Consider the following 57,671-nt stretch of genomic DNA (forward strand, 5'->3'; position numbering starts at 1 on the left):
TTTATTGTGGATGGCTTTTTTGCTTTATATTTATCTCATGTTTTACGTTTATATCATTTTTTCAGAATCCTTGAATATATATTACAAAGGATTTTCTACAAACATTGAAACACGATTAATTTACCATAATTCTGGTAAAAGCCCATATACTTCTAAAGCTAATGATTGGGAATTATTATATTATCTCAGCCATGAGACTAAGAGAGAAGCATTGATAGAAGAGAAAAGATTGAAGAAATTAAATAGAACTTCAATTGAAAATCTGATTTCAAAATTCAACAAATAATGTAGCGCGGCTTAGTAGTCTCGTCAATAAGACGAGATGAAAAGCTTTCTCTCGTCTTATTGACGAGATGGATGGCTTTTTTGCTTTTAGGAACTTTCATTTTTTTTATTACTTTTGAGCATATGAAGAAAATAACACAAATAACCCTTTTTACTTTTTTGTTTTTTGTTGCAACAAACAACGTAGTTGCTCAAGAGAAAGCAACTAGCGATCCGGATGCTCAACTGAAAGAAGATCTTTATAAGAAATATAAAAAAGAAGTGTTATCCTATGATAAAAACGATTTTGACGCTTTGTTTTTTGAATTCTTTAAAAAGCAGAAAGACACTTCGTTGACACTTACTAGGGAAGAGTTTTACACCTATACCATCAAAATTGCCATATATTCTGAAAAGCTTGGGCTTTTGTATAAAGATCAAAAAGAAGACGCACAGCGCACCAAACAAGAATGGTTTGATAAAAGTTATTCCGATTATTTAAATTCCAAAAAGTAAAAACTTGAAAAAACTTTTACCAATAGTAGCGTTGTTACTTCTTCAATCGTGTCAATACTTTGAAAAGAAAGTACCGAATGAAAAAGAATTGCTCGACAAGCAATTGAAGGAAATCAATTGGAATGAAGTGGATGAATATCCATCGGTGGCCGATTGTGAAAAACTCAAAGATGCAACCCTACGCAAACAATGTTTTTTCGAATTTTTAACAGCAACCATTCAACAAAAATTGGCGATTGATACTCTTTCAACGATGTTCCCAAAACTCGATACGATTGAAGTGAAAGTGACCGTTTTGCCTAATTCGGATATGGAATTCGAACCACAATTCCCAAAAGATTCGGTTGCCTACGACACCATAAAAATCGACAGCATTCTTCGTGTCCGATTAGTCGATTTCCCAAAAGTGAATCCGGCGATTAAAAGAGGAATTCCGGTAAAAACACAGTTTGTGCTTCCGGTGATTATTAAATCGGAGTAAATGTCATCCTAAGCGCAGTCTAAGGGAGGAGCTATTTCCAGCTTTCCGCGCTACATGGTAGCTTACTCCAATCGTGGCTAGTTGGAAAACTTTCTTCCTTTCCATCTAAAGCTTCCAAATAATGAATAAATTCCGACCAAACTAGAGAAAAAAGGATAAATAATACTGCTGGCAACCGGCACAAAAAACTTGCCTTTACGTAAATAAGAATTCGATTTATAAAGCAAAATATAATCCACAATATATTTCATCAAAAACACACTTAGAATTATTTTCCAATCCAAACATCCAACAATTAACATCCAGCATCCAACAACCAAACTTAGGTTCATCAGCAAAACGACAACTGCCAAGAATTTAGCATAACTACTTTTATAACCAGTCGATTTTCCTGCCCAGCGAACACGCTGCATAAAGAGTTTGAACAAGTCTTTTTCGGGTTTGGTTTTTACAATCGAATCCGTGTTTTTTAAATAATGAACTTTATCAGGATTTGCATTGACCGCTTTTTGCAACAAGAATACATCATCGCCACTGGCTGTGTCGCTAATTCCACCAAAGCCTCCAATTTCATAAAAAAATTTCTTTGTATAAGCAAAGTTTGCTCCGTTGCACATAAAGGGTTTTCCAATACCAAAACTTCCGATGGTTACGCCTTGTAAACTCATCAAATCCAATTGCTGAAAATGATGGAACCAGTTGTTTTTAGCTTTATACATTACGGTTCCAACAATCATTTCAGGATTATTGTTTTGGATATAATTATCTAATGTCAACAGCCAGTTTTTATTTACGATACAATCAGCATCAGTCGTAACAACCCAATCGTGTTTTGCAATGGGCATTGCCCGACCGATAGCATCTTTTTTTGGAGAATAGGAAAGATGGAGGTTTTCCAAAAGTGTTGTATCCAAATGCTCGTATTTCATTCGCCATTGTATGCAAATGCGCTCCGAATTATCTGTTGAGAAATCATCAACCAGGATAATTTCAATCATTTTATGCGGATAATTCAAATTGGAAATCGATTCTAAAAGCGTTGGTAAATTTTTAGCTTCATTCCGAAAAGGGACAACAATCGTAAAAGCAGTTTTCGGAGTCAAATCGGTTACTTCAAAAGATTTGACTTTGTTGAAACCTAAAATTAATTGAAGAATTAAAAATACATACAACAATAAAATAACAAGCAATACAATTGAAACTATTCCCATTTTGGTTTGAATTTAAGTACATAATAACTTCCGATAACGACAGGCAACACCACATTTAAAAACCACATCAAAGTGGAAATAAAAATAACGATCCATTCGTTTACGCCCAATTTTCCGAAGAAAAAAACGGCCATACTTCCTTTTACAGCAAAGTCCAGAAACTGAAAACTTGGTAAGGATGAAGCCAGAAAATAAACGGCAGCTATGGTTGCCATCATCGTTAGATAAGGTAAATCTACATCAAATGCGAGAAATAAAAAATAGTATTGATGCGAAAAAACCAAATAACGGCAAAGTGCCAGCAGGTTATTTTTAGTGTGAATTCGTTTCGGAATTTCATTGATTTTGTGAAGGAGTTTTTCAATGGAATAGCCTTTAATCTTTATTTGTTTTGAGAGAAAAGAAGCAAGAAGCAAGAAGCAGGACAAAGCAATTATTACTAAAGCCCATTTCCAATACCCGATAATAAATAATCCAATAGTTCCAAAAATCACAGTCAAAATCATTTGAGCTCCGTTGCAGATAAGGTTTAGAAAAATGATTTTTTTAGTTTTCTTTTTGTCAAAATACAATGCTTTACCGGCGTATTCTCCAAGCCCATTAGGTGTAAAAATTCCAGCGGTTAATGCTCCGAGAACTTGTTTAGTCGATTCGCCAAGTGAAATCGGTTTTATAAACGAAACTAAATTCTGCCATTTTAGAATTTCAAGAAAACGATTGGCAATACTGAATGCAAGTAAAAACAGAATTCCCCAAACGTTTGCTTTTTCTTTGACTAAACTTGTGAATTTCTCCCAGTCGAGTTTGTCATTATTTGCTAATTGGTCGTAAATAAAATAAAAAGCAGCAGTTACAATCAAAACTTTGATTAGAAAAACGATGAATTGCTTAGCTTTGTGTGGAATTGTAATCATTGTTACAAATTAACAAAAATAAAACTTGGCAAACGAACGCATCATATTAGGAATTGACCCGGGAACTACCATTATGGGTTTTGGGTTGATTAAAGTCGTCAACAAAAAAATGGAATTCATTCAGTTGAACGAATTGACTCTGAGCAAGTATGATGATCATTACACCAAACTAAAAGTTATTTTTGAACGTACCATCGAATTAATAGAAACTCATCATCCCGATGAAATTGCGATTGAAGCACCTTTCTTTGGGAAGAATGTACAATCAATGCTTAAACTCGGAAGAGCACAAGGCGTAGCGATGGCAGCGGGTTTGTCGCGCCAAATTCCAATTACCGAATACGAACCAAAGAAAATAAAAATGGCAATCACCGGAAATGGAAATGCCAGCAAAGAGCAAGTTGCCAAAATGCTCCAACAACTTTTAGGCTTAAAAGAGCTTCCAAAAAATCTCGATTCAACAGACGGTTTGGCTGCTGCGGTTTGTCACTTTTTCAATTCAGGGAAAGTTACCGGAACGAAAAGTTACACGGGTTGGGATGCGTTTGTAAAACAGAATGAGGAAAGAGTAAAGAAATAATTGTAAGATATGCCTATTAATATTTACGAGGATAAAACATTCAAAAGCATAGCTAAATTATCTGATGATAATTGGGAATTGCCGGATCAAATAGATGCTCTTGAAAAATGGTTATTTTCTATTGGTAAAAACTTGCCAAAGGGGAAATATGTTGCTGATGTAGGTTTTGATATAAGAAAGGATGCAAGTGGAGGCGGTGCTGTTATTAACTCGAAAATGATTAAAATGCTTGCTGAAATTGGGATGGAAATTTATTTGTCAGAATATCCAGAAGCAGACTAAAAATGAGCGGAATTTACATCCATATTCCTTTTTGCAAGCAAGCTTGTCATTACTGCGATTTTCACTTTTCGACTTCACTAAAAAAGAAAGATGAAATGGTTTTGGCTCTAGCCAAAGAAATTGCTTTGCGTAAAAATGAATTCAAAGATGAGGTCGTCGAAACGATTTACTTTGGCGGCGGAACTCCTTCGATATTAGAAATTGCAGACATCCGATTGTTGATAGATGCTGTTTATCAAAATTATAATTTGATTGAAAATCCTGAAATCACTGTTGAAGCCAATCCCGATGATTTAACGGAAACCCGAATAACCGAATTATCAAATAACCATATTAACAGATTAAGCATCGGAATCCAGTCTTTTTTTGAAGATGACTTAAAGTTGATGAACCGTGCGCACAATTCGGAAGAAGCAAAGAAATGTCTTGAAATTGCCACGAAATATTTTGAAAATATTTCCATAGATTTGATTTATGGAGTTCCAAACATGAGCAATATAAAATGGCTGCAAAATATAGAAACGGCTTTGTCCTTCAATGTACCTCATATTTCGAGTTACGCTTTGACGGTCGAGCCAAAAACGGCTTTACATAAGTTTATAAAGCAAGGAATTATTCCGCAGCCTGATGATGAAGTGGCACAAGAGCATTTTCATTTGCTGGTTGACAAACTAGAAGAAAACGGATTCATTCATTATGAGTTGTCGAATTTTGGAAAGGAGAATTATTTTTCCAAAAACAATTCTAGCTATTGGTTAGGAAAAAAATACATCGGAATTGGTCCTTCGGCGCACAGTTATGACGGTATTTCAAGAAGCTGGAATATTTCGAATAATACGCAATACCTTAAATCAATTGCAGAAAATCAATTGCCATCAGAAACAGAAGCCTTGACCAAAACTGACCGTTATAATGAATATGTAATGACAGGTTTACGAACCATTTGGGGCATTTCTTTAGACAGAATTGAACGTGAATTTGGCAAAAGTTATTTGGATTATCTGAACCAACAAGCTGCTAAATATATTGAAGATCATTTGCTTTTTGTGGATGAAAATATTTTGCGAACTACTAAAAATGGTAAGTTTTTGAGTGACGGAATTGCAAGTGATTTGTTTTTACTAAATTTGGAATAATGAAAGCACTAATCAACAACACCTTCGAAATCGACCTGTCAAAACCTATTGATATTTCTCTTCCGTTGACCAATACTGATGCCAATCCGATTGCTTGGTATATCGAAAAACCAACAATTGAACCGGTTCGTTTTGGTGATTGGATTGGACAAGTTTCTGAAGGAAGTTCGACTAATTTCAACAATATTTTCTTTAATCCGCACGGACATGGAACGCACACTGAATGTCTCGGGCACATTACACGCGAGTTTTATAGTATCAATCAATCTTTGAAACAGTTTTTCTTTACAGCCGAATTGATTTCGATTGCACCTGAAAGTATTGGAAACGATTTGGTAATTACCAAGAAACAAATCGAAAGAGCATTAAATGGTAAAATTCCTGAAGCTATTGTCATTAGTACCTTGCCAAATTTAGAATCCAAAAAACATAAAAATTACTCGAATACGAATCCACCATATTTACTAGAAGAAGCAGCTATTTTTATTCGCGAAAGCGGGATTAAGCATCTGCTGATTGATTTGCCAAGTGTTGACAGGGAAGAAGACGAAGGAAGATTATTGGCACATAAAGCCTTTTGGAATGTGAAAGATGTCAACAATCTCAATGCTGATGCGCGATTGGATTGTACGATTACCGAAATGATTTTTGTGGATGATAGTGTCAAAGACGGAAGTTATATTTTGAATTTGCAAATTGCTTCTTTTGAAAATGATGCTTCACCAAGTAAGCCAGTTTTATATAAGATATGATAATCGTTTCAACAGATAAAAGCAAACTAAATGTTCCGTTTATTCAAAACTTTTTGAAGGATATTTATTGGGCAGCCGGAAGAACGATTGATGAAGTACAAACGACAATTGATGCTTCGTTTTGCTTCGGAATTTATTTGGATGACGAACAAGTTGGTTTTGCACGAGTGGTTACCGATTATGTGGTTTTTGCCTATCTGATGGATGTTTTTATTGATGAAGAATACCGCGGAAAAGGTTATTCTTCCATTTTGATTGATGCCATGATGAAAGAGCCACAATTACAACAAGTCAAAATCTGGCGATTAGCGACTTCTGACGCCCATTTTTTATATGAGAAATTTGGATTTACAGCCTTGGCACATCCTGAAAAGATGATGGAGAAAGTAATAAAATAAGCTTATGAACATTCAGCAACTTTACGAATTTTGCCTTTCCAAAAAAGCTGTAACCGAACATTTTCCGTTTGATGAAGACACTTTGGTTTTTAAAGTTGGAGGCAAAATGTTTTGCCTGACTTCACTTAAGGAATGGGAAAAAGGAACTCCGGCTTTAAACTTAAAAGGCGATCCCGAGAAAAATGAAGAACTTCGCGCCGAATATGAGGCCATCAATCCTGGATTTCACATGAACAAAACCTATTGGAATACAGTTGATTTTAATGGTGATGTTTCCGATAAAATGATGCTCGAATTAATCAATCATTCCTATGAATTGATATATAAAGGATTGACGAAGAAGTTACGTGATGAAATAGAAAAGGAAGCTAATTAGCTTCCTTTGTTTTTACATTGATTTTTTCTGTTTTTCTACAAAACCATCAGCCTGAAGTTTGAGTAATTCTGTTGCGCCTTTTCTTTTGTAGTTGTATAATTCCTTGTCGTCCCGAATATCGGCATAGACTTTATCATAAATATCCGCATCGGTTTTCTTTTGTAATTCGCTTTGATAACGATTTTGCGAAATCACATTTTTAATTCCCATTTCTAAATCTTCCTGTTTGAAATCGTATTCCCCTTTTGGCGATAATAATTTGGCAATAATTGGTGACGTTTCTATCGCTAAAAACAACAGCATAATGAATAATGATGGAAGTAAAGGCAATTTCCCTAAGGCATTAATTCGAGCCATCAAACCATCAAAACCATCAATGATAGGTTGGGTTTCGGTAACTTTTTTGTCTAAATCTGTTTGCAACGTTTTGGCTCTGGCTTCTTTATCGGCAATGATTTTAGCGTTATTGATTTTCAAGGAATCCAATTGTTTGGCAGCCAAATCATGAGCGATTCTTTTCTCTTTGTAAATTGGCCCTTTTCCCATTTTCTTTGTTCCTGCCGAGCCTTCCGCTTCAGTGATATAGGATTGATACAAGCTGGCGACTTCTTTTTCTTTTTTGGCAATGCCCGATTTTAAACTATCCATTTCGGCTTTGTTTTTATCGACATCAGTTTTGAAATAATTGGCAACCTGATTTTTGTTGGCAATAGCCATTTCATTCTTTTCTTTTAATATAACAGTGCTGATTTCTTTTTCAAAGATTTTGATTTCCAATGGTTTTGAAATCACGATAGCAATAATAATCGCCAGCACAATTCGCGGTGACGCCTGAATTAATTCATCCAGAAAACTGTCTCTTTTCTTTATCGTTGAAACAATAAACCGGTCGAGATTGAAAATTAAAAATCCCCAAACTATTCCGAATGCAATAGCAATATAGGGATTGTCAAAAACAGTGTAAAGGGCATAACTACTAGCGATAAATGCCATAACTGCTGTAAAGAAAACGGTGGCGCCAATACCGGCATACTTGTTTTGTTCGCCGTTAGAACAAGAGTTCACGATGTCGCTATCGGCACCTGAACATAGGAGGAAAAAACGTTTTAACATGATGATGATTTTTTTGATTGATGATTATACAAATATAACGCCAAAACTTGTAGTTTATTGTAAGCGGCTGAAATATTTGTTTTTTATTTAGTTCTGTAAATAAATTAGTATTAATAAGTTAGCTATTGTAAAATTTCGTAAATTAGCAATCCTCAATAAAAATACTCCCCAAATTTTTTTCAGCTCCAAATTTCAAAGTTGTATCAATTAACCAATTATAAACAACAAAATTTGAAATTATGAAAAAAATGAAAACGATTTTTTTAGCGGTGATTTTAGGACTGCTGCTAATGAGCAATACCAGTTTTGCTCAGGATGGGAAAAGCTATTTAGTTACTGTAACTAAATTGCATTGGAATATGGATAATAAAAGTTTTTCAAATGATGAATGGATAGCAACTGAAAAAGAGTATCTGGACAAAGTGGTAAAAAAGAATCCTTTTATTGTTGGTCAGGAAGTTTTAATGCACAGTTTTACCGAAGACAACACAGAACTCCTGCTAGTTACAACTTATGAAAATTGGGAAGCCATTGAAAAAGCCGGTGCTAAAGATGATGAGTTAGTTAAAGCAGCCTGGCCGGATGAAAAAGCAAGAAAAGCTTTTTTCGAAAAAAGAGGGCAATACTATGCGCATGGGCATTCAGACGAAATCTATGCAACAATGCCCGGAGCCAAATTACCTAAAGGGAATTTTGACAAAGACATGATTTACTATGTGAGAGTTGGTCATTTTGCTTATCCAAAAGACGGAACAGAGAAAGAGTTTTCAGAATTAGAAAAGCAATATTTTGATGCTGTTACCAATAAAAATGATTTGATAAAAGCCTATTATCCTAACCGTCATGCATGGGGCGCAGATAATACAGAATTCACAGAAGTCTATGTGGTTGAATCTTTAGCAGATTTAGACAGTGCGCTAAATAAAAACCGGGAGTTGTTTCAGGCAGCCTGGAAGGATGAGGCTAAACGAAAAGACTACAACGATAAATCTGCAAAATACTTTACAGGAAAGCATAGCGATTATATTTATAAATCAGTGCATCAATTGGTGAAGTAATATTTTAAACAAAAAGGGCGGCTAATTTAGCCGCCCTTTTTGTTTGCTTAACTCTACGAAATATTTGCTTTTAGAAATAACAAATCCGCCTGATAAGATCGGATTGTGAAAATATTAAGAGTAGAAATCTAATATTGATAAACAATTTGCTCGCCCCAACCTTCGAGATTTAATGTGATTTGATCTTGTCCTGCGATGTGAAGTGGCGTTAAATCAAAAGAAACTGTTTTTGAAAACACTGCAGCACAGGCTTCATTATTTATCAGCTGAAGTTTTAAATTTCTCTGCAAAGGAAAACTGTCAGGTAGATTATTGGTGCTAAACAAATTCATTTCCCAAGTACTACCGCTGCAGCCACTCGAACTTATCGTTATATCAAGACAGTTTTCATTCAAGGAGACGCTTGTTATCATATAATTCGTTGTATTCAGATTGTTATAAGCCTCTGTATTTATAATCTGGGATTGATTGTCGCAGTTTAGAGTGGTATTTTTGCTGCTGCTTTCTGAGCAGGCAAGAATAAAGGGAAACAAAGAGCACAAAAAAAAGGAAGTAAAAATTCGTTTCATAATATTAGCTTTTTTAAATGACGTTTTTTTGTTAAAAGGGTTGCGCACGGAATAAAAAACCCGCTTATTTCTAAACGGGTTTTCTTGTATTTATTTCGATAATTCAACAAAATATTTATAAAACAACGGAATTGTCTCAATTCCTTTTAGATAATTAAAAACTCCAAAATGTTCATTTGGCGAATGTATTGCATCCGAATCCAAACCAAATCCCATCAGGATTGTTTTTGATTTTAATTCTTTTTCAAACAAGGCTACAATCGGAATACTTCCGCCTGAACGAACCGGAATAGCAGGAACTCCAAAAGTCTCCGTATACGCTTTGTTTGCCGCTTTATATCCAATGCTGTCAATTGGTGTTACATAACCTTGTCCGCCATGATGCGGTGAAACTTTTACTTTCACCGATTTTGGTGCGATACTTTCAAAATGTTTTGCAAATAATTCGGTTACTTCTTCCCAATCCTGATTTGGTACCAAACGCATCGAGATTTTTGCATACGCTTTACTGGCAATTACGGTTTTTGCTCCTTCTCCGGTATAGCCACCCCAAATTCCGTTAACATCTAAGGTTGGGCGAATGGAGTTTCTCTCATTAGTTACATAACCTGTTTCTCCGTAAATATCTTCAATGTCTAAAGCTTTTTTATAATTGTCTAAATTGAATGGTGCTTTTGCCATTTCGGCTCTTTCAGCAGCGGTCAATTCTTCCACTTTATCATAAAATCCTGGAATCGTAATGTGATTGTTTTCGTCGTGAAGTGAAGCAATCATTTTGGTCAACACATTAATAGGATTGGCTACAGCGCCACCATATAATCCCGAATGCAAATCGCGATTTGGACCGGTAACTTCTACTTCAACATAACTCAAACCACGCAAACCAGTTGTAATACTTGGCTGCTGGTTAGAAATCATTCCGGTATCGGAAATTAAAATCACGTCACAGCTTAGTTTTTCCTGGTTTTTTTCTACGAACCAACCCAAACTTTTCGAACCAACTTCTTCTTCGCCTTCAATCATAAATTTTACGTTGCACGGAAGCGAATTGCTCTGAATCATATATTCAAAAGCTTTTACGTGCATATACATCTGGCCTTTGTCATCGCAGGAGCCACGGGCAAAAATGGCGCCTTCAGGATGAATTTCGGTAACTTTAATTACAGGTTCAAATGGTGGCGAAGTCCATAGTTTCATTGGATCCGGCGGCTGCACATCATAATGTCCGTAAACCAGAACAGTTGGTAGGTTTTTGTCGATGATATGTTCTCCAAAAACAATTGGATAGCCGGGAGTTTCGCATATTTCAACATGCTTGCAACCTGCTTTTTCAAGCGAAGCTTTTACCGCATCGGCAGTAGCAATTACATCATGAGCATAAGCGCTATCGGCACTTACAGAAGGGATTTTTAGTAATTCGATTAATTCATTGATAAAACGTTCTTTATTTTGTTGAACGTAATTTTTTATGTTGTCCATTGTAGTTGTTAATTAATACCGTCAAAGATACAAATTGAAATTACATAAAGTTTTATTTGGAATTTAGAATTTGTTCTTTGGAATTTAAAAAGAATAACTATATTTGCACTCACAATTTTGCGGGTATGGTGAAATTGGTAGACATGCCAGACTTAGGATCTGGTGCCGCAAGGCGTGTAGGTTCGAGTCCTATTACCCGCACTTAAAGCTTCTCTTTTGAGGAGCTTTTTTAATTTTAAGATATTGTGCCGCAAGTCGTGTCTCGTTGCTCGCAACGAGATTACCCGCACAGAAGCTTCCCAAACGAGAAGCTTTTTTATTTTAAAGATATTTGAGTCTCGATGCCAACAACGATATTGCCCACACAGGAAAGTTCTAACTTTTGTTAGGGCTTTTTTGTTATTAATTGGTTAATAATATGTTTACACTTTATTGTTTTGGAGTGTTTTAATTTTTGTAAATTGATTTATTTTTACAACATAAAAATCTTTTTGATTTAAATCTATAATCCTAATGAAAGGTAGAAAGCTTATGATAACCGCCGTTTTAGCATTTTTCGGTTTTATTTTACTAGCGTTTTCTGTATACTTACTTTATAAGAACACAAGTAATTCTATTTCTGCTCAGAAACAGAAAGAATTAGACGAAGCTATTAAACAAATTGAAGTGTTGCATGCTGAAATTGTAGAGAAAGATAAAATAGTTGAAGAAGCAGAACAGAGAACTAAAAGATTAGAATCCAGTTCCTTTAATCAATCCTTTGGTCAAAATCTTCCAATTATAGAAATAGTGGATAATGATTTAAGTGATGGCAATACCACCACAAACGGAAAGAAAGTCCATAAATTGATGTATCACCATCAATTGCGATTTTATTTATTGAACGTTGGGAAAAACTCATTGAAAGACGTAATCTTTTCGATAAAGGATATTTACAACGATCCGAAAGAGAGAAGTAAAAAAACCAAATCCAACGGAAAATACGATTATATGGGACATTCTGTCGATGGAGATGAGATTGGAAGCTATGAAAATATTGAACTGCAGACGCTTAATCTCAAATCTAAAAAGTTAATCTATACCAGTAATTTGCCGGGCAGTTTTGGTGTTGGCGATTACACTTATAATGTGGTTGTCGAATGGAATCAAGGGTTTTATCAAATGAAAATAAACATTGAGGAAATAGACGGCGTACTCAAATACAAATATGATTTTTATGATGTTACGGGTAATCCGATAGATTATAAAAGCCTTGAACTTAACGTTAAAAACTAAAAAAAACGTCCCGATTATAGGGACGTTTCTTTTTAAATTACTTACCGGTTTCAATCCAGTTGTTTATTTTCTTCTCTAAAAGTGCTAAAGGCAGCACACCCGATTCCAATACTTTTTGATGGAAAACTTTGATGTCAAATTTGTCTTTCATCTTGTCCTGCGCTTTTTTGCGTAATTCCAAAATTTTCAGTTGTCCCATTTTATAAGACAATGCTTGTCCCGGAATTGCCATGTAACGCTCAATTTCAGCAATAATTCCTGCTTCACTTTCGGCTTCATTATCTAATGAATATTTGATAGCCTGCTCACGTGTCCATCCTTTTGAATGTATTCCGGTATCAACTACTAATCTCACGGCTCTGTGCATTTCGTTACCTAACATTCCGAAGTATTGATATGGATCAGTATATAAACCCAATTCTTTTCCTAAACTTTCAGTATATAAAGCCCAACCTTCGCCATAAGCACCAAACCAATTGAATTTTCTAAAATCAGGTAATTCATTATTTTCCTGTTGTAATGAAATTTGGAAGTGATGTCCCGGAATTGCTTCGTGCAGAAACAAATCTTCATCACCATAGAAATTGTATGCTTTTACATCCGGAATTGGCACATAAAAAGTTCCTGGTCTTGTGCCATCAGCCGTACCTTGACTGTATTCTGCGCTAGCTGTTTTCTCTCTAAAAGCTTCTGTTCTTTTTATTTGGAAAGCACATTTTGGCTGCAATGAAAACAGTTTGTCAACGTTAGGCTTAATGGTTTTGTGTATTCTTTCGAAGTTTGCAATTACCTCTTCCGGTGTTTTGAACGACATCAATTCGGGTTTTGTTCTAACATGCTCAAAAAATTCGTTTATAGTTCCTTTGAAACCAACCTGGTCTTTTACTTTTTCCATTTCGGCTTTTATTCTGGCAACTTCTTTTAAACCAAGTTCATGAATTTCTTCAGGAGTTTTGGTTGTTGTCGTCCATTGTTTTGCATAGACTTTGTATAGCGCTGCACCATTAGGCAAACTACCAATTCCACTCGTACTTCTTGAAGCGGGAAGGTATTCGTTTTTCAAAAACTCGGTCATTTTTTTGAATTTTGGCTCTAATTTTTCCTTGATAGTTGCAGCATATTCTTTTTTCAATGCATCTTGCTGGTCAGCTGTAATTTCTTTTGGAAATGCTTTTACCGCCGAATAAAAAAGATTGTCTTCCACATTTGGTGTAACCATACTTTCAAATTGTGGTATAATTTTAACGGTTAAAGCTTTTGGTAAAACGATTCCTTTATCAATTCCTTTTTTCATGTAAACCATCGCTGAATCCATCCACACCGAAAATAAATCCATTCTCTTCAGGAAGTTTTTATAATCTTTCTCAGTTTTAAAAGGCTGCGCACTTGAACCGCCGGCAAATTGTCCCAAGGTTAAGTTTGTTCCCCAAAATTGGTGAATAGGCATTAAATTGGTGTCGTATTTTAATAAATCCTTACCAATAGAAACTTCCCATTTGATAATGTCATAGCTGTTTTTCTCTTCGGCTGATAAAGCAGTTGTATCAACGGTTGCCAACTCATTTTCGAATTTGTCAAAAAAAGCTGCTTGCTTTTTACGATACGAATCAGTCATTTCAAATACCAATTTGTCATTGTATTCGTTTTGCCCATTTTGAGTAGCACCTAGCGGATCTAATTCGTTTTTACCGTCGAAATAAGCATCGGTAATAGCCTTAAAATCTTGTTCTTTCTTTTCTGATTTGCAGTTTACAAAAAGTAATGATAGGAATACCATTGCTGATATTTTGTGTATGTTTTTCATGTTTAAGTGATTAGTTTTACTTCGTACAGTTCGACCTAAAGGTCTCGAGTGGTAAAACTATTGGTTTCTACCGAATTGATTTGTTAATGAAATGATAAAATTAGCCGTGATAAACTCTCGAAGCCGTGATTTTTCCTTCTTTGATTTCCAATACTTCGGCCACAAGCATATTGTCTTCGTTTTCAACAGTTCTTATGTATTCCATAAAAACCCTGTCCGAATTTGAAGTTAACGAAGTTACTTTATAATGCAGACTCGGCAATCGGTCAAAGGCATCTTTCCACCAGGTTCGAAGTGCTTCTTTTCCGGTAACCAAACCGTTAGTTTCGGGATGACGGATTTTTAATTTTGGACTAAAATGCGCTGCTTCGTCATCGTATAATGATAATAGTTTTTCAAGATTATGCGCGTTGAACGCTTCAAACCAAAGCATTGCAATAGATAAATTTTTTTCTGCTGACATCGTTTTGTTAAATAAAAAATCCCCGCGTTCTCAAAACGAGAGGATTTTATGTGACTGTAAATATACTATTTTAGGAGTTTTTCAAATTGATAATTTCCTGTTCTGTCAGGAAACGCCAATTACCGCGAGGTAAATTCTTTTTAGTCAAACCGGCAAAAGCAACTCGGTCTATTCGCAAAACATCATAACCTAAATGTTCAAAAATGTTACGAACTACTTTTACATTTGAGGATTTTAATTGTAACCCGATTTCACTTTTTGGTTCGTTTTCAATATAGCTCACTTCTTGAACGAATACTTTGTGTCCGTCAATCGTAAGTCCTTTGCTGATTTTTTCCAAGTCATCAAACTTCAAATTCTTGTCCAGTGAAACCTGGTAAATTTTTGTTGATTTTTGATTTGGCAACGTAAACTTCCGAATCATATCAGTATCGTTTGTAAACAATAAAAGACCGGTTGTGTTTTTATCCATTCTGCCAATAGCGCCAATTTTTGCAGAAGTTGAACCTTTCACCAACTCTAAAACATTGCGGTATTCCTGGCCTTCATCCAATGCTGTGGTGAAGTTTTTTGGTTTGTTCAGCAAAATATACTCTTTCTTTTCCGGCGTTAAAGTAACGCCATCAAAGTTTACTACGTCTCCTGGTTTTACCATATATCCCATTTCGGTTACCGGAATTCCGTTTACTTTCACATTGCCTGATTGGATATAGATATCAGCATCACGACGAGAACATGCACCTGAATTGGAGATGTATTTATTCAAACGAATTTCGTCAGCTGCTTTTGGTCTTTTTGCTGCCTGATTCGGTTTTTTTTCTACTTTATTTGTTGCTGCTGCTTCTGCTTTTGCATTTGGCTTTACTTTTTTCGGACCTTGAGCACGTTTCGCCATGGCAGGCTTTGGCTTGTTTGAACTTGGTCTCGAACTATTTGTACGTGGGCCACTTCCTTTATTATTGCCTTCCTTCTTATTCATAATTCTGTAATTTGTGGCAAAGATACGTATTTCAGTTGCTTTTTTAGGAGCTATTTCCAGCTATCCACTTTATCTTTTGCTTTTTAGATTACTTCGTGCCTCGCAATGACTAAAAAAGCAAAAGGATGCCGTTTCTATCTGGGCTAAAAATAAAACTAAAACCGCAACAATCTTCTGCCGTGAACCAGCACTTCGGGATTAATTAAAACAATGCAAAAAACACCTGAAACCACTAGAAATTTAAGGATGTTGTGGAGTTTTAAATAGTCTGGTTTGGAGTTGGAGTTCCAAAGTTTTTGCAGGAAGAAAATCAAAATGATTAAACTCACATAAAAGTAAATGTCCATATAACCAACGTCAAATATTTCGACCAGGAAATAAATTGGGATTATCGTCAAAACGGTTAGCAGCGTTATAATTTTTTTGGCGGAGCTTTCGCCAAACATTACAGGAATTGTTTGATAATCATTGGCTATATCGCCTTTTATGTTTTCCAAATCTTTTATCATTTCACGAATAAGCAGTAGAAGAAAAAGGAAAGTAGCATGAGCAAATACCTGCGGATATACGTTTTTGTAATACAATAAAATGGCAAAAAAAGGTAAAACAGCCAGAAAAGCTGCTGTCAAATTTCCAATAACCGACAATTTTTTGAGTTTATGCGAGTAAAACCAAATCAGGAAAATATAAGTTGAAAAGAATAAAACCGCACGAAACGACACAAAAAAAGACAATAAGAAAACAATAAAATTTACTGTAAAATAAACTTTCAGCTTTGTTTTTTGGCTGACCAATCGGTCGAGTTGTGACTTGTTTGGCCGGTTGATTAAATCTTTTTCGCTGTCGTAAAAATTATTGATAATATAGCCTGAAGCAATCGTCAAACTTGAGACAATTACAATCATAAATAAATTAAAATCCAGGATAATATCAAGTGCTCGTTTTTTTTCAGGCGCTAAAATAAAAATCGCCGATAAGTATTGTGCCAAAACGATAATGGCGATGTTATAGCCACGAACCACTGAAAGCATGCTGACAATTTTCAGTAGTAAATGTTTGGTTTTTCGGCTTAACATTTTTTGCTTAGGTTAATTTCAAACCAAAAGTACATAATTTACGCTTCGTTATGAAGTGGTAAGGTTATTATAAATTTACTGCCAATTTTGATTTCGGATTCTACAGAGATAGTTCCGTTCATCATTTCCACTGATTCTTTGACTATATAAAGTCCCAATCCTGTTCCTTTATTTTTGTTGGTTACAAAAAACATGTCAAAAATACGACTTTGGATATCCTTGCTGATTCCAATTCCATTATCTTCTACTTCAATGATAAACATCTTGTCAGACTTGTGTGTTATAATAGAAATATATGGTTTTTCTTTGCTGAAATCGGAATATTTTATAGCATTCGACAATAAATTATTGATAATAATTCTCAACCTTAAATTGTCGCTATAGATTTTGTCAACGGATAAATGCTTTTCGATGGCGATTTTTTTTACGTCTTCAATATACTGAAGCGTTGCAACAGCATCGTCAACAATCTCAATTAAACTAACGGATTCCAGTGTGTTTTTTGTTCTTTTATTTCTGGAATAATCAATGATGTCTCTGATGAATTGATCTTGTTTGTTGAGGACAGTATGCATCAGGTTCAAATAGTTTTTTATTTCTTCCGGATCGTCTTCGGTTTTTAAAATATCGACCAACCCTTTTAAAGAACTTATTGGCGATCGCAAATCGTGGGAAGCACTATATACAAACCTGTCGAGTTCTTTGTTTACGATAGTTAAATCGTTGTTTTTGGATTCTATTTCCTTTTTAGACTGCACCAGCTTTTTGACCATTGCACTATAATAAATAGTAACGCTACAGATAATGATTAAAATAAAAAAGATATTCGAATAAATGAGATAGCCTTTGATTTCCCGTGTAGCTTCTCCCAAGGTGTTAGAGAAATCCCTTTCGTTTACGGTAAGTTTTTCACTAATGCTGCTTATCTGTGATAAGAAAGCTTGTTTTGAAACGTCATCTAAATGAGTTGTTTGAATTTTACTGTGAATTTCATTCCCGATTGCATTAAATTGATTGATTAGTGCATCGCCTTTTTCCCATTCGTTAATAGCTTTTTTGAAGAAAGAAATCGTGCCGAAATTTCTAAAAAGCCAAATCATATCATCCAAATCCTTTTCGTGATTTCGACCTGCCCGTAAGCCATTTTTAATAGTTTCTGTATCGGCATTGCGAATCAAACCAATTCGCGCAGCACCATCACCCTGAGGCACGCTCAACTCTTCCTTAAATAACTTCCAGTGAGCAGCATCTTCAGTATACAGATAGGTGATAAGATGACGAACAGCATCTTTCTGGCCTTTGGAATAGTGAGATTCGCCATTTACATAAGCGCGATTAGCCGATAAAATTTTAATGGTAAAATAATTGATAAAAATCAGAGAAGTGCACGATAGAATGATGACACTCAAAAGAATCAAAACGTTTGGAAGTCTTGACTTTTCAAGAATCACATCTTTAGTCATAAAAAATTTGATTAAAAATTTTGTAAGACTAATTTACCAAAAAAAAATTAGAATTGAGAAATCTACTGTTTTAATTTACTAACAATTAAAACTGGTAAACCACTTCCAGTTTATAATCTTTCAAGGATTGTTTTGCTTTTTCAAGATCTTCAGTAAAACCTAAAATATAACCACCTCCACCGGAACCACAAAGTTTCAGGTAGTAATCGTTAGTGTCTATACCATGTTGCCAAATGCCGTGAAAGGCTTCCGGAATCATTGGCTTGAAGTTGTTCAAAACGACTTTTGATAATTGTTTTGTATTTGTAAAAAGTGATTTCATATCGCCGCCTAAAAAATTCTCAACGCAGGCATCGGTATATTTTACGAACTGTGTTTTAAGCATTTTACGGAAACCTTGATCTTTTAGGTTTTCCATAAAAATATTGACCATTGGAGCCGTTTCGCCTACAATTCCGGAGTCTAACAAAAACACGGCACCTTTTCCGGTTGTGCTTTGTGATGGAATTCCGGTGGCTTCAATATTGTCTTTAGAGTTGATAAGAATTGGAATACTCAAATAGCTGTTTAATGGATCAAGACCAGAACTCTTACCATGGAAAAAGGATTCCATTTGAGAGAAAATAGTTTTCAGTTGCAACAATTTTTCTCTTGTCAGGTTTTCTAAAACAGTGATTTTATCGTTGGCATATTTGTCATAAATCGCAGCGACTAAGGCACCGCTACTTCCAACACCATAGCCTTGTGGAATACTCGAATCGAAATACATTCCGCGTTCAACATCTGCTTTTAAAACTTCCAAATTGAAAGTTACTAATTCAGCTTGTTCGTTTTGCAGTTGCTCCAAATAGGTTACAAATTTTCTCAAACTTGCATTGGATTTAATAGCTTCCTGTGATGGATTTTCGTCCACCTTCAAAGCGCCATTGTAAAAATTATAAGGAATAGATAAACCTTTTGAATCTTTTATAATTCCGTATTCTCCGAAGAGAAGAATTTTTGAGTAAAAAAGTGGTCCTTTCATATTTTAATTGCTCCTGTTCCAATTTCATCACAAATATAGTTACCATTTTGGCAATAGCCAACTAATTCGCCTTTAATAAATTGCAATACTTCCACTCTAACGTTTTCGGGATACAAAACGTGTACGTTTGCGCCTGCATCTAAAGTAAAACAAATAGGAATATTCGTTTCATTTCTGAACTTCCAAATTTTATTAATGATTTCCAAAGTATTGGGTTTCATCAAAATAAAATAAGGCAGCGATGTCATCATCATGGCATGCAACGTCAGTGCTTCGCTTTCTGCAATTTTGATAAAGGCATCTAAATTTCCGCTTTCCAAAATGGTTTTTATACTTGACAAATTTTGATGTGCCTGTGCAAAACGTTGTTCGGCAAACGGATGATTATGCATTAAATCGTGTCCAACGGTTGATGAAACCTGCTTTTCGCCTTTATCAACTAACAAAATGGTGTCCTGATAGTTCTTAAAATTCTGATGAATGTTTGATGGAAATTCAACGCCAAATAAATCAGAACTTCCATTGATTTCAGCATGTTTTCCCCAAACCACAACACTTCCTTTGACACTTCTACACGCGCTTCCCGAACCCAATCGTGCAAGAAATGATACTTTTTGATAAAAGTATTCTTCGGTCATGTTTGGGTTTAATGCTTTTTCCAAACTCATAATATTCATTGACAATGCTGCCATTCCGGAAGCGGAAGAAGCAATGCCCGAACTATGTGGAAATGTATTTTCGGTTTCAATCGTAAAATGATAGGCTTTCAGGTAAGGGCAATAGATTTCAATTCGTTCAAAGAATTTTTGAATTTTGGGTTTGAAGTCTTCTTTGGGTTTGCCTTCAAATAATAAGTCAAATGTGAATTTGCCATCAGCGTCTTTTTTGGCGAAAGCCAATTTGGTAATCGTTTTACAATTATTAAGTGTAAAGCTGATGGAAGGATTTGCCGGAATCTGATTTTCTTTTTTGCCCCAATACTTTACCAAAGCAATATTACTTGGTGCACTCCATTGAAAACTTCCGTTTTCGATTGTAGATGAAAATGGTTTTGAAATAAAATCCTTTTCGGACAACATAAATATGAAATTTAAGGCAAAGATACTTTTTTTACAAAAACAACTGATTATCGTTTAGTATATTTGACGTTATATAAATTACTGCTATGCAAAAGATTTTAAAAATAGTTTTGGTCGTTGTCGTATGTGTAACGATTGGTTATCTGTCGGGAACGGTGACAAGAGACAGTATTACAACTTGGTATCCAACATTGGTAAAGCCTGTTTTTAATCCGCCAAATTGGATTTTTGCACCTGTTTGGACATTGTTATATATCATGATGGGAATTGCAGCCGGTTTGGTCTGGACTAATGGTTCGGATGAACAAGCAACTAAAAAAGCACTTGGTTTTTTTGCGATTCAGTTTGGGTTGAATGCACTTTGGTCATATTTGTTCTTTGGTTTGCATAACCCATTTTTGGCCTTAATTGAAATCATTTTACTTTGGTTAATGATTTTTGAAACGTATAATCTGTTCAAAAAGATTGACAAAACAGCTGGGTTTTTATTGCTCCCGTATTTGGCTTGGGTAAGTTTTGCAACTATTTTAAACGGCAGCATTTGGTGGTTGAATAAATAAAAAATCCCGTCTGGTTCCGGAAAACGAGACGGGACTTTCTTTAATTATAAATTATTGAATGATAAGTTTTTTTGTCAGTTTCAGATTGTTATCCAATCCTATTTCTATCAAGTAAACTCCTTTTGCTAAATCAGAAACATCAACAGTCAGACTTTCCGTGGCGACTGAAGCAACTGTTTTAATGGCTTTTCCTAAGATGTCATAAAAGACAACTTTGTTTATTTGCTCATTAGTATTTACTAATCCAATTTGAACCGTATTTTTTGCAGGATTTGGATATAGCACTAAACTGTTAGCATCAAAATCGACAATACTTAATGGTACGGTGAATTTGGAAGAGAACGTATTGGTTACTATAGCCGGATTGCTGTCAAAAAATATCGAGGCATTATTTGGAATTATGGTGCCTGCCTGAAACCCGGGATTAAGTTGAACCTTGAACTGAATATAGCCCATGCTGCCACTTAAGTTAACACTTGAAGGAGGTAAATGTATATTCTTGAAATCCCAAACGAGTTGATTGTTAATTCTCTTTAAGGTATAGTTGTGACTTGAACTTACCATTCTTACGGTCTCTGCATCTATCTGTGAGTTGAGTACATCTTCAACTCTGATATCAAGAGCATCTGCGGTTCCGTTGTTTTGGAATCTAATGGTGTAAAAGAAATAATCATTTTCAGCGAATGAGCTAATCGGGATGTTTTTACCACGGGATTCCATTTTGTCATTAGGGTCGTAAGAATTAACTACAATTTGAGAATTGGTGTTTGCATTATTTGTCAAATCAATATCGCCGATTGGAGCCGAAATATAAACACTGTCCGTAAGTAAATCACCCAAACTCACCGTAGGCGTAGTTGGCACAGTCATAGTAACATAGAAAATCCTGGTTTCTCCAGGTAAAAGATTGGTAAAGGCATAGGTAAAACCGGTTGCATTGGTTACTGTTCCGGTTTGTGTAGTTGAAAAAACAGTAATTTCCGGTGGTTTTACAAAAGTTATTGTACCGCCGGTAGTTGCTACTCCTAGGTTTTTATAGGTAATTTTGTTTGAATAGGTTAATCCCGGTCTCGGTGGACTTACTGGTGCAATTGATATGGTTACATCATTGTAAGGATTCGTTAGTGTAATTGGAAAATATAAAAACTGCGTACCGCTTCCAACTGGAATACTTATGTTAGTATAAGTTGTTGTACCTGAATCATAATACCCAACATATTCAGGTTGGATTTGATAACTAAAAGCATAAGTGTTTGCTGGATTGGCATCATACAAAGCAAATTGACCAGTTGGAGAATAGCCATTTACATTTACTCCGTCACTGTTTTGCTGATAAATAAACGAACCATTTGGAAATAGCGGTTCTCCGGTATCGCGAATGCCATTGCTGTTTTGATCTACAAAAGCCACCAAAAGCACTTTGTCAGCATCAGGTGCACAGGTAACATTGGCAACCCATCCGGTAAATGTACCACTAGCATCACTTCTAAATCTGAAAGTCAAACAACCATCCGCGCTTGTCGAAGTAAATGGCCCGGGAATTGTAGTTCCCCAAAATCCACCAGCTAATCCACCGGGAACATTTCCTGCGGGATTCATACCCGGAATTTGTGTTGATGTTATGGAGTTTCCGTCAAAAACATATAAAGCATCCCAATTAGTTTCGGTATTAAATAAACTAAATGCTACTGTTACCATTTCACCAGGTGTAGTTGGGCAAATGGTAGTGATACTATCAGAATTATTGGCATAATTACCAGCACCACCATTGTCTATAAACTGTCCACCACAGGCAGGTGGAGCCGGTATCGTCGTAACAGGATTAAAAGGAACCCAAGGACAAACTACAAGAGGTGAAGTGGAACAAACAGCTCTTAAATAAATGGAATAACAGGTTAAAGGATTTAATCCTGTAATTGTAAACGGGTTCGCAGGTACTTCCAAAAAGCCTGTTGCAGTGTCTAATGGGGCTGGTGATCCACAAGGTAATAAGATAACCTGCCACGCTGAAGCTACAGTTGAATCAGGATTTATAGGTTGTGTCCAGGTTATGATAACAGAATTAGAAGTAACAGTATTAAATGTTAGTGCAGTTGGAGGACTACATGCCGGTGGTGGCGCACAGGTGACATTGGCAACCCATCCGGTTCTATTAACAGTAGGATCACTTCTGAATCTGAAAGTCAAACAACCATCTGCACTAGTTGAAGTAAATGGCCCGGGAATAGAGGTTCCCCAATATCCTCCGGCTAATCCACCTGGAACATTTCCTCCCGTATTTGAACTTGCAATTTGTGCTGATGCTATTGAGTTTCCGTTAAAGACATATAAAGCGTCGTAACCGGTTTCGATGTTAAATGATGTAAAGGTTACTGTGACCACATCGCCGGGAATGGTTGGACAAATAGTAGTAGTGTTATCAGAACTGTTCGCATAATTTCCGGCTAAACCTCCATTATCTAAAAATTGTCCACCGCAAATAGGAGGAAGAGTAGCCGTAGAAATGGGATTAAAGGTACATAAAGTACTATAACCAGTTGGTAAACAAGCTGCTCTGACATAAAAATCGTAACAGGTTCCCGGTGTTAATCCTGTGATAAGAAAGGGATTAACTGTGACAACTTGTCCCACAGTTGCGGCAGTTGGTGCAGGTGAGCCGCAAGGCAAAGCAAATATTTCCCAAACGGTAGCATCACTAGTCCATCCTAAAACAGCACTGGTTGCAGTTATAGAAGTAACTGTTGGATTGGTTGGTCTAACGCACTCACTCGGTTGGGCGCAAGATACTTCGGCAACCCATCCGGCTTTGTTAATAACATTATCACTTCTGAATCTAAAAGTCAAACAACCGCTTGGATCTGATGAGGTAAATGGCTCCGGATTAACAGTTCCCCAATACCCACCAGCCAAGCCTCCCGGAACACCCGCTGCCGGATTTGCGCTTGCAATTTGAGGAGATGTTATTGATGGCCCATCAAAAACATATAGGGCATCCCATTCAGCTTCTATATCAAATAATGTAAAAGTCACTGTTACTACATCGCCGGGATTTTCAGGACAAAAGGTAACAGTGTAATCGCTGTTATATGCATAATTAGCTGTAGGACCTGCAGGATCTGTAAAAGCACTTCCACATCCCTGCGAATGAACAGCAGTTAGTGTTCCTAAAAAAAGGAAGAGTGTTAGGAGTAAAGTTTTCTTCATTTTGTTTGGTTTTTTGACATTCAAATATAGTGAACTATTTCAGTAATAGCTTTTTAGTAACTTTAGTATTGTTCTCAGAAGTTAATTCTACTAAATATAATCCTCTGGCAAAATTGGATACATCAACGTTAATATCGCGAAGCGTATTTTTATTTAAAGTATAAACTCTTTTTCCGGACACTTCATAAATCACAACAGTTGCTATTTTATCGTTGGCAGCCGAATTTGAAATGGCAACCATATCAGTTGTTGGATTTGGATACAAAGAAATTGTATTGGTGTTGAAAGTAGGATTGCCTAATGTCAACACAAATTCAGTTTCAAACTGATTCGTTACTATAGGCGGATTATAATCAAAATAAATAGAAGCCCTATTTGGAATCATATCTCCAATAGCATAACCCGCTTTTGGTTTTATTCTAAAATAAACAAAACCATGGCTTTCGCTTGGGTTTAATGAAGTTGGAGGTAAATTAATGTTGTAAAAATGCCATGTCAATTGAGTTCCAACCCGTTTTGTGTCAACGTTATGACTTGCACCAAGCATTTCAAAAGTATTTTCGTCCAATTGATAGTCTAAAGCGTCTTGAACTTTTACGAATTCGGCATCAGCACTTCCGGTATTTTCAAATTGGATGGTGTAATACAAATAATCATTGGACGTAAAAGCACTATGGACAATTTTCCCTCCATGCGATTCCATTTTATCATTTGGATCATACGAGCCAACTATAGTTTGGGTTACTGAAGAGCTATTGTTAGCCAGATTTATGTCATTTGCAATTTGAACCGTAACATTGTTGGTTAGCAAATCACCTAAATTAACAGTGGGAATAGTTGGTACAGCAAAATTTACTAACAAATACCTACTTTCAAAAGGGCCTAAATTGGTAAAGTCATAAGTAAATCCGGTAGCTGTTGCTGTAGTTCCTGTTTGAGATATGGATGTGATGCTTAAATTAGGGTCTTTGGTGAATGTAATTGTTCCATTTGGGATGGTTTGCGATCCATTATTTTGATAATAAATAACATTACCATAAGAAAATCCGGGTCTTGGTTGTCCGGATGGACATAGGGTTACTTGAGCGTCAACATGAGGCAACACATTCACGATAGGAAAATACAAATAAGTAGCTCCACTTCCGGTCGGAATAGTAATATCATTATGAGAAACTGCCGAAGTGTAATAGGTGCTAAAATCGGCATTTATATCAAAGCTGATGTCATAGGAATTAGTCGGATTTGAATCAAAAATAAAATATGAACCGTCATTACTATACCCGTATTGATTGCTTCCGGAATCATTGAGCTGATACACAAAATTACCATGGTTAAAATCGACTTCTCCTGTGTCTTTTATGCCATTATTGTTGCTGTCTAAAAAAGCATTTAAAATCAAACTTTCTGCACATTCTGCATTGTCTTCACAATCAACCATGCAAAAACTTATAGGTGCCGACGGTTCTGAGTAGCCACCAGAACAGTATGAACTTACAGAGGCCGTGTAACAATGGTCTGGCTGTAATGTCATGGTAACTATTCCTGGTCCTGAAAAAACGGTATAGGTAACTCCGGTATCCGAAGTTAGTGTAATTAAGGCGCCAGACGAAAAAGGTGTGCTGTTCCATGTTAGTATCGCAACAGTGTCCGATACGTTTGAAACTGCTAAGCCAGTTGGGACTTCACAGGGAATCGGATTGCAGGTTACATTAGCCACCCAGCCTGCTGCGTTAATAGTTGCATCGCTTCTAAACCTAAAAGTCAAACAGCCATCTGACGAGGAAGAGGTAAACGAACCTGGAACGGTGGTACCCCAATAACCACCGGGTTGACCACCAGGTACACTCCCTGCCGGGTTGCTGCTCGAAATTTGTGGTGACGTAACGGAGTTTCCATCATAAACATATAAAGCATCGTGTGAAGCTTGTGTATTGAATGAGACAAAAGTTACAACAACAGCATCACCAGGATTACTCGGGCATATGGTTGTCGTAGTATCAGAATTATTGGCATAGTTAGCGCTAACACCGCCTGAATCTACATAATTGCCTCCGCAAACTGGTGGCGCAGAAAGCGTTGTAGCCGAGACAAGATTTGACCAGTTGCTATATTCTCCGCCGCAATCCGATCTTACATAGAAATCATAAGTAGTATTTGGATTCAAACCAGTAACTACAAACGGATTGACTGACGATACTAACCAACCTGTTGTTGATGGTAATGGAGCAGGTACGCCTGCTGGTAGAACGAGTACATTCCATAATGTTGCCGTCCCGTTTTCAACCCAATTTAAAGTTACTGAATTAAAGGTTATAGCTGAAGCACTATTTAATGTTGGATCCGGACAAGTAAGTGTTTCCTTTTTTTCATAAGACTTGGAAAAACTGACATAGAAACTAAAAAAAAGGACTAAACTATAAAGTAATTTTTTTTTCATTGGTTGGCTTTATTGGATGATTAGTTTTTTGGTTTTTTTGATGTAGTTTTCCGCGATAATTTCAACAAAGTAAACTCCTTTGGCTAGAGCCGAAACGTCGATACTGGTTTGGACATTATTTACATTCAAAATGCTTTTAACCGTTTTACCTGTTATATCATAGAATTGAATAGTATCAATTAGCAGATTGTTGTTTTGAGTGATATGCACAAATCCATTCGCCGGATTTGGATACAAATTAAATTCAGTGCTGCTAAACGAAGCGTTGCCCAATGTCAACACAAATTCGGTGTCAAACTGATTCGTCACAATTGCCGGATTGTAATCAAAATATATTGAAGCAGTGTTTGGAATAACATCTCCAATGGCATAACCCGCTTTTGGTTTTATTTTAAAAGAAACAAAACCGTGACTTCCGATAGGGTTTGAAGAAGTTGGAGGCAAATCAATATTGTAAAAATGCCATGTCAATTGAGTTCCAACTCTTTTAGTATCAACATTATGACTCGCGGAAATCATTTCAAAAGTGTTTTCATCTAACTGACTGTTTAAGGCATCTTCAACCCTTACAAATTCAGCATTAGCAGTTCCTGTATTTTCAAATTGAATGGTGTAATACAAATAATCATTGGAAGTAAAAGTACTATGGACAATTTTTCCTCCATGCGATTCCATTTTATCATTTGGGTCATAAGAACCAACTACAGTTTGGGTTGTTGAAGAACTGTTGTTAGAAAGGTTTATATCGTTGTCTATTTGGACAGTAACAGTATTGGTTACCAAATCACCAAGATTAACTGTTGGGATGGTTGGTACCAAAAATGTTACCTGTATATACCTAACTTCAAAAGGAGCCAAGTTGGTAAAGTCATACGTAAATCCTGTAGCTGTTGGTGTAGTCCCCGTTTGAGAAACAGAAGCAATGCTTATGGTTGGGTGTTTGGTAAATGTCAGCGTTCCACTAGGAATAGTTTGCGACCCATTATTTTGATAATAAATAGTAGTACCATAAGTAAACCCTGGTCTTGGCTGTCCGTAAGGACTGATAGTTACCTGAGCATCGACATGAGGCAGCACATTAACGATAGGGAAATACAAATAGTTTTCTCCGCTTCCATCAGGCAGTGTGATGTTATTATGTGAAACAGCTGAGGTATAATAAGTACTAAAATCAGCGTTTAAAGCAAAGCTGATATCATAAGAATTACTAGGATCTGAATCAAATATATAATATGAACCATCATTACTCGTTCCGTATTGATTACTTCCTGAATCATTGACCTGATAAACAAAATTACCGTGATTAAAATCTACCTCACCAGTGTCTTTTACCCCATTATTGTTGCTGTCTAAAAAGGCATCTAGCACTAATACTTCCGAACAGGCACCACTATCAGCACAATTTGGCATACAGATATTTAGAGTTGCCCAATCGCTGATTGTACTAGAGGGACAAAAAATTTTTACATATATAGTGTAGCAGGCATTTGGGCTTAAGCCTGTAAAATAAAAAATGGTTGAATTTATTGCGACTGCATCACTATCAGAAGGAGGAGGGCTTCCTTGTGGAACAAGAGAAATCAGACAGGTTCCAGTTCCTCCCAGTATATCCCAGCTTACTGCAAACGATGTATCAGTAACAGCGCTTGTTGTTAAATTAATTGGCGCAGGACAGGAGCTAGCACAATTATGGGTATTCAAAGTTAAGGTCGTAATACTACGACAACTGGTGGCTGGACTTATAACACTGGCGAAAAGTGTCTGTACAGGCGTGACTATTGGGACATAACCGCCATTTGGTATTGCATTAGCACCAATTTCAGCATCAGTCAAAGTTTCATGATAGGTAATTGTGAATCCTGTCGCTCCTCCGGTAATTTGATTATCGGCATCATGTAAATTATAGATTGGCAACTCCATCACGTCACAAAATTGCAAGGTAGCAGGATTGGCAGGAGGATTAACAAAAACTGTAGCAACACTAGAGTCATCAATGCATGGCAGTATACCTGATATTACATAGGTAAATGAACTTGTAGTCGCTCCAATTTCATGAGTATAGGTTCCTGCACTGGCATTGAATATTCCACCTGAACCTCTAGTTCTTACCCATGTCCCGCCAGATTGTTCGCCAGTTATTACACTAAATAGATCAACAATCGTGGTACTGGTGTCGCATACTGCTATATTTCCGTCATTTCCGGCATTAGGCTGTGCAATGATATTAATTGTAGTCACACTACTATCAGAGCTACAGGGAGCCAAACCTGTCACTGTATAAGTAAATGTACTTGTAGTTGCTCCTACTCCTGGAGTATAAGTACCCGCACTAGCATTGAAAGTTCCGCCAACTCCGGTAGTTCTTGTCCAAGTTCCGCCAGATTGCTCGCCAGTTATTAAACTATATAAATCAATAGTTGTTGAGCTTGTTTCACATACTGTTATGCTTCCATCAGTTCCGGCATTAGACTGCGCATTAACTACAAGATTCATTCCCGCCAAATGAATTTCGCTGAGAGCCGTGTTTATTATTCTGACACCAATAGTTTGTAGTCCGGGAGTAGTATTTACATAAGCGTTTGGTGTGGTAATTTCATTCGTGTTATTCGCCGAATCTGTATCCGAAGGGTAAAAGTGAACCTCGTGAATGGCCGGATCAAGACCATCTAAAATTGTTGGAATTGTTGAAGTTAAATCAAAAACAGCCAATCCATCATTAGAAGCATCATCACAAACTGTCAGCGGAGGAAACATTCCCGGTGGTTGGGAATAAATAGTAAGGCTTAAAAATAAAAAGAGTAGTAGTAGAGCTTTTTTCATGGTTTGGTTCTTAAGGAAACCAAATTTAACTGATTTTGAGCAAACTACAATGTTAAATTATAGGAAATCTTCTGTAATTGTTTGCGCCACTATAAAGCCCGAAGTCCAGGCGTTTTGAAAATTAAATCCACCCGTAATCGCATCGATATTTACGATTTCACCAGCAAAGAAAAGATTTTCATGCAGTTTACTTTCCATGGTTTTGAAGTTGATTTCTTTTAAATCAATGCCTCCGGCGGTTACAAATTCTTCCTTAAAAGTACTTTTACCATTTACCTGAAATTCGCCATTAGTGAGTTGGTTTGCCAAATCAGTTAATTGCTTTTTGGATAAGTCTGCCCATTTGGTTTCTGAATCAATATTTGATGCCAGAACCAAACTTTCCCATAAACGATTCGGAACCCGAGCGTTAGCGAACTGGCTGTTAAGCAAATCAAACGGAGATTTTTTGCTTACTGCTTTTTTTGCATGCTCTTGTTTAAGTTCTTTTAAAGTATCCATTGCTTCTTCAAAAGTGACTTCGTTGAGCCAATTCACCTGAATTGTGAACTGATAATGTTTATCAAATAATTCCCGTGCGCCCCAAGCCGAAAGCCGTAAAATTCCCGGGCCGGACATTCCCCAATGTGTGATTAATAATGGACCGGAAGCTTCCAGTTTACTTCCCTTTACTTTCACTTTGGCGAAAGCCGAAAGTCCCATCAAATCTTTTATGCGGGTATCTTTTATATTAAACGTAAATAGGGAAGGAACCGGTGAAACGATACTGTGTCCAAGCTGCGTGAGCATATCCCAAATTTTTGGATTGCTTCCAGTGGTCATAATCAGTTTTTGGCAGGCAAACGTTTCGTGATTGGTTTCCACTTTCCAATAATTTTCCGCTTTGAAAATGGATTGTACACTTTGACCTGTCAATACCTGGATTCCCAGTTTTTGCGTTGCCGTAAGAAAGCAATCGATAATCGTTTGTGAATTATCAGAAACAGGAAACATACGTCCGTCTTCCTCAATTTTTAATTCCACGCCATGCTTTTCAAACCACTCAATAGTATCGCCCGAACAAAACTGATGAAATGGTCCACGCAGTTCTTTTTCGCCACGTGGATAAAACTTCACTAAATCATTCGGAACAAAACAGGCATGTGTCACATTGCATCTTCCGCCACCGGAAATACGGACTTTCTCCAGAACGGTTTTGCCTCTTTCGAGGATGGCAACTTTCAGCTTCGGATTGTTTTCTACGATATTAATTGCCGTGAAAAAACCAGCTGCACCGCCACCAACAATTATAATATCGAAGTTTGAATTCATATTCTATCCGGAAAATCTGTAATGATGCCGTCAACGTTTAACGATTTGACAAAGATAATATCTTCTTGTTCATTGATGGTCCAAGGATAGACTTTAAAATTTTTGGATTGCATTTGGGTGACGTTTTCTGCTGTCAGCAAATGATAATACGGATGAACGGAATATGCTTTTATGAATTTGGCGAAAGCCAATGCTAAATCCAAATCGGTATTTGTCAAAACGCCAATCCGGATTTTATCATTCAGAAAATGGACTTGCTGCAAGGCATTCCAATCAAAACTGGAAACAATGAAGTCGTCGTATTTCCAATGCTTTTCTGAAATATAGCGTTCGATAAGTTCAGCAACTTTATCAGCAGTTTCAAAAGTTTTGAGTTCAATATTGATAAAGCATTTTTGCTTGACCAATTCGAAAACGGATTCCAGAGTTGGAATGTCAAACGGTTTTAATTCTTTGGCACTGAAATCTTTTACCAAACCTTTTGCAGAAGTTGTTCGGTCAACGGTATCATCGTGAATCACCATCACTTTTCCATCCAGACTTAAATGAACATCGAGTTCAATTCCGTCAACGCCAAGTTCAATCGCCTTTTGGAATGATGCCAAAGTATTTTCGGCAACATGTCCTTTCGCACCGCGATGACCTATTTTGTGCATCTTAAAGTTTTTCTAATAGAACAAGACCGAAATCAGTATTGAGATTTACTTTTCCTTTAACAACCGTTGCCGTCTTTCCGGAATACGCATCTTTTACTTTGCTTCCGTTTGCGAAAACGGTTCCAACAGAAATTGACTTTTGACCTTTGTCCAAATCTAATCCAACCACAACTTTATCCGAATATTTTCCTTTGGTAAATGTTCTGCTGAATACGTATGGTGAAGCTGAAATTTGAGTATGAACCCCGCCACCAACAGCAGGATGGTTTTTTCTAAACTTGCCTAATTTCTGCCAATGCGATAAAACTTCTTTGGTCGTTTCGTTGTTGGCAATATCATCCCAATTCATAAACGAACGCAAAGTCGCATCGCCTTGTGTGCCTTCGATATCTAGCGAACGCGCGCTTTCGTCACCATAATAAACTTGGGAAATTCCCGGAGCCAATAATAATTTGGTGCCACTTTCAAAAGTTTTTTCTCTTTTTTTATCAAACGGATAACCATCATCATGTGAGGAAACATAGTTCATCACGGTGTTGCCTTTTAAGTCATTTTGCAAGATGCCGGAATATTTGGAAAACAACTCTTCGTAGTTCATTTTGGCTTCATTTCTAAAATCAAAATTGATTAAACCCGTAAAACCATTTTCAAAATAATTCACTTTTTTATCTCCAAAATCATAGAATTTTTTGTTCCCAATGTTATAGCCATAAACTTCTCCAACAGTAAAAAACGGATTGTTATCCAACACTTTTTTTGGATTGTTTTTTTTGTATTCGGCGAAAGCCCTGTCACAAACCTTTTTGAAATCGGCCCAAACATCTTCAGTCGTGTGCTTGGCTGTGTCCACGCGGTAACCGTCAATTCCGAACTCTGTAATGTAATCCGAAAGCCATTTCATGATGTAATATTTTGGTGCTCTTGGATAACCCGTTTTTTTGAAGAAAGCATCAAGCGAAGCGACTTCTTTATCATAACGGCCTTCTTTTTTCCATTTATTGGCTAAGAAAGTTGGCAATTCAACATTTTCATTGCTTTCTGTTTTTACATCCGGAAGATTGTCAACCAAAGTACAGTTGATATAAGTATCGTATGATTTATAAGTACATTTTGGCGAAGTACGAGCCCAATCACTTGGATAAACAGAATCCTCCGGAGTTACCGGTCCGGTGTGATTGATAACAGCATCGAGCATAATTCTGATGCCACGAGCATGTGCTTTCTGTACCAATTCGGCTAAATCTTTTTTTGTTCCAACATTTGGGTCAATTGCGCTCCAATCACGTGTCCAATAACCATGAAATGCATACGTAAATCCGGTTCCTTCATCAACGCCATCATGTACTTGCTCAACAATTGGCGTCATCCAAATCACATTGATTCCAAGATTAGTGAAATAACCTTCATCCAGCTTTTGAATAATTCCGCGAATGTCGCCGCCATCAAAACCGCGTAGTTTTCCGGTTGGTTTGTTTCTGTTGAAAGTGTGATTGTTGGTTTTATCGCCATCGTTAAATCTATCGGTAACGATAAAATATACATTTGAACTTTCCCAAACAAAAGGCGTTTTTGGAGTTGCCGACTTCTTTTTTTGAGCGAATGTAAATCCGCAAAACAAGAACGAAATTAGGATGATTATTTTCTTCATGGTTTTAGTATTCAATTTTAATTTCCGACGGTGTTCCTTTTGTCATTGTAACGTTTACCTGCAACGGTTCGTGAAAGGTTTTATAAACCCGTTCCTGACCATTAACAAAAATTCGTTTGGCTTTGATGTTGTGGATTAATATGGATACATTTTTATCCGTTGATGTAAAGTTTTTCCCTGTAACAGCAGCTATTTTAATAACTAATGATTTGTTATTGTTAGTGCTGTTGAAATTCAGAATTTCATATTGTCCTTTTTCAAAAGCATTAGGTGTCGTTCCATCATCATTGTATAATTTCCCCGAAGAATTGGTAACACTTTCATCAAAATAATAATGCAGATTGAAATTGGCTAACGAATATTTGGATGTGTTTTGAATGGTTTCAATCATCGGAATAAAACTGCCACCACGAACAAATGTCGGAATATAATCTTCATTTACTTTTACTGATTCTGTTGTTCCGGCAAGGTGTTTTTCATTGGTATAAAAATCAAACCAATTGCTGCTTTTTGGAAAATAAACTTCTGTAGAAGTTAGGCCGGCTTTTGTAATTGGTGTCACCAAAAAGTCATTTCCCCAGAAATAAGTTCCTGAAACTGTTGTCAATGCTGGTTCTTCAAAAAACAGCGGACGCATTAATGGTGTTCCTTTTTGATTGTTATCAAAAGACAAAGTGTAATTATAAGGCATTAATTGGTAACGCAAATCCACTTGTTTCTTTGCTTTTGCCATTGTAGCAATATCCTTTCGCGCCACTTCAGAAGCAACATCTTCCTGCGCATGCGGACGGAATATCGGATTGAAAACGCCGTATTGCAGCCAACGTAAGTACAATTCGTTGTCAAAATAATCGCCAGCAAATCCGCCAAGATCAGAGTGCATATATCCCAAACCCTGCATTCCCATTTGAAGTGCAATTTCCATTTGGCTTTGTAATCCGCCCCAGCTTCTGCTGACATCACCACTCCAAGGCACCATACCAAAACGCTGCGAACCCGAATATCCAGCACGCATTAATATAAATGGTCGTTGGGTTGGGAAATCTTTTTTATAACCATCAGCGATTAATTTGGCCCAATTGTGTCCGTAAATGTTGTGGACTTCGTCTGCTTTTCCGCCAGCGGTAATTGCTTTGGATGGGAAAACTTCTGGTTCACCCAAATCGCCCCACATGCCGCCAACACCTTGATTGATTAATCGTTTGTAAACATTCCAAAACCAGTCTTTTCCTTCGGGTTTGAAAATATCGACAACGCTCGTATTTCCGAAATAGAAATCCCAGGTTGCCGGTTTTCCGAATTTGTCTTTTACCAAAACATTTTTGTCTACAGCTTCCTGCCACTTTGTTGAGGTTGTCAGGATGAAAGGTTCCGTGATTAAAATGGTTTTAATTCCTTTGGCATTTAAATCAGATATCATTTTATTTGGATTAGGGAAATTGTCTTTGTCCCAATCCAAATTACCCATAGTGTTTTTTATTCCTTTTCCAAACCAATATAAATCTAGAATTATAGCATCAACGGGAATATTATTTTGTTCAAACTTCTTAATTGTGTTTTCAACATCTTCCTGCGAATGATAGCCAAAACGGCTCGAGAAATTACCCAAAGACCAACGTGGCAACAGCGGTTGTTTTCCGGTCAAATCGGTATATTTGCTTACTAACTCGGACCAAGTATTTCCAACAATAACCTGGTAAGTTTTTCTTCCCGAAATGGTTTCATAAGTTAAGGTATTGTCTTTTTTGCTGTCCAAATCCAAATAACCAATCGCGGCATTATCAAAATGAACGGCGTATAATTTTGATGACATCACCAGCGGAATGCAGAAATTCATCAACTCGGCTTTGGTTTCGTAACCATAATGTGCACGATTGTACAATTGCAAACGATTGCCGCGACGGTTCATGCCTAATGCACGAGCGCCACCACCATAAAGCACTTCGGAATTGTCCAGATTGAACGATAAAGTTTGGGTGGAATCATTGACTTTGGTATACCCCATTTTTTCAGACAAAAGCACTTTCCCCAGATTTGAGTATGTGATTTTGAAAGGTGACTTGTTAATAACAACTGTAATTCCTTTGGTTATTAGTGATAGTGAATTGTCAGTTTTGCTAAAACTTGCCCAACCTTTTTCGGGAGTTTTCACAACGGCATGTGAATTCGGATTAAAGGTTTCTCCATTTGGAACAAACGAAGTTTCGACTATCTTATCCGAATAGGGTTTTATCAAATAAGAACCATCTGAAGTTTTAATTTCCAGGATGTTGTTTTTCCAGGAATGGGAAATGTATTTTCTATTTGCATTTTGGGCAAATGAAATGGAGGTAATTAATAATAGGAATAATAGATTTCTCATTTTGTTTAATTAATCTCGCAAAGGCACAAAGGCGCAAAGCATTTTTATTTATAGTTTTACATATTTGCGTCTCTGCGACTTTGCGAGACTTACTTACTTTAATTCTAATACGAGAACAGATTTTCCCTCGAGAGCAATATCATTTTTCAAATCAATAGTTTTTCCCGATAAAATATCATTTCCGGTTTGATAATTTTGAATGCTTTGAGCAAATCGTTTTGTTTTAAAAGTTTGCGTTTCGTTGCTGTTATTGATGACAACCATTACGGTTTGTTTCTCATTATAACGGAAATAAACATACACATTATTTTCCGGAACATAATGCATCATTTTTCCACTGTGAATTACTGCTGCCGATTTTCTCCAGTTGAATAATTTGGAAGTAAAATCATAGAATTTGTTTTGCTCTTCTGTTCTTCCGGTTTTAGTGAAAGCATTAATTCTATCGCCACCCCAGCCGCCAGGGAAATCATGACGAATGTCGCCATCACCTTTGCTTTTGTCTCCATCCATACCAATTTCTGAACCATAATAAAGCTGTGGAATTCCACGAATGGTTGCCAATAAAGTCATTGCCATCTGGTATTTTTTGAAGTCTTTTTTATAGGCAGCGTTGAAACGATTGGTATCGTGGTTTTCGGCAAAAACCAATATGTTGCTTATATTTGGATACAGAAAATCGTTTGTAAAATTGTCGTAGATTTTTATCATTCCTTTATCCCATTCACCTTTGTCTTCGTTAAAGACTTTTTCTAAAGCATCGTGTAATGTAAAATCCATTACACTTGGCAAATAGGAGTTATAGCTTTCAATGGCGCCAATCTTGCTGTCTTTCTGCCAATATGCCATCTGCGCCTGATCGTGCATCCAGACTTCACCCACAATATTGAAATTCGGGTATTCATCAGTGATGGCTTTGGTCCATTTTGAGATGCCATCTTTGTCATTATACGAATACGTATCTACACGGAAACCATCCAAATCGGCGTATTCAATCCACCAAATTGCGTTTTGAATAAGATATTTTAAAACCAAAGGATTCGACTGATTTAAATCGGGCATCGAAGGAACAAACCAACCATCCATGCAATTTCTGGCATCAATAGCCGAAGCATTTGTATCGAATTGTGTTGTCATTCTGTAATTGGATTGTGAGTAACCCGGAAATTGGTGCACCCAATCATAAGTCGGTAAATCTTTGTACATCCAATGCTGCCAACCCCAATGATTCGTAACATAATCCATGATATTTTTCATGCCGCGTTTGTGCAGTTCAGCACTCAATCGCAAATAATCTTCATTAGTTCCAAATCTCGAATCAACTTTATAAACATCGGACTGCCCGTAAGTATGATACGAACCTCGGGCATCGTTGTCTTCACAAAGTGGTGTAGGCCAAACAGCAGTTGCTCCCAATTCTTTGATATAATCTAAATTTTTGATGATACCTTCGATATCACCTCCGTGTCTTCCGCTTGGATTGCTTCTGTCGACTTTTTCGGTTAACGATTTGTCGCTGTCGTTGTTTGGATTTCCATTCGCAAATCGGTCGGACATTATCAAATAAATCATATCTGATGAGTCATAACTTTTTCTGAATTTGGAATTTTCTCTTCTTGCTTTCAGCTCATATTTCTTTGTAAAAGCTACTTTGTTTTTGCTTTTAAAGCTAAATGTCAATTCGGAAGCAGCCACATTTTTAGTGTCAATTGTTACAAAAACATAATTTGGATTTTCTGTTTTTTTTATGTTTTCGATTGCAACGTTATTGGAAATGGTAACATCATATTGCGCAATATTTTTTCCGTAGAACATAATCTGAACGCTGGACAAATTCATTCCGGTATACCAAAATGATGGTTCTACACGGTCAATCTGCGCGAAAGTAACTGATGTAAAAAGTAATATTGTAGCAAGCTTTAAAATTCTCGCAAAGGCGCAGAGGCGCAAAGTTTTTTTATAATCCATATACTACTCGTTTTATTCCGTTTTTTATTAAGGCTTCGTTGAAATTGATTAATAACCCCAACTTTAAATCTGTAATTTTTATATAGGTCAATAATTGTTTTAAATGAGCGTTTGAAAGTTTTTCGACGGATTTGATTTCCACAATAACCTTATTTTCAATTATCAAATCTGAACGAAATCCGATATCCAAATAGGTGTCATCCCAAATTACAGGAATTGGCTTTTGCCTTTCCACTTTTAATCCCTTTTTTATTAATTAGTGATACAGTATTGCTTCATATACACTTTCGAGTAATCCAGGACCAAGTTTTGTGTGAATTCTATAACTTACATCAACTATTATCTTTGAAATTTCATTTTCTGTCATAATCATAAAATTAATTTTAAGACAAGTTATGAAATTTATTACAAAAAAGCCGCAAAGAAAAAACTTTGCGACTTTGTGTCTTTGCGAGAATTTAAACGGTTACCAAACTATTAGGTTCAACCAAAACTTCTTTTCCGTTTACGAAAACAGAAATCGCTGTTTCGCCTTCAAGAACAAATTTCGTTTCATTCTGATGAACAGAAACTTTTAAAATTTGGTTTCTGAAATTGATTTTAAACGAATAGTCATTCCAGTCTTTTGGAATTCTTGGTTCGAAATGCAACGAGTCGTTTTTTACACGCATTCCGCCAAAACCTTCTACGATACTCATCCAGGTTCCTGCCATTGACGTGATGTGCAAGCCTTCTTCGACTTCTTTGTTATAATCATCTAAATCCAAACGTGACGTTCTTAAATAGAAAGTATAAGCCTGTTCCATTCTGCCTAAAGTTGCTGCCTGAATTGAGTGCACACAAGGTGAAAGCGAACTTTCATGAACGGTAAATGGTTCGTAGAAATCGAAATGCTTTTCTAATTGTTCTTTGCTAAAATGATCTTCGAAGAAATAGAAACCTTGTAATGTGTCTGCTTGTTTGATATAAGGCGAACGCAGGATTCTGTCCCAAGACCATTTTTGATTAATTGGTCGTTGTGATTTGTCTAAATCGTGGACTTTTACCAATTCTTTGTCTAAGAAACCATCTTGCTGCAAATACACATCGTGCTCTTCCGAAAATGGGAAGTACATATGATCTGCCACTTTTTTCCAGTGTCCGATTTCAGTTGTATCTAATTTAACTTTGCTCATGATTCGGTTAAAATCGGAGCTGTATTCTTTTTCAACTTTATTGATTTGCTCAATGGTATAATCGATACACCATTTGGCTAAATAATTAGTATAGAAATTATTGTTGACGTTGTTTTCGTATTCATTTGGACCGGTAACACCAAGAATCACATACTGATTTCTATGTGTAGAAAACGTTGCTCTCTGATGCCAAAAACGGGCAATTCCGATTAAGACTTCTAATCCTTTTTCGGGAATGTATGAGTAATCGCCGGTATATCTGTAATAATTGAAAATCGCAAAAGCAATAGCGCCATTTCGGTGAATTTCCTCAAAAGTAATTTCCCATTCGTTGTGGCATTCTTCGCCATTCATTGTTACCATTGGATACAAAGCAGCGCCGTTTGTAAAACCTAATTTACCTGCGTTTTCAATGGCTTTATCCAATTGATTGTAACGATAGGCCAAAAGATTTCTAGCCACATGCTGGTCTTTCGTAGCCATATAAAATGGAATGCAGTATGCTTCAGTATCCCAATAGGTTGACCCACCATATTTTTCGCCGGTGAATCCTTTCGGCCCAATATTCAAACGGGAATCTTTCCCCAAATAAGTTTGGTTTAAATGGAAAATATTGAAACGAATTCCCTGTTGTGCTTTCACATCGCCATCGATAGTAATATCGCTCATTTCCCAGATTTTTGCCCAGGCGTCAATTTGATTACTCAATAATTTGTCGTAGCCAAATGACAATGCTTTCGCGATAACATTTTGAGCTGCAGCCTGAGTGTCTTTGTGGTTCATTGAAACGGTATAACCACCCAGTTTTTGTATGGAAGCTGTTTGGCCTTTTGAAGCATTGACTGTATAAGTAAACTGAACTTTTTCATTTGATGCTTCAACATTTGATGGAGAAGCATTTTGGTCTTCGCCATTTAATAAGATACTATTTTGCATGAAAGTAGTAGCTGTAAAATGTGTTTTGAAGGTTCGTGCCGTAACAAAAGCTTCGTTTCCTGAATTTTTCACATCTAATGGCTCCCAGAATTTTTCTTCCCAGTTGGCATCTTCGTTGTGAACTCCGGCGTCAACGTAAGGTTTGAAAACGATTTTGGCATCATTATTTAATGGTGTGATTTCATAATTAATGACACCAACTTCATCCAAATCCAACGAAAGAAAACGACGAACGTTTACTGAAATCTGAGTTCCGTTTTGCAGTGTTGCTTCGAAAGAACGGTTGTAGATTCCTTCTTTCATATTCAGTTCGCGACGGAAGTTTTTCACTGCAGCGCAGGCTGCCAAATCAAGGTTTTCACCATTAACTTCGATATTGATTCCAATCCAGTTTGGTGCGTTTAGTACTTTGGCGAAATATTCGGGATAACCGTTTTTCCACCAACCCACTTTGGTTTTATCCGGATAATAGATTCCGGCAATATAACTTCCCTGGAATGTTTCACCAGTGTAGTGTTCTTCAAAATTGGCGCGTTGCCCCATAGCACCGTTTCCGATACTGAATAGGCTTTCGGAGGATTTCACTTGGTCTAAGTCAAAACCTTCCTCTATGATTGACCAGTTGTCTGGTTTGATATAATCTTGATTCATTTTCTTTTCCTTTTATCATTCAATTTTAGTCTATAAACGCTTCTATAAAAGAAGTATCCATAAAGGTAAAATCTTTAAAATTGTATTTTGCTTCATGTAGAATTCTCTCATCGCCAATTCCGATGCTTGTCATATTGGCAATATTAGCAGCCTGAATTCCGGCTACTGAGTCTTCAAAAACCATAGAATTCTCATTTGTTGCGTTTAGTAATTTGGCAGCTCTGATAAAAACTTCAGGATCTGGTTTTGCATTGGTTACGTCATTTCCGTCAACAATAGCATCGAACAAATGCAAAATTTTTACTTTTTCTAAAATTGGTCTGGCATTTTTACTTGCAGAACCTAATCCGATTAGTTGATTTTTTTCTTTAATAAATTCTAAAATATTGACAACACCGGGAAGAATTTCTGATTCGTCCATGTTTTCAATATAGGCAAGGTAATCTTCATTTTTTTGTTTTAGCCATTTGTTTTTGTTCTCTTCGGATGCTTGAATGTTTCCAAGTTTCAGAATAATATCCAAAGAGCGAATACGGCTGACCCCTTTTAATTCTTCGTTGTGTTCAGGTGTAAATTCGATGCCTAATTCGGCTGCTATTTTTTGCCAGGCTAAAAAATGATATCTGGCTGTGTCAACAATAACGCCATCAAGGTCGAAGATGAATGCTTTTTTACTCATTTATTTTTGTATTACGTCATCAACATCTTTTACTTTAACAACCAATGCAGCAGCTATAAGGAAGCTTACGCCACTTGTAATTATGGCATAAATAGCATGATCGTTGTATAAATATTTTACTAATGGTCCACCAATTAAGGCGTTGATGATTTGTGGAATTACGATAAAGAAATTGAAAATACCCATATAAACTCCCATTTTCTTTGGCGAAATAGAACCGGCTAAAATTGCATAAGGCATAGATAAAATACTAGCCCAAGCGACACCAACTCCAATCATGGAAATAATCAGCATTTCTTTGTTTGGCATAAAATACATAGAAAGTAATCCTAAACCACCAGCGATTAACGATATGGAATGCGTTTTCTTTCTTCCGAACTGTTTGGCTAAAAGCGGTAAAAAGAATAGGGCAACTAAGGCAGAAACAAGGTTATAAACTCCGAAGATAACACCAACCCAATCTCCTGCATCCTGAAATGCCGGACTTGTATGGTCTTCTACAGACAATCCGTAGATGTGCTGTGCGATAGCCGGTGTGGTAAAAACCCACATTCCGAAAAGTGCGAACCAGGAAAAGAATTGTACCCAGCTTAATTGTCTCATAGTTGTTGGCATTTTTCTGAAATCGTCAAAAATGTCCATCAAACTGGATTCTTTTGTTTCGCCGTCTTCTGCAATCGCTTTTAGATGTGCCTGCTCGTCTTCAAACTTAGCCAATTCTTCAGGAGAATATTCTTTGGTTGAAAATAAGGTAACCAATATTGATCCAACTAAAACAGCAGCTCCAATGATAAAAGAAAGCACTAAATGATGCGGAATTTTTCCGTCTTCAGCACTATTTGAAACTCCGAACCAATTTGTTAAAACATAAGGTAACCACGAACCAATAACAGCTCCAAAACCAATTAGTGCCGTTTGAATACTGAATCCTAAAGTTCTCTGATCTGAGCGCAAATTATCACCAACTAACGCTCTGAATGGCTCCATGGCAACATTAAATGAAGCGTCCATTATCATCAGCATTCCGGCACCAACCCAAAGAGCTGGCATCAAAGCAATGAAAATATCAGCTTGAGGCATTAATATTAAACCTATAGATGCCAACAATGCGCCAACCAGAAAGAAAGGTTTTCTTCTTCCAAATCTTCCCCATGTGTTGTCACTGTAATGACCAATGATTGGTTGGACGATTAATCCCATAAGAGGAGCAATTATCCAAAACCATGATAATTCGTGTACATCTGCACCAAAAGTTTGAAGAATTCTGCTAGCATTAGCATTTTGAAGGGCAAAACCCATCTGTATTCCCAAGAAACCAAAACTCATGTTCCAGATTTCCCAGAAACCTAATTTACGCTTTTCCATTATCGTAATTTAATGATTTATAATACGATAAGCGCGATGCTTATCAAAACTTATTTTAGTTCGAAGTAAAAGTACAAGCTTTGATAATTGTCGTAAAGATAATAAAGAATTTAAATTGTGTTGGCTTTAAGTAAAAAAAATGCAGGCATATAGTTACGCAAACGTTTTTTTGTTGATAAAATTATATGGTGGATTCTCTTTCCACCAATTCGGTTTCGATGACTTCGGTACTGTATTGCTCGTCTTCTTCCTCTTCTGATTCGAGTCTTTCGATAAGCATTTTTGCAGCTTTTCCACCCATTTTGATTCCGTTTTGACTAACAGTTGAAATGCTTGGTGTTGAATATTTTGAAATGATTCCGTCTGTGAAACCGATAATTGAAAGTTCTTCCGGGACTTTGATGTTTAGCTTTCGGGCTAATTTAATGGCAGTTACGGCAAAAATTTCATTTACTGCAAAAACAGCATCCAAATCGTTATTAGTCAATAAGTTTTCGATTAAAGATTCGAAATTTTCGGTGTCTTCAATTTTGAGGATCAAACTCTCGTCAACATTTATGTCATTGTTTTTTAATGCTTTAATATATCCTTGAGTTCTTAGTTTGCCAACACTTACATAGTCAACAGTTGTTATCAACGCAATTTTTTTAAACCCTTTATCGATGAGGAATTGTGTGGCGTTAAAGGCAGCCAGATTATCGTCAATAATTACTTTGTCACACAAAATATCGTTGGTAACTCTATCAAACATTACAACTGGCATTCCCTGATTGATGACTTCGACGATATGGTGAAAATCTTTCTTCTGTTGGGTTTCTTTCGACAGCGACATGATAAAACCGTCAATGCTTCCGTTGGCTAACATTTCCATATTAATTACTTCTTTATCAAACGATTCGTCAGATAAGCAAACTAAAACATTATAGCCGTTTTCGTTGGCCACTTGTTCTACGCCACTGATTACGGTTGCAAAAAAATGATGAATAATTTCAGGAATAATAATACAAATTGTTTTTGTTTTTCTGTTTTTTAAACTGAGGGCGATATTGTTTGGTTTGTAGTTGTATAATTTAGCAAATGCCTGAATTTTTTGTCTGGTGTCTTCGCTGATTTCTAAACTGTTTTTTAGCGATTTTGATACGGTAGATATTGATACATCCAGCTCTTTGGCAATTTGTTTTAGCGTTACTTTTCTTTTCATGTTGTGAATTTGATAAATACTAATTTCTGAATAAAGGTATACGATATTTTTTATTCTATCAATTTTAGCGTTAATTAATTGTAAAAACTAAAAAGTTTTCAACACGCAAACGTTTTCGGAGGACATTTAACAACTGTATATTCTATAAATTGAATTTTTTACATAAATTTAACATTCGAAGTAAAAATACAAGCACAAAATTATTTTTTTAACCTAAACAAAATGTATGAAAACAATTTACAAAAAGTTGTTATTTTTATTCTTATTACTGCCTTTTAGCGTACTGGCTCAAAGCAGTTTAAGTGGAGTTGTAATTGATAAAAAATCAAATCAGCCACTTCCAGGAGTAAATGTAAACGTTCAAGGAACCACTAGTGGTACTACAACAGATTTTGATGGAAAATTCCAGTTAGCAGGCCTAAAAAGCGGAGACAAAGTTGTCTTTTCTTTTATTGGCTATAACAGTGAAACCATTACGTTCACAGGACAAAAAACGGTATCAATTAGCTTAGCTGAAAGCGCAAACGAATTACAAGAAGTAGTAGTTCAGGTGGGTTATGGATCTGTTAAGAAGAAAGATGCTACCGGTTCAGTTTCAGTAGTGTCAGCTAAGGATTTTAATAAAGGTGCTATTGTATCGGCCGATCAGTTGCTTGTTGGTAAAGTGGCTGGAGTTAGAATCACCAATGATGGTGGTCAGCCAGACACTCCGCCAAATATTAGAATTAGAGGTGGTGCTTCTTTAAGTGCACAATCAAGTCCGTTAATCATTATTGATAACGTTCAGATTGACAATAAATTGGCTGCAGGTCAGTCTAATCCATTGTCTTTGGTAAATCCAAATGACATTGAGTCTTTTACTATTTTGAAAGACGCGTCTGCAACTGCTATATATGGTTCAAGAGCTTCGAATGGTGTTATCATTATAACAACCAAAAAAGGGTCTTCATCAGGAGCTCCTAAATTTAGTTATTCTAACGTATTCTCTTTTGGGAAGGTTGGAAAAACAGTTGATGTTATGAATGCAAATGAATTTACATCTTTTATTGAAACAAATTATCCTCAGTACACTAATAGATTAGGTATTGATGACCCTAATTTGCCGGATAGTACAATAGATAATCCTGCAACAGTAGGGATAATAGAAGGTAGAATTTTGTATGATACCAATTGGAAGAATGCTGTTTTCAGAAAATCATTCAGCCAGGATCATAATTTTAGTGTAAGAGCTGCGATATTTGGTGACGTACCATTTAGAGCTTCTGTAGGATATAATAAAACAGAAGGATTAATTCAGACCAATGATTATTCGAGAATTTCTGCGGGTTTCAATGTATCTCCAACATATCTTGATGGGCATTTAAAAGTTAACCTTAACGCTAAAGGATTTAGTTCAAAGAAAAATGCTATTGATGTTGGTTCGGTTACTTATGCTGCATTGAACATGGATCCTACAAAACCAGTATATGGAGATAGCCCGGATAATAGATTTGCTGGATATTTTCAAGAAACGAATAATCCTACCAGTACATCTTGGGATGGAAGATATTTGCTTCAGGGTGCGTATAATCCGGTAGCAAGACTGAATCAGAGAGACAGACCTGAGAGTATTGATAAGTTCTTAGGTAATATTGAGTTCGATTATAAAATGCCTTTCCTACCAGAATTGAGAGCAGTTCTTAACTTAGGCATGGAAGCCTCACAATCTAACATTGAAGAAAGATTTTCTAATAATGCGCTTGAAACGTATCAGACAAGAACTACTATTGGATCAACTCCTTCTACCAACTATGTTTTCAATCCTGGGTTAAATTATAGAGAGAATCAAACAATAATGAATAAAACTGTGGATGCTTACTTAGCTTACTCAAAAAAATTAACAGGTACTGTTACCAAATTTGAAGTACAGGGTGGGCACAACTACCAAAGTTTTGTTTTAGATGGAAATAAAACAGAATACCGTTACAATGTTGATAGTGGTCTTAGAGAGATTAATCCTCCATCTGCAAACAATCCAAATAGAAGATATTATGGACAAATGGTTCTTGAGTCTTATTTTGGAAGAACAAATATCGATATATTAGATAAATACCTGTTCAGCTTTTCAGTAAGAGCAGATGCTTCATCTTTATTTCCAAAAGACAACAGATGGGGTTATTTTCCATCAGCAGCCCTTGCATGGAAAGTTAAGGAAGAAAGTTTCCTAAAAAACTCATCTAGTGTTAATGATCTTAAAGTAAGATTAGGTTATGGGTTCACGGGTAATAGTGACTTTAGAGACGTAGCTTTTGCAGGATATTATTCATATATACCAACCTATACTATAGGTAGTGCTCAAGGGCAGTATTTGCCGGGTATTGGAACATTTTCAATAGACCCTTATAATCCAAATTTAACTTGGGAAAAAACAGCTACTTATAACGTTGGATTGGATTTCGATATCCTTAAGAATAGCAAGTTAACAGGTAGCATTGATGTTTATTACAGTAAAACAACTGATTTGTTGGCTTTGGTTAACTTCCCTCCGGGACAATTTTTAACAAACAGCTTTATTGATAATGCGGGGACATTATCGAGAAAAGGAGTTGAGGCCAATCTTACAGTGAAATTATTATCAACAGATAACATGAACTGGAGCGTTAATGGTAACGTATCCTACAATATTGGAAATGTTGATGAGCTAAAAGGTACTTCAAGAATTGAATTGAATAAATTACCTGGTATTGGTAGAACATTAACTTATCATGCGGTAGGTGAGCAGCCAAATTCTGCTTGGGTTTATGAGCAAGTATATGATAGCGCAGGACACCCTATTCCGGATGTATTCGTTGATAGAAATGGTGATGGTCAAATCACTGATGACGGAGATAAATATTATGTAGCTATGGCTCCAAACTGGACATTTGGTTTTGGAACTACATTCAACTACAAAAACTTTGATTTTAATGCAAGTTTCAGAGGGCAGTTAGGTGGGAATGTATACAATAGCCCGGATTATCAATTTGGTTATAAAGAAAAAGTATTGCCAGGGCAAAGTACAAACCTTAATAATGCTTTGAGTGGTTATTTGCCATTTACTACAATACAGGATAATTCAGTTGTTTCTGATTATTTCATTCATGATGCAACTTTCCTACGTTGCGAAAGCATTTCCTTAGGATACAAATTTGATAAATTATACAAATCAAGTTCATTACGTTTATCTGTTGGAGTTAACAATTTATTTGTCTTAACAAAATATCCAGGTCAGGATCCTGAAAGCTTTACTGGAATTCAGACAGATTTCTACCCAAGACCAAGAACATTTAATATGGGTGTAAACATCGATTTTTAAAAAAACTATGAAAAATATGAAAACAAATTTTAGAAAATTAACCGTAGTTGCCATACTCTTTGTAATGGCTTCTTGCTCCAGTGAGTTGGATCAAAAACCGTTGATTGGCGACACTTTGGACAATTTGCTTCAGAATAATCCTGGAGCAGCTAAAGGTTTAGTGTCAAAAATGTATGCAACTTTTGCATTAACCGGTCCTTCAGGCCCGGGAAGTTCGGACATCGTATCAAACGATGCCGGAGAAACAGGATTCTTAAGAGGGATTATCAACTTACAGGATTTTACTGCCGACGACATGAAAAACCGTTGGGGAGATGATGGTCTTGACCAATTGACAACAACCTCTAACTGGACTCAAAACAATAAATTTTTCAGATATTTATTTGACAGAGTTTATTACACAGTTCCTCAGACAACTAACTTAATAGTTGCTCTTAATCAAACTAGTGGTCCGGATAAGGAATTGTATATAAGCGAATTACGTTTTTTACGATCGTTGGCTTATTATTATATGATTGATTGTTTTGGGAAAGGTGTCTTAATTACGACGGAAAATTATGGAACAACAGGAGCTTTACCTGAAGCTTCCAGAACAGAACTATTTAATTATGTGGAGTCTGAATTATTAGCTATTGAAAGCACTTTGCCGGATCATAATGAGTATGGAAGAGCTAATAAGTCTGCTGCCAGAATGTTGTTAGCAAGATTATATCTAAATGCTGTGGTATATACAGGTACAGCAAGATACAACGATGCTCTTACTTACGTTAATAAGGTAATAACTGAAGGAGGATATACTTTAGCTCCAAACTTCGTTCATAATTTCTCAGCAGACAACAATACTTCGCCGGAAATTATTTTCCCATTGATTGCTGATGCAGTTTCAAGTCAAAGTTATGGTAATACTACTTATTTAGTAAATGGTAATTTAAATTCTGAAACAATGCCATTGAGCTTTTTTGGAGCTACTGATGGTTGGGGTGGACATAGAGCAACTAAAGCCTGGTACAATTTATATGGAGATATAACAACAACCCCTGACGTAAGAGGTCAACTTTTCTGGACAGCGGGTCACACATTCGAGATGACGGATTACAAAGTATGGACAAATGGATATCCTAGTGTTAAATTTAGAAATTCAAATGCTACAGGACCATCAACTCCAACAAGTTTTTCAAATACCGATTTCCCATTATTCCGTTTAGCAGATGCTTACTTAATGTATGCCGAATGTGTGGTTAGAGGAGCAACGGGAGGTTCAGCTTCACAAGCCTTATCTTATGTTAATGAAGTAAGAAACAGAAGTAATGCGACCTCAATTTTACAGGCTGATTTGACACTAGACTTCATTTTAGATGAAAGAGGAAGAGAGTTAAACTTTGAAGGAGTAAGAAGAACAGACTTAATTCGTTTTGGCAAGTTTACCGGAGGTTCATACTTATGGCCATGGAAAGGAAATACATTAAACGGAACCTCAATTCCGGATACTTATAATGTTTTCCCTATTCCTTTGACAGCATTAGATGCTAATCCGAATTTGACACAAAATCCAGGATATAATTAATTAAAAAAAATATATAATTATGAAAAATATAATTAGAAAAGCATTTTTAGTCACCTTTATAACTATTGGATTGTATTCTTGTACAGAGGATAGTAAAGATCCAGTGGCGAAGGAATCAGCGGATGATTTTGTATTGTCAGCTCCGTTAGATGGCACGTTTGTATTAACGGCTGCAACAGCGGATGATGAGGCAGTAGTTGTGCAATGGGAATCAGCAGATTTTGATTATCCGGCTGCAACGAATTATAAACTGCAAATGGTTAAGTCTACCGATTCGTTTTCAGATGACCAAACGCTAAACGCATCTATTAGTTTAGGTAACTTTAGTTCAGTTGCCGGTGCATCTTTCGAAAAGTCACTTAAAGTTAGAGAATTTAATAATTTAGTTCTTGCAGCTAATCCGGGCGGAATAGGTGTGGCAACTAGCTACAAGATTAGAGTTTATGCAGTAGTTAATAATCAATTAACATCTTCTGAGGTTAATCTAAATGCTAAATCTCAAGAAGCAACAGTTACGATAACTGCTTATGATGCCTTTGATGAATTCGATAGAATTTATGTGCCGGGTAACTATGGAGCAGCAAGTACTTACGCTGATTGGGCACCAGATAACGCTGCAAAATTATTTTCCAAATCAGGAGATGGTAAATACGAAGGTTTTGTTTGGATGAACAATCCAACACCAGCGTTTAAATTTACTGAAGATACAACCTGGACAAATGATAAAGGGGATATAACTGAAAACCCTAATTCATTTACAGATTTAATTCATACAGGTGGTAAAGACATAAAACCTGCAGATGGTGCTGGTACCTATTTCTTTACGGTTGATTGGAATTTGAACAAGTATACTGTTGGAAAACGTCAGGTAGCAATTATTGGTGATGCAACCCCGAATGGTTGGGGAACACCAACCTATTTGAATTTTGAGACAGATCCAACTTCTCCGTATTTCAGAATGTATACTATAGATTTGCCATTAGTAGTAGGAGCTGACGGATTTCTGATTCGAACTAAAGATGACTGGTCCGAAAAATTGGGTTCTTTGTTAGCAGATACTGAAACCTTACAAGCTACTTCACCAAATAAGATAAAATTTGGCGGTCAAAATATGAAAGTTCCGGCTGCCGGGAATTATAAAATAGTAGTAGATTTAAGAAATTCTGCAAACTATAATTTGCGTTTAATACCAAATTAATATACTACTTAAAAAATAAATTTTAAAAATATTTCCCGTCATTATTTGGCGGGGAATGTTTTTTTAAAAAGAACACTATGAAAAAAATATTTCTACTACTATTGTTTTCAACTTTTGCTTCTCACGCTCAGGTTCAGACAATTACACCTACGGTTACTCCAAATCCTTTTGAGAGAAATCAGAGTATTACCATAACTGTTCAGGGAAGCCAGATTAATGAAGCTACTTGGGGAGTTACTGGGAACGCACTTTATCTTTGGGCATGGATGCAGGATGTCAATGGTAATGCCCTTGGCGATTGTCCTACCAATGGAACCTGGACAGCTTCATCTGAAGCTAATAGGTTAACTTATAATTCTGGTACAGATACTTATACCATAACATTTATTCCTCAAACTTTTTACAACAATACTGTTTTTGGAAAAATGGGTTTTTTAGTAAAAGCTAAAGATGGTTCCGGAGATAAAAAAACAAATGATAATATTTTTAATGTGGGAGCATTTCAAATGACATTATCATCACCAACTGAAAACAGCAATACTATAATTTCTACTAGTACTAATGCAAGTGTTGTAGCATCTAATACAGGTGGAGCAGCAACATATACTTTGAAAGCAAACGGAGTGACAGTTAGTGGTCCAACAACGACTACTTTCTTTACTGCGGGGCCATTAGTAACACAAAATACAGTATTTACATTAGAGTGTACACAGGGTGCAACAACAATTGTCAAAAGATTTAGCTATATATTCAATCCTGGTATAATTTCACAGGCATTACCTGCAGGAAAGTTAGATGGAATAAACTATGATGCTGCCGATGCTACAAAAGCAACATTGGTATTAAATGCACCTTATAAAGACTTTATATATGTAGCAGGTAGTTTCAACAATTGGCAGCCAACTGCATCACATGCCATGAAAAAAGACCCAACAACAGGGAAATTTTGGTTAGAGATTACAGGATTAACTCCAGGGCAAGCATATGCTTACCAATATTGGGTTTGCGATGTAACAAGTCGTCCGGCCAACTCTCCTGCGGTTGTTAAAACTGCTGATCCATTTTCTACTTTAGTATTATCTCCTTTTGATGATCCACAAATCGTAACCTTAGGTGTATATCCGGGATTACCGGTTTATGCTACTATAGCACCGGGTCAGGAAAGAGAAGTTACGGTTTTGCAAACCGGTCCAACAGCATGGTGGAATTATACATGGAGCACAGCAACAACAAATTTTGTCAAGCCAAAGAAAAAAGATTTAGTAATTTATGAAGCTTTGGTAAGGGATTTTGATGCCAATAGAACCTATCAGGATTTAATCAATAAAATAGATTATTTTAAAAATCTTAAAATAAATGCCATTCAGTTAATGCCTGTAATGGAGTTTGAAGGAAATGAAAGCTGGGGTTATAATACCGTTTTTCATATGGCAGCCGACAAAAGATATGGACCTCCTGCTAAACTAAAGGAGTTTATTGATTTATGTCATCAAAATGGTATCGCTGTAATTCTTGACCTGGCCTTAAATCACGTTTTTGGTCGTTCACCACTCGAAAGAATGTGGATGTTGGATACCGATAATGACGGTTGGTCAAACGGAACAGGCTACAAAGTTTCTGCTGAAAATCCATATTGCAATCAGGATGCAATGCACTCTTACAATGTTGGTACCGATTTAAATCATTTTAGAGAACCGGATAATTTAACGAATACTTACACAGTTAGAACTATTCAGACTTGGATACAGGATTATAAAGTTGATGGTTTCCGATGGGACTTAACAAAAGGATTTACAAATCAATGTCCGCCAGCAGTATCAGGAGGCCAGGAAACATGTACTAATGGATACCGTTCTGATAGAGTTGCTAAACTAAAATGGTATGCTGATAAACAGTGGGAACTTGATCCAAATTTCTTAGTTATTTTTGAACACTTAGGTAATGGTGGTTCTTATGATGAAGAAGTAGAATGGACAAATTATTTACGTTCAGGTGATGTAAAAGGTATTATGCAATGGCGTAAAATAACGGACGGCTATGCAAATATCATGAAAGGTAATTTTGGTGATGTTTCCGGAGTTACAGATCCTTCAAATAGATTTGTTGGTTATGCGGAAAGCCATGACGAAGAGAGATTAATGTATAAAGCCATACATGATGGTGGAGCCAACCAAACATTTGGAGATCTTACCAAAGCTTTGCAAAGATTGCCTGCAATTGGAGCTATTCATTTATTAGTTCCGGGGCCAAAAATGATATGGCATTTTGGTGAACTTGGTTGGGACGATTCACTTTGGACCTGTAACGCAGGAAATGTTTCATTCTCTGCACCGGATTGTAAATTAGATACAAAACCACAACCTCAATGGGTTGAAAACTGGTTAGGAGATACAAACAGAGGTGCAGTTTATAACACTTGGTCTAAACTAATCGATTTAAAAATAAATGAAAATGTTTTCGAAAATGGGACCTATGCATGGAATTTAGCTACCGTTGGTACTCCAAGATTAGATGTTTACACTAGTACTTCACAAACAGCAGCTTTGAGTTATGCTTTTGTCAGAACTAATTTTTCAAATAATACTTTGGTAACTTCAGGAGGTTTCCCTTTTATTGGAACTTGGTATAACCTGATGGATAATTCAACAATCGAAGTAACATCGACAACGCAAAGTATTTCTATTGAGCCGGGAGGTTTCAGGCTTTATGGAAATAAACCGACAACTTTAGCGAACAATGATTTCAACCTTATCAATACAGTAAGTTTGTATCCAAACCCTACTAATGGAAGCTTCAGTATTAAAGGACAAGTTGCTAAAGTAGAAGTTTATTCTATAACAGGTCAAAAAGTTAAATCTTTTGAAAGTATTCCTTCTGAAGATTATCAGTTTGATGTAAGTGATTTGAGTAACGGAGTTTATTTAGTAAAAGCAATTGATAGTAACAATAGTTCTAAATCAATGAAATTAATTAAACAATAATAAGGTTAGAGTTAGTAATAATTAGTTTGTTTATAAGCCACACCTATTTGTGTGGCTTTTTTTGTGTAAAATAAAACAAAATCATTTGCTGTAAAAACTTTAGAATGGTAGTTTTGTAGTATGAAAAAAGTGATTGTCAGAATTTTAAAAATTACAGGAATTTCATTTGGAATTATTTTGGCATTGTTATTTATCCTGCCTATTCTTTTTCCGGGTAAAATTGCCGAAGAAGTAAAATCATTTGCCAATAATAAACTAAACGGAGAATTAAATTTTAAAGAAGCCAATCTTTCCTTTTTCAATCACTTTCCGTCATTGACATTAACACTTACCGATTTCTCTCTAAATGGTTCCGCACCCTATAAAAAAGAAACATTACTTTCAGCCAACGAAGTGGCTTTCGGAATAAATCTAAGCTCATTATTGTTTGATAAAAAAGTAAACATCGACAAGATTTATGTTTCCAATGCATTGATAAATGTAAAAGTCAATGAAAAAGGAGAAGCCAATTATAATGTCTATAATTCTGATGATAAATCCACCAAAAAAGACAGCTCAAGTTCTTCTTTGCGACTTGAGAAAATTGCTATCGAAGACAGTCATATCGTATATGATGATAAGTCAACAAAGATGCTCATCGATGCCAAAGGTTTTAATTATGTTGGAAACGGTGACCTAGACAAAGCCATTTTCGATTTATATACTGAAGCCGATATCGAAGATTTTGATTTTGCGTACGATGGCGAACAGTATCTGAAAAACAAAAAAGTAAATGCTGATTTGATTACCAAAATCAACACCAATTCACTGGCATTTGTCTTTGAACAAAATAATTTAAAAATCAATAAACTGCCTGTTGAGTTCAAAGGAAAATTTGATTTCCTGAGTAATGGGTATGAAATGGATTTTAATATCAAATCGGAAGACAGTAATCTTAAGGATTTTTTCACGGCATTGCCTCCAAATTATGTCACTTGGCTCGACAAATCGAAAGTAAAAGGAAGCACCGATTTATCGTTTACTCTAAAAGGAAAATATATCGCTTCCATAAATCAAAAACCCGATTTGGCTTTCAATATGAAAATCCGTGACGGCTATATCAATTATAACGATGCACCATTTCCGGCATCGAATATCTTTTTGAATTTTGACGCCAAATTGCCATCGCTGGATACAGAACAATTACAAGTAAATCTCGATTCAATCTTCTTCAATGTCGATAAAGATTATTTCAAGGCTATTGTCAAAACAGTTGGGGTATCTAAACCAAAAATCGCCGCCCGAATTCAATCCAAAATTGATTTGGCAAAAATGAACAAAGCCTTTGGTTTGCAAAACATGGATTTGCGTGGTGCTTTAAATATGGACATAAAATCGAACGGAGTTTATGACAAGAAGCACAATAAAATTCCCGTAACGAATGGAAAAATAGCATTGAAAAACGGTTACGTTAAAACCATTTATTATCCAAATCCAATAAAGAACATCAATCTTTTAGCGACCATTTTAGATACGGAAGGTTCGACCAAGGATTTAAAAATAAACATCACTCCGGCTTCATTTGAATTTGAAGGAAAACCAATTTTTGTCAATGCCAAATTGAAAAATTTCGACAATATCAACTACGATATTAAAGCCAAGGGCGAATTGGATTTGGCCAAAATCTATAAAGTATTCTCCCGCAAAGGTTTGGATTTAGAAGGTTATGTCAATGCGGATGTTTCTTTCAAAGGTTCTCAAAACGACGCGATGAAAGGCAATTATAAAAACCTTCACAATAGCGGAACGCTGAAACTGCGCAACATTAAAACTACTTCGGAATATTTGCCAAAACCATTTATCATCAAAGAAGGAACGTTTGTTTTTAATCAGGACAAAATGAATTTTAATGATTTCGTTGCCAATTATGGGCAATCCGATTTTAGAATGAACGGTTATCTGCAAAACGTAATCGATTTTGTTTTGACAGATAAAGCCATTCTGAAAGGGAATTTTGCATTGCAATCGAGCTTTATAAATTGTGACGAATTCATGTCGGCTTCAACAAATCAAACTGCCTTTCCTGATGTCCTTAAAGCTAATACTCAAGGACCAACGATGCCAACTGAAACAGGAGTAATCGTTATTCCAAATAATTTCGATTTACAGTTTCACGCTGTCGCTGATAAGGTAAACTTTCAGGACTTGATTTTAGAAAAGATAAACGGAAATATGCTTATCAATCAAGGCAAACTGATACTGAAAAACAACAGTTTTAATGTTGTTGGATGCAATGTTAAAATGGATATTGTTTACGGAAGCGAAACACCAAATAGAGCCAATTTTGATTTCAAGATTTTAGCCAAAGACTTTGATGTAAAACGTGCTTACAAAGAAGTGAAACTATTCCGTGAAATGGCTTCGGCTGCCGAAAATGCAGAAGGAATTATTTCATTAGATTACAAAGTAGCCGGAAAACTGGACGGAAATATGCAGCCTATTTATCCATCGCTTGTTGGTGGCGGAACGCTTTCTGTGAAAAAGGTAAAAATGAAAGGCTTTAAAATGTTTGGTGCCGTCAGCAGAAAAACAGGAAAAGATGCAATGAAAAATCCTGATTTGTCTCAGGTTGACATCAAAACCAAAATTAAAAATAACATCATTAACATTGAACGATTTAAATTCAAAGTGGCTGGATTTCGTCCAAGAATTGAAGGACAAACCAGCTTCGATGGAAATTTAAATATCAAAATGCGATTGGGATTGCCGCCATTCGGACTTTTTGGAATTCCGATTAAGGTTACCGGAACAAAGGACAATCCAATAGTTAGATTGGGTAAACAAACCGAAGACCTAAAAGAAACGGAATATGACGAAGGTCAGGCTCCAGTTCCTGCGCCGGCAACAACACCTCAAACAACAAATTAATAATCTATATTTGTAGTTGATTAATTCACTTATTATTGACCATGAATAATTCGATTTCAGGTTTTTCAAAATTATCCAAAGAAGAAAAAATCAATTGGATTGCCAATGAATATTTTGCAAATCCTTCTGAAGCCGTTGCGACCATAAAGCAATATTGGAACAGCGATGCCAAGCTTCAGCAACTTCATGATGAGTTTATAGAGAACACGATTTCCAATTTCTATTTACCAATGGGAATTGCGCCTAACTTTCTAATCAACGGAAAATATTATTCGGTGCCAATGGTTATCGAGGAAAGTTCGGTTGTAGCGGCTGCAGCCAAATCGGCTAAGTTTTGGAGTACGCGTGGCGGATTTAAAGCCACTGTTTTAAACACCGAGAAAATAGGGCAGGTGCATTTTCTGTTCAAAGGCGATTCCGCTAAACTTGCTGCCTTTTTCAATACGATAAAAAACAATTTGATTGCTTCCACAGAAAGCATTACCAAAAACATGCAAAAGCGTGGCGGCGGAATTACAGCTTTGGAACTGCGAAATAAAACAGCCGAATTAGAAAACTACTTTCAGCTGCATGTGACTTTTGAAACTAAAGACAGCATGGGTGCGAATTTCATCAATTCGTGTCTGGAACAATTAGCTAAATCTTTAAAAGAAGAAGCACAGAATTATGCTGATTTCAATGATTTGGAAAGCGATATTACCGTCGTGATGAGCATACTTTCGAATTATGTTCCCAATTGTATTGTCCGTGCCGAAGTTTCCTGTAAAGTGGAAGATTTAGCCGAAAAGAAAATAGAAAATCCACAGGAATTCGCCGAGAAATTTGTGCAGGCTGTTCGCATTGCCGAGATTGAACCTTTCCGTGCTGTTACGCATAACAAAGGAATCATGAATGGTGTTGATGCTGTAGTTTTAGCAACCGGAAATGATTTCCGTGCTGTCGAAGCCGGTGTTCATGCCTATGCTTCCCGCTCTGGTCAATATTCGAGTTTGTCTCATGCCAAAATCGAAAACGGGATATTTACTTTTTGGATGGAAATTCCGTTAGCATTAGGAACCGTTGGTGGTTTGACTTCACTGCATCCATTAGTGAAAATAGCATTGGAAATTCTGGAAAAACCATCGGCTCAAGAGTTAATGCAGCATGTTGCCGTAACTGGGTTAGCACAAAACTTTGCAGCCTTGCGTTCATTAACAACAACCGGAATTCAGGAAGGTCACATGAAAATGCACATCAATAATATTCTCAATCAGTTTCAAACCACAGCCGAAGAACGAAAAGTAATCAAAACGCATTTTGAAAGTAATTCGATTTCGCATGCATCGGTGGTGGAATTTATTGAGAAATTAAGAAAATAGATTGCTTCGTACCTCGCAATGACAATGAAACAAACTTTTTACAGTAACGGAAAACTACTCATCACAGGAGAATATTTGGTGCTTGATGGCGCCAAAGCCTTTGCGTTGCCTACAAAGTTTGGCCAAAATCTAATCATTGAAGAAGCCGAAGGGCAAATCATCCATTGGAAAAGTTTTGACAGCGATGGGAGTATATGGTTCGAGGACAATATTCCGTTTTCATCGATTACCAGAAAAGAGCGTTTTGATGATGCTAAAAACATCAAGAACACCTTAATCGAGATTTTGCACGAAGCCTATTTGATGAATTCTGATTTTATAACTTCTTCAAAAGGATACGCTATCAGAACCGAATTGACTTTTCCAAAATTTTGGGGTTTGGGTACATCTTCTACGGTAATCAACAACATTGCCCAATGGCTGCAAATAGATGCGTTTGAGCTGCTAAAGAGAAGTTTTGGAGGTAGCGGTTATGATATTGCCTGCGCTCAAAGTAACAGCCCTATTGTATATCAGTTGGTCAATGAAAAACCAGTAGTAGAAAAAGTAAATTTTCAACCGGATTTTACAGACAAAATCTATTTTGTTTATCTCAATAAAAAGCAAAACAGTAAAGCAGCGATTGCGTCTTATTACGGACAACAGGGAAATAGTCAGAACGCATTGGAAACCATTAATTCCATTACAAAAGCTGTAATCGAAGCTAAAACTTCAAAGGAATTTGGCTCGGCCTTACAAAATCACGAAATTGAATTGAGTACTATTTTAGAATTGCCAACCGTTAAAGAAGCGTTGTTTCCCGATTTCGATGGTGTGATAAAAAGCCTTGGTGCCTGGGGTGGTGATTTTGTAATGAGCATCTCCAAAGAAAACCCAACCGCATATTTCAAAGAAAAAGGTTTTGAGATTGTGATTCCGTATAGCGAAATGATATTATAAAAAAACCCGTCTAGTTTTACCAGACGGGTTTTTATTTTATTTGAGATAGCTAACTAGTAAAAATTAGCTCTGTTATCTTCAATATCAGCATCGTCTTTCAACGCTTGCATAAATCTTCCTGAATT

General features: G+C 36.3%; 44 protein-coding genes, 1 tRNA gene and 1 pseudogene (1 of these 46 cut by a window edge). 20 read left to right on the forward strand and 26 right to left on the reverse strand.

The window, feature by feature from the left end:
- Positions 1-37 precede the first annotated feature (37 nt).
- The 3 genes from GS03_RS13455 (at position 38) to GS03_RS04615 (ending at position 1,261) form a co-directional block, all read left to right on the forward strand.
- Positions 38-286, forward strand: a complete 249-nt coding sequence (locus GS03_RS13455; protein WP_394346377.1) for a GIY-YIG nuclease family protein — start codon at positions 38-40, stop codon at positions 284-286.
- A gap of 122 nt (positions 287-408) precedes the next feature.
- Positions 409-780, forward strand: coding sequence for a hypothetical protein (locus GS03_RS04610; RefSeq protein ID WP_136151394.1), 372 nt, complete (start codon positions 409-411; stop codon positions 778-780).
- 4 nt (positions 781-784) lie between these two features.
- Positions 785-1,261, forward strand: a complete 477-nt coding sequence (locus GS03_RS04615; RefSeq protein WP_136151395.1) for a hypothetical protein — start codon at positions 785-787, stop codon at positions 1,259-1,261.
- A gap of 77 nt (positions 1,262-1,338) precedes the next feature.
- On the opposite strand, the gene GS03_RS04620 is transcribed toward GS03_RS04615, so the two are convergent.
- Together GS03_RS04620 and GS03_RS04625 are read right to left on the reverse strand one after the other, a co-directional pair.
- The gene (locus GS03_RS04620) at positions 1,339-2,472 is read right to left on the reverse strand and encodes a glycosyltransferase family 2 protein (protein ID WP_136151396.1); all 1,134 of its coding nucleotides are present in this window, start codon (positions 2,470-2,472) and stop codon (positions 1,339-1,341) included.
- Positions 2,463-3,386, reverse strand: coding sequence for a lysylphosphatidylglycerol synthase domain-containing protein (locus GS03_RS04625; RefSeq protein ID WP_136151397.1), 924 nt, complete (start codon positions 3,384-3,386; stop codon positions 2,463-2,465). Before GS03_RS04625 ends, GS03_RS04620 begins: the two co-directional genes overlap by 10 nt.
- A gap of 25 nt (positions 3,387-3,411) precedes the next feature.
- On the opposite strand from GS03_RS04625, the gene ruvC reads away from it, so the two are divergent.
- From ruvC to GS03_RS04655, 6 genes are read left to right on the forward strand one after another with little or no spacing between them, the layout of a single operon-like run.
- Positions 3,412-3,966: a crossover junction endodeoxyribonuclease RuvC gene (ruvC, locus tag GS03_RS04630; protein WP_136151398.1), complete on the forward strand. Its 555-nt coding sequence runs from the start codon at positions 3,412-3,414 to the stop codon at positions 3,964-3,966.
- 9 nt (positions 3,967-3,975) lie between these two features.
- Entirely contained in the window at positions 3,976-4,248 is a 273-nt protein-coding gene (locus tag GS03_RS04635) for a hypothetical protein (RefSeq protein WP_136151399.1), read from the forward strand.
- Between the two features lie 2 nt (positions 4,249-4,250).
- A complete protein-coding gene (hemW, locus tag GS03_RS04640; protein WP_136151400.1) occupies positions 4,251-5,384 on the forward strand; it encodes a radical SAM family heme chaperone HemW in 1,134 nt (377 codons plus the stop codon).
- Entirely contained in the window at positions 5,384-6,136 is a 753-nt protein-coding gene (locus GS03_RS04645) for a cyclase family protein (RefSeq protein WP_136151401.1), read from the forward strand. Before hemW ends, GS03_RS04645 begins: the two co-directional genes overlap by 1 nt.
- Positions 6,133-6,534 carry a GNAT family N-acetyltransferase gene (locus GS03_RS04650; RefSeq protein WP_136151402.1) on the forward strand — a complete coding sequence of 134 codons (402 nt, stop codon included), beginning with the start codon at positions 6,133-6,135 and terminating at the stop codon, positions 6,532-6,534. The genes GS03_RS04645 and GS03_RS04650 overlap by 4 nt, the downstream gene beginning before the upstream one ends.
- Positions 6,535-6,538: 4 nt before the next feature.
- Positions 6,539-6,910, forward strand: coding sequence for an MmcQ/YjbR family DNA-binding protein (locus GS03_RS04655; RefSeq protein WP_136151403.1), 372 nt, complete (start codon positions 6,539-6,541; stop codon positions 6,908-6,910).
- A gap of 12 nt (positions 6,911-6,922) precedes the next feature.
- Here GS03_RS04655 and GS03_RS04660 read toward each other — a convergent pair whose 3' ends face one another.
- Positions 6,923-8,023 carry a DUF4407 domain-containing protein gene (locus tag GS03_RS04660; protein WP_136151404.1) on the reverse strand — a complete coding sequence of 367 codons (1,101 nt, stop codon included), beginning with the start codon at positions 8,021-8,023 and terminating at the stop codon, positions 6,923-6,925.
- Between the two features lie 248 nt (positions 8,024-8,271).
- On the opposite strand from GS03_RS04660, the gene GS03_RS04665 reads away from it, so the two are divergent.
- Positions 8,272-9,081 carry a hypothetical protein gene (locus GS03_RS04665; RefSeq protein WP_168710266.1) on the forward strand — a complete coding sequence of 270 codons (810 nt, stop codon included), beginning with the start codon at positions 8,272-8,274 and terminating at the stop codon, positions 9,079-9,081.
- A 128-nt stretch (positions 9,082-9,209) separates the two neighbouring features.
- On the opposite strand, the gene GS03_RS04670 is transcribed toward GS03_RS04665, so the two are convergent.
- Both GS03_RS04670 and GS03_RS04675 read right to left on the reverse strand, forming a co-directional pair.
- A complete protein-coding gene (locus GS03_RS04670; RefSeq protein WP_136151406.1) occupies positions 9,210-9,650 on the reverse strand; it encodes a hypothetical protein in 441 nt (146 codons plus the stop codon).
- A gap of 90 nt (positions 9,651-9,740) precedes the next feature.
- Positions 9,741-11,129: a dipeptidase gene (locus GS03_RS04675; protein ID WP_136151407.1), complete on the reverse strand. Its 1,389-nt coding sequence runs from the start codon at positions 11,127-11,129 to the stop codon at positions 9,741-9,743.
- Between the two features lie 119 nt (positions 11,130-11,248).
- On the opposite strand from GS03_RS04675, the gene GS03_RS04680 reads away from it, so the two are divergent.
- A tRNA-Leu gene (locus tag GS03_RS04680) sits at positions 11,249-11,330 on the forward strand.
- Positions 11,331-11,642: 312 nt separating this feature from the next.
- Positions 11,643-12,404 (forward strand): hypothetical protein, encoded by a 762-nt coding sequence (locus tag GS03_RS04685; RefSeq protein ID WP_136151408.1) that lies wholly within the window; start codon positions 11,643-11,645, stop codon positions 12,402-12,404.
- Positions 12,405-12,441: 37 nt separating this feature from the next.
- Here GS03_RS04685 and GS03_RS04690 read toward each other — a convergent pair whose 3' ends face one another.
- From GS03_RS04690 to GS03_RS04720, 7 genes are all read right to left on the reverse strand, one after another.
- Positions 12,442-14,208, reverse strand: coding sequence for a DUF885 domain-containing protein (locus tag GS03_RS04690; RefSeq protein ID WP_136151409.1), 1,767 nt, complete (start codon positions 14,206-14,208; stop codon positions 12,442-12,444).
- 100 nt (positions 14,209-14,308) lie between these two features.
- Positions 14,309-14,671, reverse strand: coding sequence for a nuclear transport factor 2 family protein (locus tag GS03_RS04695; protein WP_136151410.1), 363 nt, complete (start codon positions 14,669-14,671; stop codon positions 14,309-14,311).
- A gap of 70 nt (positions 14,672-14,741) precedes the next feature.
- Complete coding sequence (locus GS03_RS04700) at positions 14,742-15,650, reverse strand: pseudouridine synthase (RefSeq protein WP_136151411.1); 909 nt, start codon at positions 15,648-15,650, stop codon at positions 14,742-14,744.
- Positions 15,651-15,805: 155 nt separating this feature from the next.
- Entirely contained in the window at positions 15,806-16,726 is a 921-nt protein-coding gene (locus GS03_RS04705) for a geranylgeranylglycerol-phosphate geranylgeranyltransferase (protein WP_136151412.1), read from the reverse strand.
- A gap of 38 nt (positions 16,727-16,764) precedes the next feature.
- A complete protein-coding gene (locus tag GS03_RS04710; RefSeq protein WP_136151413.1) occupies positions 16,765-18,189 on the reverse strand; it encodes a sensor histidine kinase in 1,425 nt (474 codons plus the stop codon).
- An 85-nt stretch (positions 18,190-18,274) separates the two neighbouring features.
- Complete coding sequence (locus GS03_RS04715) at positions 18,275-19,213, reverse strand: mevalonate kinase family protein (RefSeq protein ID WP_136151414.1); 939 nt, start codon at positions 19,211-19,213, stop codon at positions 18,275-18,277.
- Positions 19,210-20,292, reverse strand: coding sequence for a diphosphomevalonate/mevalonate 3,5-bisphosphate decarboxylase family protein (locus tag GS03_RS04720; protein WP_136151415.1), 1,083 nt, complete (start codon positions 20,290-20,292; stop codon positions 19,210-19,212). Before GS03_RS04720 ends, GS03_RS04715 begins: the two co-directional genes overlap by 4 nt.
- A gap of 86 nt (positions 20,293-20,378) precedes the next feature.
- Between GS03_RS04720 and GS03_RS04725 the strand changes: the two genes are divergently transcribed.
- Positions 20,379-20,852, forward strand: a complete 474-nt coding sequence (locus GS03_RS04725) for a TspO/MBR family protein (RefSeq protein WP_136151416.1) — start codon at positions 20,379-20,381, stop codon at positions 20,850-20,852.
- 51 nt (positions 20,853-20,903) lie between these two features.
- Here the strand turns inward: GS03_RS04725 and GS03_RS04730 are convergent, their stop codons facing one another.
- The 13 genes and pseudogenes from GS03_RS04730 to GS03_RS04790 all read right to left on the reverse strand — a co-directional run bounded on the left by GS03_RS04730 (position 20,904) and on the right by GS03_RS04790 (position 43,265).
- Entirely contained in the window at positions 20,904-24,056 is a 3,153-nt protein-coding gene (locus tag GS03_RS04730) for a DUF7619 domain-containing protein (protein WP_136151417.1), read from the reverse strand.
- 34 nt (positions 24,057-24,090) lie between these two features.
- Entirely contained in the window at positions 24,091-26,493 is a 2,403-nt protein-coding gene (locus tag GS03_RS04735; protein ID WP_136151418.1) for a DUF7619 domain-containing protein, read from the reverse strand.
- 9 nt (positions 26,494-26,502) lie between these two features.
- The gene (locus GS03_RS04740; RefSeq protein ID WP_136151419.1) at positions 26,503-29,313 is read right to left on the reverse strand and encodes a T9SS type A sorting domain-containing protein; all 2,811 of its coding nucleotides are present in this window, start codon (positions 29,311-29,313) and stop codon (positions 26,503-26,505) included.
- Between the two features lie 57 nt (positions 29,314-29,370).
- Entirely contained in the window at positions 29,371-30,624 is a 1,254-nt protein-coding gene (locus GS03_RS04745; RefSeq protein WP_136151420.1) for a BaiN/RdsA family NAD(P)/FAD-dependent oxidoreductase, read from the reverse strand.
- Positions 30,621-31,280 carry a glycerophosphodiester phosphodiesterase gene (locus tag GS03_RS04750; protein ID WP_136151421.1) on the reverse strand — a complete coding sequence of 220 codons (660 nt, stop codon included), beginning with the start codon at positions 31,278-31,280 and terminating at the stop codon, positions 30,621-30,623. The genes GS03_RS04745 and GS03_RS04750 overlap by 4 nt, the downstream gene beginning before the upstream one ends.
- 1 nt (position 31,281) lies before the next feature.
- On the reverse strand, positions 31,282-32,928 hold the full coding sequence (locus tag GS03_RS04755) for an alpha-amylase family glycosyl hydrolase (protein ID WP_136151422.1): 1,647 nt from the start codon (positions 32,926-32,928) through the stop codon (positions 31,282-31,284).
- Positions 32,929-32,932: 4 nt separating this feature from the next.
- Entirely contained in the window at positions 32,933-35,290 is a 2,358-nt protein-coding gene (locus GS03_RS04760) for a glycoside hydrolase family 31 protein (protein ID WP_136151423.1), read from the reverse strand.
- A gap of 93 nt (positions 35,291-35,383) precedes the next feature.
- Positions 35,384-37,258 carry a glycoside hydrolase family 13 protein gene (locus tag GS03_RS04765; RefSeq protein WP_136151424.1) on the reverse strand — a complete coding sequence of 625 codons (1,875 nt, stop codon included), beginning with the start codon at positions 37,256-37,258 and terminating at the stop codon, positions 35,384-35,386.
- Positions 37,248-37,631: pseudogene (locus tag GS03_RS04770) on the reverse strand (GxxExxY protein). The gene GS03_RS04765 and the pseudogene GS03_RS04770 overlap by 11 nt, the downstream one beginning before the upstream one ends.
- Before the next feature lie 85 nt (positions 37,632-37,716).
- Entirely contained in the window at positions 37,717-40,020 is a 2,304-nt protein-coding gene (locus tag GS03_RS04775) for a glycoside hydrolase family 65 protein (RefSeq protein ID WP_136151425.1), read from the reverse strand.
- A gap of 25 nt (positions 40,021-40,045) precedes the next feature.
- Positions 40,046-40,699, reverse strand: coding sequence for a beta-phosphoglucomutase (gene pgmB, locus GS03_RS04780; protein WP_136151426.1), 654 nt, complete (start codon positions 40,697-40,699; stop codon positions 40,046-40,048).
- The gene (locus tag GS03_RS04785; protein ID WP_136151427.1) at positions 40,700-42,064 is read right to left on the reverse strand and encodes an MFS transporter; all 1,365 of its coding nucleotides are present in this window, start codon (positions 42,062-42,064) and stop codon (positions 40,700-40,702) included.
- Positions 42,065-42,245: 181 nt separating this feature from the next.
- Complete coding sequence (locus tag GS03_RS04790) at positions 42,246-43,265, reverse strand: LacI family DNA-binding transcriptional regulator (protein ID WP_136151428.1); 1,020 nt, start codon at positions 43,263-43,265, stop codon at positions 42,246-42,248.
- A 226-nt stretch (positions 43,266-43,491) separates the two neighbouring features.
- Between GS03_RS04790 and GS03_RS04795 the strand changes: the two genes are divergently transcribed.
- From GS03_RS04795 to GS03_RS04825, 7 genes are all read left to right on the forward strand, one after another.
- The gene (locus GS03_RS04795; protein ID WP_136151429.1) at positions 43,492-46,599 is read left to right on the forward strand and encodes a SusC/RagA family TonB-linked outer membrane protein; all 3,108 of its coding nucleotides are present in this window, start codon (positions 43,492-43,494) and stop codon (positions 46,597-46,599) included.
- Between the two features lie 16 nt (positions 46,600-46,615).
- On the forward strand, positions 46,616-48,163 hold the full coding sequence (locus GS03_RS04800; RefSeq protein ID WP_246034178.1) for a RagB/SusD family nutrient uptake outer membrane protein: 1,548 nt from the start codon (positions 46,616-46,618) through the stop codon (positions 48,161-48,163).
- 19 nt (positions 48,164-48,182) lie between these two features.
- Positions 48,183-49,361 (forward strand): SusE domain-containing protein, encoded by a 1,179-nt coding sequence (locus tag GS03_RS04805; RefSeq protein ID WP_136151431.1) that lies wholly within the window; start codon positions 48,183-48,185, stop codon positions 49,359-49,361.
- Positions 49,362-49,438: 77 nt separating this feature from the next.
- A complete protein-coding gene (locus GS03_RS04810) occupies positions 49,439-52,342 on the forward strand; it encodes an alpha-amylase family glycosyl hydrolase (protein WP_136151432.1) in 2,904 nt (967 codons plus the stop codon).
- A 120-nt stretch (positions 52,343-52,462) separates the two neighbouring features.
- Complete coding sequence (locus tag GS03_RS04815; RefSeq protein ID WP_136151433.1) at positions 52,463-55,249, forward strand: AsmA family protein; 2,787 nt, start codon at positions 52,463-52,465, stop codon at positions 55,247-55,249.
- Between the two features lie 41 nt (positions 55,250-55,290).
- On the forward strand, positions 55,291-56,607 hold the full coding sequence (locus tag GS03_RS04820; RefSeq protein ID WP_136151434.1) for a hydroxymethylglutaryl-CoA reductase, degradative: 1,317 nt from the start codon (positions 55,291-55,293) through the stop codon (positions 56,605-56,607).
- Between the two features lie 24 nt (positions 56,608-56,631).
- Positions 56,632-57,546, forward strand: coding sequence for a GYDIA family GHMP kinase (locus GS03_RS04825; RefSeq protein WP_136151435.1), 915 nt, complete (start codon positions 56,632-56,634; stop codon positions 57,544-57,546).
- Between the two features lie 53 nt (positions 57,547-57,599).
- On the opposite strand, the gene GS03_RS04830 is transcribed toward GS03_RS04825, so the two are convergent.
- Positions 57,600-57,671: the 3' end of a peptidylprolyl isomerase gene (locus GS03_RS04830; protein ID WP_136151436.1), read on the reverse strand. It continues 2,037 nt past the right edge of the window; 72 of the gene's 2,109 nt are visible here — the last part of the coding sequence; the start codon falls outside the window, past its right edge — the gene reads right to left on this strand; its stop codon occupies positions 57,600-57,602.

The sequence above is a fragment of the Flavobacterium sangjuense genome, assembly GCF_004797125.1.
GTDB lineage: Bacteria > Bacteroidota > Bacteroidia > Flavobacteriales > Flavobacteriaceae > Flavobacterium > Flavobacterium sangjuense.

Coding starts and splice junctions, on each gene's coding strand:
- GS03_RS04645 (WP_136151401.1), top strand. CDS start 5,384: ATGAAAGCACTAATCAACAACACCTTCGAAATCGACCTGTCAAAACCT.
- GS03_RS04795 (WP_136151429.1), top strand. CDS start 43,492: ATGAAAACAATTTACAAAAAGTTGTTATTTTTATTCTTATTACTGCCT.
- GS03_RS04685 (WP_136151408.1), top strand. CDS start 11,643: ATGAAAGGTAGAAAGCTTATGATAACCGCCGTTTTAGCATTTTTCGGT.
- GS03_RS04620 (WP_136151396.1), bottom strand. CDS start 2,472: ATGGGAATAGTTTCAATTGTATTGCTTGTTATTTTATTGTTGTATGTA.
- GS03_RS04815 (WP_136151433.1), top strand. CDS start 52,463: ATGAAAAAAGTGATTGTCAGAATTTTAAAAATTACAGGAATTTCATTT.
- GS03_RS04665 (WP_168710266.1), top strand. CDS start 8,272: ATGAAAACGATTTTTTTAGCGGTGATTTTAGGACTGCTGCTAATGAGC.
- GS03_RS04675 (WP_136151407.1), bottom strand. CDS start 11,129: ATGGACAACATAAAAAATTACGTTCAACAAAATAAAGAACGTTTTATC.
- GS03_RS04750 (WP_136151421.1), bottom strand. CDS start 31,280: ATGCACAAAATAGGTCATCGCGGTGCGAAAGGACATGTTGCCGAAAAT.
- GS03_RS04825 (WP_136151435.1), top strand. CDS start 56,632: ATGAAACAAACTTTTTACAGTAACGGAAAACTACTCATCACAGGAGAA.
- GS03_RS04650 (WP_136151402.1), top strand. CDS start 6,133: ATGATAATCGTTTCAACAGATAAAAGCAAACTAAATGTTCCGTTTATT.
- GS03_RS04760 (WP_136151423.1), bottom strand. CDS start 35,290: ATGAGAAATCTATTATTCCTATTATTAATTACCTCCATTTCATTTGCC.
- GS03_RS04800 (WP_246034178.1), top strand. CDS start 46,616: ATGAAAACAAATTTTAGAAAATTAACCGTAGTTGCCATACTCTTTGTA.
- GS03_RS04670 (WP_136151406.1), bottom strand. CDS start 9,650: ATGAAACGAATTTTTACTTCCTTTTTTTTGTGCTCTTTGTTTCCCTTT.
- GS03_RS04740 (WP_136151419.1), bottom strand. CDS start 29,313: ATGAAAAAAGCTCTACTACTACTCTTTTTATTTTTAAGCCTTACTATT.
- GS03_RS04720 (WP_136151415.1), bottom strand. CDS start 20,292: ATGTTGTCCGAAAAGGATTTTATTTCAAAACCATTTTCATCTACAATC.
- GS03_RS04765 (WP_136151424.1), bottom strand. CDS start 37,258: ATGGATTATAAAAAAACTTTGCGCCTCTGCGCCTTTGCGAGAATTTTA.
- GS03_RS04700 (WP_136151411.1), bottom strand. CDS start 15,650: ATGAATAAGAAGGAAGGCAATAATAAAGGAAGTGGCCCACGTACAAAT.
- GS03_RS04810 (WP_136151432.1), top strand. CDS start 49,439: ATGAAAAAAATATTTCTACTACTATTGTTTTCAACTTTTGCTTCTCAC.
- GS03_RS04730 (WP_136151417.1), bottom strand. CDS start 24,056: ATGAAGAAAACTTTACTCCTAACACTCTTCCTTTTTTTAGGAACACTA.
- GS03_RS04755 (WP_136151422.1), bottom strand. CDS start 32,928: ATGAAGAAAATAATCATCCTAATTTCGTTCTTGTTTTGCGGATTTACA.
- GS03_RS04735 (WP_136151418.1), bottom strand. CDS start 26,493: ATGAAAAAAAAATTACTTTATAGTTTAGTCCTTTTTTTTAGTTTCTAT.
- GS03_RS04790 (WP_136151428.1), bottom strand. CDS start 43,265: ATGAAAAGAAAAGTAACGCTAAAACAAATTGCCAAAGAGCTGGATGTA.
- GS03_RS04785 (WP_136151427.1), bottom strand. CDS start 42,064: ATGGAAAAGCGTAAATTAGGTTTCTGGGAAATCTGGAACATGAGTTTT.
- GS03_RS04655 (WP_136151403.1), top strand. CDS start 6,539: ATGAACATTCAGCAACTTTACGAATTTTGCCTTTCCAAAAAAGCTGTA.
- GS03_RS04660 (WP_136151404.1), bottom strand. CDS start 8,023: ATGTTAAAACGTTTTTTCCTCCTATGTTCAGGTGCCGATAGCGACATC.
- GS03_RS13455 (WP_394346377.1), top strand. CDS start 38: ATGTTTTACGTTTATATCATTTTTTCAGAATCCTTGAATATATATTAC.
- GS03_RS04690 (WP_136151409.1), bottom strand. CDS start 14,208: ATGAAAAACATACACAAAATATCAGCAATGGTATTCCTATCATTACTT.
- GS03_RS04745 (WP_136151420.1), bottom strand. CDS start 30,624: ATGAATTCAAACTTCGATATTATAATTGTTGGTGGCGGTGCAGCTGGT.
- pgmB (WP_136151426.1), bottom strand. CDS start 40,699: ATGAGTAAAAAAGCATTCATCTTCGACCTTGATGGCGTTATTGTTGAC.
- GS03_RS04610 (WP_136151394.1), top strand. CDS start 409: ATGAAGAAAATAACACAAATAACCCTTTTTACTTTTTTGTTTTTTGTT.
- GS03_RS04695 (WP_136151410.1), bottom strand. CDS start 14,671: ATGTCAGCAGAAAAAAATTTATCTATTGCAATGCTTTGGTTTGAAGCG.
- GS03_RS04820 (WP_136151434.1), top strand. CDS start 55,291: ATGAATAATTCGATTTCAGGTTTTTCAAAATTATCCAAAGAAGAAAAA.
- GS03_RS04725 (WP_136151416.1), top strand. CDS start 20,379: ATGCAAAAGATTTTAAAAATAGTTTTGGTCGTTGTCGTATGTGTAACG.
- GS03_RS04805 (WP_136151431.1), top strand. CDS start 48,183: ATGAAAAATATAATTAGAAAAGCATTTTTAGTCACCTTTATAACTATT.
- GS03_RS04625 (WP_136151397.1), bottom strand. CDS start 3,386: ATGATTACAATTCCACACAAAGCTAAGCAATTCATCGTTTTTCTAATC.
- GS03_RS04705 (WP_136151412.1), bottom strand. CDS start 16,726: ATGTTAAGCCGAAAAACCAAACATTTACTACTGAAAATTGTCAGCATG.
- GS03_RS04710 (WP_136151413.1), bottom strand. CDS start 18,189: ATGACTAAAGATGTGATTCTTGAAAAGTCAAGACTTCCAAACGTTTTG.
- GS03_RS04635 (WP_136151399.1), top strand. CDS start 3,976: ATGCCTATTAATATTTACGAGGATAAAACATTCAAAAGCATAGCTAAA.
- GS03_RS04715 (WP_136151414.1), bottom strand. CDS start 19,213: ATGAAAGGACCACTTTTTTACTCAAAAATTCTTCTCTTCGGAGAATAC.
- hemW (WP_136151400.1), top strand. CDS start 4,251: ATGAGCGGAATTTACATCCATATTCCTTTTTGCAAGCAAGCTTGTCAT.
- GS03_RS04775 (WP_136151425.1), bottom strand. CDS start 40,020: ATGAATCAAGATTATATCAAACCAGACAACTGGTCAATCATAGAGGAA.